The organism is Streptomyces sp. NPDC048483, assembly GCF_040651455.1.
GTDB lineage: Bacteria > Actinomycetota > Actinomycetes > Streptomycetales > Streptomycetaceae > Streptomyces.
Map to the genome: position 1 here is coordinate 48,653 of NZ_JBEZJZ010000022.1, position 51,202 is coordinate 99,854.

At 70.8% G+C, this 51,202-nt stretch carries 41 protein-coding genes, 1 tRNA gene and 2 pseudogenes; 19 read left to right on the forward strand and 25 right to left on the reverse strand.

The features are described from left to right. Positions 1 to 77: 77 nt before the first annotated feature. Both AB0D04_RS14630 and AB0D04_RS14635 read right to left on the reverse strand, forming a co-directional pair. Positions 78 to 1,727: a long-chain fatty acid--CoA ligase gene (locus AB0D04_RS14630; RefSeq protein WP_362702848.1), complete on the reverse strand. Its 1,650-nt coding sequence runs from the start codon at positions 1,725 to 1,727 to the stop codon at positions 78 to 80. A gap of 194 nt (positions 1,728 to 1,921) precedes the next feature. Beyond that, complete coding sequence (locus AB0D04_RS14635; protein ID WP_362702903.1) at positions 1,922 to 3,778, reverse strand: SpoIIE family protein phosphatase; 1,857 nt, start codon at positions 3,776 to 3,778, stop codon at positions 1,922 to 1,924. Between the two features lie 308 nt (positions 3,779 to 4,086). Between AB0D04_RS14635 and AB0D04_RS14640 the strand changes: the two genes are divergently transcribed. Both AB0D04_RS14640 and AB0D04_RS14645 read left to right on the forward strand, forming a co-directional pair. Continuing rightward, positions 4,087 to 8,355, forward strand: coding sequence for a HAMP domain-containing protein (locus AB0D04_RS14640; RefSeq protein WP_362702904.1), 4,269 nt, complete (start codon positions 4,087 to 4,089; stop codon positions 8,353 to 8,355). Then, positions 8,352 to 8,804: pseudogene (locus AB0D04_RS14645) on the forward strand (response regulator); the annotation flags it as partial. The gene AB0D04_RS14640 and the pseudogene AB0D04_RS14645, both read left to right, overlap by 4 nt. A gap of 442 nt (positions 8,805 to 9,246) precedes the next feature. Here the strand turns inward: AB0D04_RS14645 and AB0D04_RS14650 are convergent. From AB0D04_RS14650 to AB0D04_RS14685, 8 genes are all read right to left on the reverse strand, one after another. Then, positions 9,247 to 9,837 carry a GNAT family N-acetyltransferase gene (locus tag AB0D04_RS14650; protein WP_362702849.1) on the reverse strand — a complete coding sequence of 197 codons (591 nt, stop codon included), beginning with the start codon at positions 9,835 to 9,837 and terminating at the stop codon, positions 9,247 to 9,249. A 100-nt stretch (positions 9,838 to 9,937) separates the two neighbouring features. Beyond that, positions 9,938 to 10,471 (reverse strand): SigE family RNA polymerase sigma factor, encoded by a 534-nt coding sequence (locus AB0D04_RS14655; RefSeq protein WP_362702850.1) that lies wholly within the window; start codon positions 10,469 to 10,471, stop codon positions 9,938 to 9,940. Between the two features lie 189 nt (positions 10,472 to 10,660). Then, positions 10,661 to 11,827 (reverse strand): lipid-transfer protein, encoded by a 1,167-nt coding sequence (locus tag AB0D04_RS14660; RefSeq protein ID WP_362702851.1) that lies wholly within the window; start codon positions 11,825 to 11,827, stop codon positions 10,661 to 10,663. After that, positions 11,824 to 12,213, reverse strand: a complete 390-nt coding sequence (locus tag AB0D04_RS14665) for a MaoC family dehydratase (protein ID WP_362702852.1) — start codon at positions 12,211 to 12,213, stop codon at positions 11,824 to 11,826. Before AB0D04_RS14665 ends, AB0D04_RS14660 begins: the two co-directional genes overlap by 4 nt. Further along, complete coding sequence (locus AB0D04_RS14670) at positions 12,210 to 13,310, reverse strand: acyl-CoA dehydrogenase family protein (RefSeq protein WP_362702853.1); 1,101 nt, start codon at positions 13,308 to 13,310, stop codon at positions 12,210 to 12,212. Before AB0D04_RS14670 ends, AB0D04_RS14665 begins: the two co-directional genes overlap by 4 nt. Next, a complete protein-coding gene (locus AB0D04_RS14675; RefSeq protein WP_362702906.1) occupies positions 13,310 to 14,242 on the reverse strand; it encodes an OB-fold domain-containing protein in 933 nt (310 codons plus the stop codon). Before AB0D04_RS14675 ends, AB0D04_RS14670 begins: the two co-directional genes overlap by 1 nt. A gap of 77 nt (positions 14,243 to 14,319) precedes the next feature. Beyond that, entirely contained in the window at positions 14,320 to 15,477 is a 1,158-nt protein-coding gene (locus AB0D04_RS14680; RefSeq protein WP_362702854.1) for an acyl-CoA dehydrogenase family protein, read from the reverse strand. A gap of 238 nt (positions 15,478 to 15,715) precedes the next feature. Further along, on the reverse strand, positions 15,716 to 16,024 hold the full coding sequence (locus AB0D04_RS14685; RefSeq protein WP_362702855.1) for a hypothetical protein: 309 nt from the start codon (positions 16,022 to 16,024) through the stop codon (positions 15,716 to 15,718). Positions 16,025 to 16,419: 395 nt separating this feature from the next. Here AB0D04_RS14685 and AB0D04_RS14690 point away from each other — a divergent pair, with 395 nt between their 5' ends. Beyond that, positions 16,420 to 17,370 (forward strand): bifunctional DNA primase/polymerase, encoded by a 951-nt coding sequence (locus AB0D04_RS14690; protein ID WP_362702856.1) that lies wholly within the window; start codon positions 16,420 to 16,422, stop codon positions 17,368 to 17,370. 52 nt (positions 17,371 to 17,422) lie between these two features. Here AB0D04_RS14690 and AB0D04_RS14695 read toward each other — a convergent pair whose 3' ends face one another. From AB0D04_RS14695 to AB0D04_RS14720, 6 genes are all read right to left on the reverse strand, one after another. After that, on the reverse strand, positions 17,423 to 18,187 hold the full coding sequence (locus tag AB0D04_RS14695; protein ID WP_362702858.1) for a methyltransferase domain-containing protein: 765 nt from the start codon (positions 18,185 to 18,187) through the stop codon (positions 17,423 to 17,425). A gap of 455 nt (positions 18,188 to 18,642) precedes the next feature. Further along, positions 18,643 to 19,092: a GNAT family N-acetyltransferase gene (locus AB0D04_RS14700; RefSeq protein ID WP_362702907.1), complete on the reverse strand. Its 450-nt coding sequence runs from the start codon at positions 19,090 to 19,092 to the stop codon at positions 18,643 to 18,645. A gap of 221 nt (positions 19,093 to 19,313) precedes the next feature. Continuing rightward, positions 19,314 to 20,426: a UDP-N-acetylmuramate dehydrogenase gene (locus tag AB0D04_RS14705; RefSeq protein WP_362702859.1), complete on the reverse strand. Its 1,113-nt coding sequence runs from the start codon at positions 20,424 to 20,426 to the stop codon at positions 19,314 to 19,316. A gap of 51 nt (positions 20,427 to 20,477) precedes the next feature. Further along, positions 20,478 to 20,834: an NUDIX domain-containing protein gene (locus AB0D04_RS14710; RefSeq protein WP_362702861.1), complete on the reverse strand. Its 357-nt coding sequence runs from the start codon at positions 20,832 to 20,834 to the stop codon at positions 20,478 to 20,480. Beyond that, a complete protein-coding gene (locus AB0D04_RS14715; protein ID WP_362702863.1) occupies positions 20,821 to 20,967 on the reverse strand; it encodes a hypothetical protein in 147 nt (48 codons plus the stop codon). Before AB0D04_RS14715 ends, AB0D04_RS14710 begins: the two co-directional genes overlap by 14 nt. 434 nt (positions 20,968 to 21,401) lie before the next feature. Continuing rightward, positions 21,402 to 22,331, reverse strand: coding sequence for an alpha/beta hydrolase (locus tag AB0D04_RS14720; RefSeq protein WP_362702865.1), 930 nt, complete (start codon positions 22,329 to 22,331; stop codon positions 21,402 to 21,404). Between the two features lie 78 nt (positions 22,332 to 22,409). Here AB0D04_RS14720 and AB0D04_RS14725 point away from each other — a divergent pair, with 78 nt between their 5' ends. Continuing rightward, positions 22,410 to 23,084 carry a TetR/AcrR family transcriptional regulator gene (locus AB0D04_RS14725; RefSeq protein ID WP_362702867.1) on the forward strand — a complete coding sequence of 225 codons (675 nt, stop codon included), beginning with the start codon at positions 22,410 to 22,412 and terminating at the stop codon, positions 23,082 to 23,084. Between the two features lie 37 nt (positions 23,085 to 23,121). Here AB0D04_RS14725 and AB0D04_RS14730 read toward each other — a convergent pair. The 3 genes and pseudogenes from AB0D04_RS14730 to AB0D04_RS14740 all read right to left on the reverse strand — a co-directional run bounded on the left by AB0D04_RS14730 (position 23,122) and on the right by AB0D04_RS14740 (position 25,719). Beyond that, a pseudogene (locus AB0D04_RS14730) lies at positions 23,122 to 23,853 on the reverse strand (transposase). 263 nt (positions 23,854 to 24,116) lie between these two features. Continuing rightward, positions 24,117 to 24,203, reverse strand: a tRNA-Ser gene (locus AB0D04_RS14735). Positions 24,204 to 24,243: 40 nt separating this feature from the next. Further along, entirely contained in the window at positions 24,244 to 25,719 is a 1,476-nt protein-coding gene (locus tag AB0D04_RS14740; protein WP_362702869.1) for a trypsin-like peptidase domain-containing protein, read from the reverse strand. A gap of 680 nt (positions 25,720 to 26,399) precedes the next feature. On the opposite strand from AB0D04_RS14740, the gene AB0D04_RS14745 reads away from it, so the two are divergent. The 3 genes from AB0D04_RS14745 to AB0D04_RS14755 all read left to right on the forward strand — a co-directional run bounded on the left by AB0D04_RS14745 (position 26,400) and on the right by AB0D04_RS14755 (position 29,204). After that, positions 26,400 to 27,263 carry a glycerophosphodiester phosphodiesterase gene (locus AB0D04_RS14745; protein ID WP_362702871.1) on the forward strand — a complete coding sequence of 288 codons (864 nt, stop codon included), beginning with the start codon at positions 26,400 to 26,402 and terminating at the stop codon, positions 27,261 to 27,263. A 65-nt stretch (positions 27,264 to 27,328) separates the two neighbouring features. Beyond that, positions 27,329 to 27,958, forward strand: coding sequence for an ATP-binding protein (locus AB0D04_RS14750; RefSeq protein ID WP_362702872.1), 630 nt, complete (start codon positions 27,329 to 27,331; stop codon positions 27,956 to 27,958). A gap of 277 nt (positions 27,959 to 28,235) precedes the next feature. Continuing rightward, positions 28,236 to 29,204, forward strand: a complete 969-nt coding sequence (locus AB0D04_RS14755; RefSeq protein WP_362702874.1) for a DUF5926 family protein — start codon at positions 28,236 to 28,238, stop codon at positions 29,202 to 29,204. A gap of 231 nt (positions 29,205 to 29,435) precedes the next feature. Here AB0D04_RS14755 and AB0D04_RS14760 read toward each other — a convergent pair whose 3' ends face one another. Together AB0D04_RS14760 and AB0D04_RS14765 are read right to left on the reverse strand one after the other, a co-directional pair. Continuing rightward, positions 29,436 to 30,086, reverse strand: a complete 651-nt coding sequence (locus AB0D04_RS14760) for a hypothetical protein (protein WP_362702875.1) — start codon at positions 30,084 to 30,086, stop codon at positions 29,436 to 29,438. A gap of 214 nt (positions 30,087 to 30,300) precedes the next feature. Next, a complete protein-coding gene (locus AB0D04_RS14765) occupies positions 30,301 to 30,975 on the reverse strand; it encodes a bifunctional DNA primase/polymerase (RefSeq protein ID WP_362702876.1) in 675 nt (224 codons plus the stop codon). 699 nt (positions 30,976 to 31,674) lie between these two features. Here AB0D04_RS14765 and AB0D04_RS14770 point away from each other — a divergent pair. Both AB0D04_RS14770 and AB0D04_RS14775 read left to right on the forward strand, forming a co-directional pair. Continuing rightward, positions 31,675 to 33,240 (forward strand): PP2C family protein-serine/threonine phosphatase, encoded by a 1,566-nt coding sequence (locus AB0D04_RS14770; protein WP_362702878.1) that lies wholly within the window; start codon positions 31,675 to 31,677, stop codon positions 33,238 to 33,240. A gap of 118 nt (positions 33,241 to 33,358) precedes the next feature. Further along, positions 33,359 to 34,819 (forward strand): aminopeptidase P family protein, encoded by a 1,461-nt coding sequence (locus tag AB0D04_RS14775; RefSeq protein WP_362702880.1) that lies wholly within the window; start codon positions 33,359 to 33,361, stop codon positions 34,817 to 34,819. Between the two features lie 60 nt (positions 34,820 to 34,879). On the opposite strand, the gene AB0D04_RS14780 is transcribed toward AB0D04_RS14775, so the two are convergent. The 3 genes from AB0D04_RS14780 to AB0D04_RS14790 all read right to left on the reverse strand — a co-directional run bounded on the left by AB0D04_RS14780 (position 34,880) and on the right by AB0D04_RS14790 (position 39,163). After that, positions 34,880 to 35,608, reverse strand: coding sequence for a TetR/AcrR family transcriptional regulator (locus tag AB0D04_RS14780; protein WP_362702881.1), 729 nt, complete (start codon positions 35,606 to 35,608; stop codon positions 34,880 to 34,882). Positions 35,609 to 35,906: 298 nt separating this feature from the next. Further along, a complete protein-coding gene (locus AB0D04_RS14785; RefSeq protein ID WP_362702882.1) occupies positions 35,907 to 38,420 on the reverse strand; it encodes an FtsX-like permease family protein in 2,514 nt (837 codons plus the stop codon). Further along, on the reverse strand, positions 38,414 to 39,163 hold the full coding sequence (locus AB0D04_RS14790) for an ABC transporter ATP-binding protein (protein ID WP_362702884.1): 750 nt from the start codon (positions 39,161 to 39,163) through the stop codon (positions 38,414 to 38,416). The genes AB0D04_RS14785 and AB0D04_RS14790 overlap by 7 nt, the downstream gene beginning before the upstream one ends. 152 nt (positions 39,164 to 39,315) lie before the next feature. On the opposite strand from AB0D04_RS14790, the gene AB0D04_RS14795 reads away from it, so the two are divergent. The 6 genes from AB0D04_RS14795 (at position 39,316) to AB0D04_RS14820 (ending at position 47,214) form a co-directional block, all read left to right on the forward strand. Continuing rightward, the gene (locus tag AB0D04_RS14795; RefSeq protein WP_362702886.1) at positions 39,316 to 40,557 is read left to right on the forward strand and encodes a histidine kinase; all 1,242 of its coding nucleotides are present in this window, start codon (positions 39,316 to 39,318) and stop codon (positions 40,555 to 40,557) included. Then, on the forward strand, positions 40,554 to 41,204 hold the full coding sequence (locus AB0D04_RS14800; RefSeq protein WP_362702888.1) for a response regulator transcription factor: 651 nt from the start codon (positions 40,554 to 40,556) through the stop codon (positions 41,202 to 41,204). The genes AB0D04_RS14795 and AB0D04_RS14800 overlap by 4 nt, the downstream gene beginning before the upstream one ends. Positions 41,205 to 41,777: 573 nt before the next feature. Next, entirely contained in the window at positions 41,778 to 44,441 is a 2,664-nt protein-coding gene (locus AB0D04_RS14805) for a LuxR C-terminal-related transcriptional regulator (protein WP_362702890.1), read from the forward strand. A gap of 167 nt (positions 44,442 to 44,608) precedes the next feature. Further along, positions 44,609 to 44,809 (forward strand): hypothetical protein, encoded by a 201-nt coding sequence (locus AB0D04_RS14810; protein WP_362702892.1) that lies wholly within the window; start codon positions 44,609 to 44,611, stop codon positions 44,807 to 44,809. Positions 44,810 to 44,911: 102 nt separating this feature from the next. After that, a complete protein-coding gene (locus AB0D04_RS14815) occupies positions 44,912 to 45,472 on the forward strand; it encodes a hypothetical protein (RefSeq protein ID WP_362702894.1) in 561 nt (186 codons plus the stop codon). 152 nt (positions 45,473 to 45,624) lie between these two features. Continuing rightward, positions 45,625 to 47,214, forward strand: coding sequence for an MFS transporter (locus tag AB0D04_RS14820; protein ID WP_362702909.1), 1,590 nt, complete (start codon positions 45,625 to 45,627; stop codon positions 47,212 to 47,214). A 296-nt stretch (positions 47,215 to 47,510) separates the two neighbouring features. Here AB0D04_RS14820 and AB0D04_RS14825 read toward each other — a convergent pair whose 3' ends face one another. Then, positions 47,511 to 47,999, reverse strand: a complete 489-nt coding sequence (locus AB0D04_RS14825; RefSeq protein WP_362702896.1) for an ATP-binding protein — start codon at positions 47,997 to 47,999, stop codon at positions 47,511 to 47,513. A 246-nt stretch (positions 48,000 to 48,245) separates the two neighbouring features. Between AB0D04_RS14825 and AB0D04_RS14830 the strand changes: the two genes are divergently transcribed. The 4 genes from AB0D04_RS14830 to AB0D04_RS14845 form a co-directional block, all read left to right on the forward strand. Then, positions 48,246 to 49,202: a hypothetical protein gene (locus tag AB0D04_RS14830; RefSeq protein WP_362702898.1), complete on the forward strand. Its 957-nt coding sequence runs from the start codon at positions 48,246 to 48,248 to the stop codon at positions 49,200 to 49,202. 151 nt (positions 49,203 to 49,353) lie between these two features. Then, entirely contained in the window at positions 49,354 to 50,097 is a 744-nt protein-coding gene (locus AB0D04_RS14835) for a YcnI family protein (RefSeq protein WP_362702911.1), read from the forward strand. A 62-nt stretch (positions 50,098 to 50,159) separates the two neighbouring features. After that, a complete protein-coding gene (locus AB0D04_RS14840) occupies positions 50,160 to 50,801 on the forward strand; it encodes an SCO family protein (protein ID WP_362702899.1) in 642 nt (213 codons plus the stop codon). After that, positions 50,798 to 51,202 (forward strand): copper chaperone PCu(A)C (locus AB0D04_RS14845; protein WP_362702901.1); only part of this gene is annotated, 405 nt, incomplete at its 3' end. The genes AB0D04_RS14840 and AB0D04_RS14845, both read left to right, overlap by 4 nt.

The window sequence follows — 51,202 nt, forward strand, 5'->3', positions numbered from 1 at the left end:
GGTTGCCCCCCCCGGGCGGGGCGCCCCGGGGGGGGGGGGGGGCCCGGCCCGCCCCCCCCCACGGCCGCCCGCGGGACTCACCCGAGCCGCGTCACTTCCAGCTCCCCGTCGGCGTACTGCCGCCGTAGCACCTTCTTGTCGAACTTGCCCACGCTCGTCTTCGGCACCGACGGGATCACCGCCCACCGCTCCGGCAGCTGCCAACGGGCGACCCGCTCGCCGAGGAACGCCTTCAGCTCCTCGTAAGTGACAGCCGAGCCGTCCGTCACCACCACCGTCGCCAGCGGCCGCTCGCCCCACTTCTCGTCGGGTACGGCGACGACCGCGGCCTCCGCGACGCCCGGGTGGGCCATCAGGTGGTTCTCCAGCTCGACGGACGAGATCCACTCCCCGCCCGACTTGATGACGTCCTTGGCACGGTCGGTCAGGGTCAGATACCCGTTGGGGGTGATGGTGCCGACGTCGCCGGTGCGCAGCCAGCCGTCGGGGCTGAACTTGTCCTCCGGGCGCAGTGGTTCGCCCTCGGCGCCGCCGAAGTAGGCACCCGCGATCCACGGCCCGCGGACCTCCAGTTCGCCCGCGGATTCGCCGTCCCAGGGCAGTTCCTCGCCACCGGGGCCGATCAGCCGCGCCTCCACGGAGGCGGGGAAGCGGCCCTGGGTGGCGCGGTAGGCCCACTCCTCCTCGCCGCTCACCCCGGCCGGCGGATGCCCCACGGAGCCCAGCGGGGAGGTCTCGGTCATGCCCCAGGCGTGGACGACGCGGATGCCGTGCCGTTCCTGGAAGCCGCGCATCAGGACGGGCGGGCAGGCGGAGCCGCCGATGATGACCGTGTGCAGACAGCTGACATCTCGTTTGTTGCCGTCCAGTTCGGCGAGCAGGCCCTGCCAGATGGTGGGGACGGCGGCGCCGATGGTGGGCCGTAGCGACGCGATCATCTCGGCGAGCGGGGCCGGCTGGAGGAAGCGCTCCGGCATCAGCAGGGACGCACCGGCCATGAAGGCGGCGTGCGGCAGGCCCCAGGCGTTGACGTGGAACATCGGGACGACCGGCAGCGCGAGGTCGCGGGAGCTGAGCGCGAACGCCTCGGCGTTGTTGACCTGGAGGGAGTGCAGATAGAGCGAACGGTGGCTGTAGAGCACGCCCTTGGGGTCGCCGGTCGTCCCGGAGGTGTAGCAGAGGGCGGCGGCCTCACGTTCGTCGATGTCCGGCCAGGCGTAGGTCTCCTGGCGGCCGGCGAGCAGCTCCTCGTAGTCGTGCACCTGGGCGGACGAGCCGCCGAGGAGGGAGAGGTCACCGGGGCCGGAGACGACGATGTGCTCCACCGCGGGCAGCTGCGGCAGCAGGGGGGCGAGCAGGGGGAGCAGGGTGCCGTTGACGAGGACGACCCGGTCCCCGGCGTGGTTGATGATCCAGGTCAACTGCTCCGCGGGCAGGCGGAGGTTGAGGGTGTGCAGCACCGCCCCCATGGAGGGGATGGCGAGATATGCCTCCAGGTGCTCGGCGTTGTTCCACATGAGCGTGCCGACCCGCTCCTCGGCCGCCACCCCGAGTCCCTCGCGCAGCGCATGCGCCAGCTGGGCGGCCCGGCGGCCGATCTCGGCGTAGGTACGGCGGTGCGGATCCGTACCGGTCCAGGTGATGACCTCGGAATCACCGTGGACGGTCGATCCGTGGGTGAGGATTCGCGAGACCGTGAGCGATACGTCCTGCATCGTGCTGAGCACCGGGTGCCTCCGCTTGGTTACGGACGGGTAGTGCTGCGATTCTCGATGCATACCAGGTGGTATGTCACGCGCCTGGAGTGTGTTCTTGCCCGCAGGTCAGGAAACCGGGAGGGCGGTTCAGCGCGCCGGGTGGCTGGTCACCCGCCGGGGTGGCTGTTCCCGGCGCACGGACCGGCCTTCCGGCCAGGCGCCCCTCACCCCCGCTGTCCGTTCCCGCCGCGGACCGCCTGGAGCACCAGCACCGACAGATCGTCCTCCACCGGCCCCGTGCCGAAGTCGTGCGCCGCCCGCCGTACGTGCTCCGCCAGCGCCTTGGCGCCCAGGCCCATGCCGTCCCGGAGGATCTCGGCCAGGCCGTCGTTGTCGTCGAGCTGCCAATTGCCGGAGCGGCGTTCGGTGACACCGTCGGTGACGCAGAGCAGGCTCTCACCGGGGGCGAGGTCGAAGGAGGTGGCCTGGAAATCGGAGCCTTCGTCGATGCCGAGGAGCATCTGGGGTTCGGAGGCCGGTTCCACCTTTCCGTCGACGAAGAGGTGCAGCGGCGGCGGGTGGCCGGCGGTGGCGACCGTGCAGTGGGCGCCGGACATGCCCGCCTCGACCTCCAGCTCGCCGTAGAGGAGGCTCAGGAAGCGGGAGCTGGCCTGTTCGCCGCCGAGTTCCACGGCCTCGGCGCTCTCCTCGGCCATGGCGGTGTTGAGTCTGCCGAGGACGGACTCGACGCCGTGCCCCTCGCGGGCCAGCAGCCGCACCAGGTGGCGGGCGAGTCCGGTGACCGACATCGCCTCCGGGTCCTTGCCCTGGACGTCGCCGAGCAGGAAGCACCAGCGGTGTTCGCCCATCGGGAAGATGTCGTAGAAGTCGCCGCCGACGGTCTGCCCCTCGCCGTGCGGCTCGTACACGATGGCGGTGTCGACGCCTTCGATGCTGGCCAGCGACGCGGGCAGCTGCCGGCGTTGCAGCGCCTGGCTGATGGTGGTCTGCCGGGTGTACTGGCGGGCGGTGAACACGGCCTGGGCCACCCGTCGGGCCACGTCCTCCACCATCCGTACGACGGTGTCCGTCATCTGCAGGTGTCCCGCCCGGCCGAGCAGCAGAAGGCCCTGTTCGGTGTCCCGCGCCACCAGGGGGAACGCCAGGGCCGAGCCGCCGATGTGCTCGGCGCCGGCGCTTTCCGGCCAGGGCCAGGGGATGCCCGCACTACGCACCCCGCCGACCGGCGCGTCCCGTTCCAGGTCGGCGCGCAGCGGCAGGATGCGCCGCTCGTCGACGTGCCAGACGCGGGACAGCTTCATGCCGGTGGCCTCGGTGCTCAGCCAGATGGCGCACCAGTCGGCGAGGCGGGGGACGAGCAGCTGCGCGGCGAGCGCGGTGACCATGTCCTGGTCGAGCTGTCCGGCCAGCAGCTCGCTGGTCTCGGCGAGGAAGGAGGGGCCGCCGCGGTCTGCCCATTCGGCGGGGTGCGCGTGGGCCAGATGGGCGGGATGGTCGGGGTGGGCGGGATGGTCGGGGTGGGCGGGGTGGACGCTTGCGGGGCGCGCGGCAGCACGTGGCCGGGCGGGTGGTGGGCCGGGGGGCTCGGGCTCGCCCTCCTTGGCCACCAGGCGGAACCACACCGTCTTCGAGGACTGCCGGTAGGTCACGCCCCAGGACTCCGCCACCGCGCTCACCAGCTGAAGGCCGAAGCCGGGTTCACCGGTGCGCGCGTCCACGCCGCCGTGTACGCCGCGGGAGGGGTGGCGGTCGGCGACCTCGACGACGACGCCCATGGTCGCGGGACCGTCGCCCTCGCCGTCCGGGCCGTTGCCCCCGCCGTTTCGCGCCCGGCCCGGCTCCAGGCGGCAGGTCACATCCATCTCCGTACCGGCATACATGACGGCGTTGGTGACGAGCTCGCTGACGAGGAGGAGCACGTCGTCGATGAAGCGGTCGGTGAGCGCGGCCGAACCGGGGGTGGCAGGGCGCCGCCGGGCCCGTTCGGTGAGCACCGTACGGACGAATTTGCGGGCCCCGGCGGGCGCGAGCTGATTCGCCGGCAGCCCCTTGCGGGACACGGCTTCCGTCGCGGGTGCGGACAACGGCCCCACTGCACCCCCTGGGTGCGCCTGGGAAGAAGTAATGGTGAGCGCTTTATACTATGACATATCTGCCCAAATGGATCATTGGGGGATGGTTCGCCATGGCCCGCGACCCGGCCCGGCCTCACTCCGCTTCTCCACCTCCGCACCCGGGAAGCTCCCCCTCCCCTGCCCGCTCCGACACCGCGCCTGACGGGCAGGAGGTACGTACGGGTGCCCTGCAAACGGTGCCGGGCGACCTCCAGCAGATCCGCACCGGAGACCTGCGCCAGCTGCTCGCGGCCATGAACGCACTGTGCGACGGGGATTTCACGGCGCATGCGGACGGCGTCCAGGACGGTGTACTGGCCGATATCGCGGGGGTCTTCAACCAGGTCGTGGCCCGTAACGCGCATCTGGCCGGCGAGCTGCAGCGCGTCCGCCGCGAGATCATCCGGCAGGGCCGGCTGGACGAGCGGATCACCGCGAGCCCCGGCCAGGGCGGCTGGACGACCAATGTGGATGCGGCCAATACGGTGCTCGAGGCGCTGGTGGTCCCGGTCTCGAAGGCCACCCGGGTGCTGGATGCGGTGGCGGACGGTGATCTGACCCAGCATGTCGAGCTGCACGACGGCAACCGCCAGCTCCGCGGCGATCTGCGCCGCCTGGGCAGCGGCGTCAACCGCATGGTGGACCAGCTGTCGCTGTTCACCGGCGAGGTCACCCGGGTGGCCCGCGAGGTGGGCACCGAAGGCCGGCTGGGCGGCCGGGCCAAGGCCCAGGGCCTCTCCGGCGACTGGCTGCATGTGACCGAGGCGGTCAACACCATGGCGTCGCGGCTGACGGCGCAGGTGCGTGACATCGCGGTGGTCACCACGGCGGTGGCCCGCGGCGACCTGACCCAGCAGGTGACGGTCGAGGCCACCGGTGAGCTGCTGGAGCTGAAGCTGACCGTGAACAAGATGGTCGACCAGCTGCGGGCGTTCGCCGACGAGGTCACGCGCGTGGCCCGCGAGGTCGGCACGGAAGGCCAGCTCGGCGGCCGGGCGCAGGTCCGGGGCGTGTCCGGGGTCTGGAAGGACCTCACCGACAACGTCAACTTCATGGCGTCCAACCTGACCTGGCAGGTCCGCAACATCGCGCAGGTGACGACGGCGGTGGCCAACGGCGACCTCAGCCAGAAGATCACGGTGGATGCGCGGGGCGAGATCCTGCAGCTCAAGGACACCGTGAACACCATGGTGGACCAGCTGTCCGCCTTCGCCGACGAGGTCACACGCGTGGCCCGCGAGGTCGGCACCGAGGGCCGGCTGGGCGGCCGGGCGCAGGTCCGGGGCGTATCCGGGGTCTGGAAGGACCTCACCGAGAGCGTCAACTTCATGGCCGACAACCTGACCACTCAGGTCCGCAACATCGCCCTGGTGGCGACCGCCGTCGCGGAGGGCGACCTCGGCAAGACGATCACCGTGGAGGCGAAGGGCGAGATCCTGGAGCTCAAGACCACGATCAACACCATGGTGGACCAGCTGTCCGCCTTCGCCGACGAGGTCACACGCGTGGCCCGCGAGGTCGGCACCGAGGGCAACCTCGGCGGTCAGGCCCAGGTCCGGGGCGTATCCGGGGTCTGGAAGGACCTCACCGACAACGTCAACTCCATGGCGCTCAACCTGACCTCCCAGGTCCGCAACATCGCCCAGGTGACCACGGCCGTGGCCAATGGCGACCTGTCGAAGAAGATCGATGTGGACGCCCGGGGCGAGATCCTGGAGCTGAAGGAAACCGTGAACACCATGGTTCAGCAGCTGCGGGCGTTCGCGGACGAGGTCACGCGGGTGGCCCGCGAGGTCGGCACCGAGGGCCGGCTGGGCGGCCGGGCGCAGGTCCACGGCGTGTCCGGGGTCTGGAAGAACCTCACCGACAACGTCAACTCCATGGCCGACAACCTGACCTCCCAGGTCCGCAACATCGCCCAGGTCGCCACGGCCGTGGCCAAGGGCGACCTGTCCAAGAAGATCGATGTGGACGCCCGGGGCGAGATCCTGGAGCTCAAGTCCACCATCAACACCATGGTCGACACCCTCTCGTCGTTCTCCTCCGAGGTGACGCGAGTGGCGCGCGAGGTGGGCAGCGAGGGGCAGCTGGGCGGCCAGGCCCGGGTCGAGGGCGTCTACGGCACCTGGAAGAAGCTGACCACCAGCGTCAACGAGCTGGCGCTGAACCTGACCACACAGGTCCGGGCGATCGCCGAGGTCGCCAGCGCGGTCACCCAGGGCGATATGTCCGGCTCCATCTCGGTGGAGGCCCAGGGCGAGGTCGCCGCGCTGAAGAACAACGTCAACCTCATGGTGGCGAACCTGCGCGAGACCACCCGCGCCAAGGACTGGCTGGAGTCCAACCTCACCCGTATCGCCGGCCTGATGCAGGGCCACCGCGACCTGGTCGAGGTCGCCGACCTGATCCTGCGCGAGCTGACACCGCTGGTGAACGCGCAGTTCGGCGCGTTCTTCCTGGCCGAGGCGGGCGCAGAGCCGGGCGAAGGGCTGGAGTTCATCGCCGGTTACGGCACCGGGCAGGCCGAGGGCCGGCGCTCGCTGCCCAGCCCCGGCACCCCCGGCTGGGGCCTGATCACCCAGGCCGCGATGGAGAAGAAGCGCATCCTCGTCGACGCCGTCCCCGCGGACTACATCACCATCCGCTCCGGGCTCGGCGCCGCCGCTCCCGCCAGCGTCGTCATCCTGCCCGTCCTCTTCGAGGACCAGGTGCTCGGCGTGATCGAGCTGGCGTCGTTCAGCCGGTTCAGCGAAGTACACCTCGCCTTCATCGACCAGTTCGCCAACACCATCGGCGTCTCCATCAACACCATCATCGCCAACTCCCGTACGGAATCCCTCCTTTCGGAATCCCAGCGGCTGACCGCCGAGCTGCGCCAACGCTCCGACGAGCTCCAGCTCACCAACGCCGAGCTGGAGGAAAAGGCGGCCCTGCTCGCCACCTCGTCCCAGTACAAGTCCGAATTCCTGGCCAATATGTCGCACGAGCTGCGCACCCCCCTCAACTCCCTCCTCGTGCTCTCCCGCCTCCTCGCCGACAACCCCGACAGCCGGCTCTCCCCGCAGGAGGTGGAGTTCGCGGTCACCATCCACCGCGCCGGCTCCGATCTCCTCCAGCTCATCAACGACATCCTCGACCTGTCGAAGATCGAGGCAGGGAGGATGGACGTCCACCCCAAGGCCCTCCCCCTGGACAAGCTCCTCGACTACGTCCGGGCGACCTTCCGCCCGCTCACCGCCGACCGCGGCCTCTCCTTCGACGTCAAGGTCGGCGAGAACGTCCCCCGCGAGCTGTTCTCCGACGAACAGCGCCTCCAGCAGATCCTGCGCAACCTCCTCTCCAATGCCGTGAAGTTCACCTCCACCGGCGGCGTCGAACTCAGCGTCGAACGCGTACCGTCCGCCGACTTCACGGAGGAGCCCCTGCGCAAGGCCGATGTCGTCCTCGCCTTCGCGGTCAAGGACACCGGCATCGGCATCCCGCCGGAGAAACTCAACGGCATCTTCGAGGCGTTCCAGCAGTCCGACGGCACCACCAACCGCAAGTACGGCGGCACCGGCCTCGGCCTCTCCATCAGCCGCGACATGGCCGCCCTGCTCGGCGGCCGGATCATCGCCGAAAGCGAACCCGGCGCCGGCTCGACCTTCACCCTCTACGTCCCCGCCCGCTACACCGGCGCCACCCTCCTCTCCCTTCCCCCGGCCTCGACGACCGCCTCCATTCCCACTATTCGTGACAACGGAACTACTGTGCGTAATGTTCCCGTCGTGGCAGGAAAAATTGCGGAGCTCCGCACCGATGGCACGGCGCCCGACGCCGAGGCGCACACCAAGGACCCGGTGAGCGCCTTCGACGAGCCGGAAGCCCCCGCCCGTACGGCAACTCCGGCCGCCTCCCGCCCCGATGGCCCGGACGTCGCCTGGCCGGAGACCACCCGCCTCAGGGAATGGCTCAGCGGCCGCCCCGGCCGGGTGCTGGCCAACCGCCAGATCCTCATCGTCGACGACGACATCCGCAATGTCTTCGCGCTCACGCATGTACTGGGCCGGGTCGGCATCAGCGTGAAGTACGCGGAGAACGGCCGCGAAGGCCTCGAGGTCCTGGACCGGACGCCCGATGTGTCGCTGATCCTGATGGACATCATGATGCCCGAAATGGATGGTTACGAGATGATCAAGGCGATCCGTCACGCACCCCGCTTCGCGGAGCTGCCGGTCATCGCGCTCACCGCGAAGGCCATGCCGGGCGACCGCGAGAAGGCGATAGAGAGCGGGGCCGACGACTACATCCCCAAGCCCGTCGACGTCGACCGGCTGCTGGCAGTGATCTGCCGCCTCCTGGATCCGCAGGACCGTACGGGACCCGCCGCACGGCCGGAGCCCCCGGACAGCAACGGAACCACCGAGGCGGCGTCCGGCGAGGCAGCGGCCAGGGAGGCGACGGCCGCCAGAGAGCCGGCGGCCCACGAGCCGGACACCCCCGGCCCTGACGACACCGGCGGCACTACGGGGGAGGCCACATGACCACCGCACTCGACAGCCCCCCTGGCATCCTCATCGTCGACGACATGGAGGAGAACCTGGTCGCCCTGGAGGCCGTCCTCGGCTCGCTCAGCCAGCACGTGGTCCGCGCGCGCTCGGGCGAGGAGGCGCTCAAGGCGATGCTGCGCGAGGAGTTCGCGGTCGTCCTCATCGACGTCCTGATGCCGGGCATGAACGGCTTCGAGACCGCCGCCAACATCAAGGGCCTCGACCAGACCAAGGACGTCCCGATCATCCTCCTGACCGGCGCCTCCGTGGACCCCAACTACGCCTACCGCGGCTACACGGTCGGCGCGGCCGACTTCCTCATCAAGCCCTTCGACCCATGGCTGCTGCGCACCAAGGTCAATGTCTTCCTGGAACTGCACCGGAAGAACCGCCAACTGGCCGCCCAGGCCGAGCAGTTGAAGCGGCTGCTCACATCGGAGGAGGCCGCCGGGGACGCCGTGACCCAGGCCCCCGCCCAGCTCCCCATGGAACCCTCGGAGCCCACGGAACCCGCCGAGCCACCTCCCGCGGCCACGTCCCCCCAGCCGGCCCAGCCCATGGAGACGGTAGAACTCCCGGACACCCCCACCCTCTCCGCATCCTCCACACCCCCCACCACGCCTTCCACCTCCCCCTCCACGCCCTCCCCGTCCTCCGAGTCCCCCCTGACCCCCCGCGTCGGCCTCCCCCACGGGCAGGACGCCCTCGCCACCGGCCCCGGCGAGGCTGCCCGGCTCGCCGAGGTCGTCGGCCAGCTCACCGAGATCGAATCCATGCTGCGCGACACGGAAGGCCCCGAACCCACCAACCTCGCCGACCGCATCGCCGAACTGGAACAGGCCGTGGGCAGACTGCTGGTGAGCCGGGGAACGTAGCGCCCCCGCCTCACTCGCCGGTGCGGCGCCGCTGCCGTTCCGCGGGGATCCGGTACACCACGCTGCGGCGCAGCGGGCCTTCGGGGTAGGCCGGGTCGTCGAAGTCGTCGGCGGGGTCGTGGGTCATGCCGAGGCGGCGCATCACGGCCTGGGAGCGGAGATTGGTGGCAGCCGTTACGGCGAGGATCTCCGGCAGCGCGAGGTCCTCGAAGCCGTAGGACAGGGCGGCCCGGGCGGCCTCGGTGGCGTAACCGTGGCCCCAGGCCGACCGGGGCAGCCGCCAGCCGGCCTCCACTGCGGTGAACGGCGCCTTGTCATCGGCCGGATCCAGCCCGGCGAACGGCGCGCCGTCCTCGACCGGTCCCAGCCCGGTGACCCCGATGAACTCCCCGGTGTCGAGCACCTCTACCGCCCACCACCCCCAGCCCCGCCGTGCGATACCGGTCCGGAAGCGGGCCACCGAGGCCTCGCTCTGCTCGCGCGTGAGCACATCCGGGAAGTAGGCACGGACCTCGGGATCGGCATTCATCGCCGCCCAGGGGGCGAGGTCGGACTCCCGCCAGTTGCGGAGTATCAGGCGGTCGGTTCGCAGTTCGGACATCGGGTCAATCTACTCGCCGGGGTGGTGCAACCCCGCCGGTTTTTCGGGGAGTTGCCGACCACAAGCCACCGGCCCTCGCCCCCTCCCCCGGCAAGGCCCCCTACCCGATCACCGCCAACTCCGGATCCTCCCGGAGCTTGGCCAGGGCGCGGGAGACGGCGCTCTTGACCGTGCCCACCGAGACCTCCATGACCTCGGCGGTCTGGGCCTCGCTGAGATCCTCGTAATAGCGCAGGACGACCATGGCCCGCTGGCGCGGGGGCAGCCGCATCACCGCGCGCCACATCGCATCCCGCAGGCCCTGGAGCTCGGCCGGGTCGGGGGCCGGCGTCGGGTCCGGCTCGGGGAGTTCGTCGCAGGCGAACTCCTCGACCTTGCGCTTGCGCCACTGGGAGGTGCGGGTGTTGATCAGCGCGCGGCGGACATAGCCGTCCAGGGCGCGGTGGTCCTCGATGCGCTCCCAGGCCACGAAGGTCTTGGCGAGGGCGGTCTGGAGCAGGTCCTCGGCGTCGTTCGGGTTGGCGGACAGCGACCGCGCAGCGCGCAGCAGGACCGGCCCCCGGGCCCGTACATAGGACGAGAACGTCGGGAACACAGCGGCGGTCGAAGCGCCCTTGCACACTGGCGTGGTCATGTGGTCCACGCTAGAAGCGGGCCGGGGGCTGGGGGATCGGTCCCAGGTGCCGAAGACCCCTCCCCCTCAAGTTGTACAGGTGGTGCCGGCCCCACCTCCTCAGGGGGGACGGGCCCGCCGCTACCCCTAGGTGGTGGCGCTGTGGGGCCGCCGGGTGGCGGCCGGCGGGACCGTCACACCACCCGCCCCTCACCCGTCCCGTCCCAGCACCAATCCCGACGTCGGCACCCCCGTCCCCGCCGTCACCAGCACCCGCCCCGCATCCGGTACTTGGTTGACCGACGTCCCGCGCAGCTGCCGCACGCCCTCCGCGATCCCGTTCATGCCGTGCAGATACGCCTCGCCGAGCTGCCCGCCATGAGTGTTGAGCGGCAGCGCGTCCGCGGCCACGAAATCGGCGGCCTCGCCAGGCCCGCAGAAGCCGAATTCCTCCAGCTGCATCAGCACGAACGGCGTGAAGTGGTCGTAGAGGATCGCGACGTCGATATCGGCGGGTATGAGCCCGGAGGTGCGCCACAGCTGCCGGGCGACGACGTTCATCTCGGGCAGGCCGGCCAGGTCGTCACGGTAGAAGCTGGTCATCTGCTCCTGGGCGCGGCCGGCCCCCTGCGCCGCGGCCGTGATCAGTGCCGGCGGCCGGCGCAGGTCGCGGGCCCGCTCGGGCGAGGTCACCACGACGGCCTGGCCCCCGTCCGTCTCCTGGCAGCAGTCCAGCAGCCGCAGCGGCTCCACGATCCACCGGGAGGCGGCGTGGTCGGCGAGGGTGATGGGCTTGCCGTAGAAGTACGCGGCGGGGTTACGGGCCGCGTGGCGGCGGTCGGTGACGGCGACCTGGCCGAACGCGTCCGGCGTCAGGCCGTACGTGTGGAGATAGCGCTGCGCGGCCATCGCGACCCAGGAGGCGGGCGTGAGCAGCCCGAACGGGAGGTTCCAGCCGAGCGCGGCGCCCTCGGCGGACGGCTCGCGCTGCTGGACACCGGAGCCGAAGCGGCGGCCGGAGCGCTCGTTGAAGGCGCGGTAGCAGACGACGACATCGGCGATGCCGGTGGCGACGGCCAGGGCCGCCTGCTGGACGGTGGCGCAGGCCGCGCCGCCCCCGTAGTGGACGCGCGAGAAGAACGACAGCTCGCCGATGCCGGCGGCCTGCGCGAGGGTGATCTCGGGGGTGGTGTCCATGGTGAAGGTGACCAGGCCGTCGACGTCCGCGGGGGCGAGCCCGGCGTCGTCCAGGGCGGCGTGTACGGCCTCGACGGCGAGCTTGAGTTCGCTGCGGCCGGAGTCCTTGGAGAATTCGGTGGCGCCGATGCCGGCGATGGCGGCCCGGCCGGAGAGGGAGTCGGGGCGGCGGACGCTCATCGGCCGGCCTCCAGGTGGACGGTGACCGTGCCGGTGACGTGGTGGCCGAGCCCGTTCGCGCCGACGACGCGGATCCGGGCCGTGGCACCGTCGACGGCGGTGACCGTACCGCTCAACACCATCGTGTCTCCAGGGTAGTTGGGCGCTCCCAGGCGTATCGCCACCTTGCGGAGTACGGCGGTGGGCCCGAAGTGGTCGGTGATGTACCGGCCGACCAGGCCGTTGGTGGTGAGGATGTTCATGAAGATGTCGGGCGAGCCCTTCTCCTTGGCGAGCCCGGCGTCATGGTGCACGTCCTGGTAATCGCGCGAGGCGAGGGCGCCGGCGACGATCAGGGTGCGGGTGATGGGGACCTCCAGGGGAGGCAGCTCGTCGCCGGCCTTCATGCCCGGCCCTCCTCGTTCGGCAACTCGTGCGGGGTGGGCATCCTGTCCGTGCCGAGCAACTCACCCATGGCGAGCAACTCACCCATCTCTTCCAGGAGTTGGGCTCCCGATCCCAGATAGGCGGCCAGTTGCCGACCCCAGAGGAAGTGCCGGTGAACGGGGTGGTCGACATCGGCGCCGATGCCGCCGTGCAGATGCTGGCCCGTGTGCACGACACGGGTGCCCGCCTCGGCGGCCCACCAGGCGGCGGTCAGCGCATGCGGGGCGGCGTCCAGCCCTTCGTCGCGGCGCCAGGCGGCCTCGTACGCGGTGACCCGGATCGCCTCGGTGTCCATGCAGGCGTCGGCGGCGCGCAGCAGGACTCCCTGGTTGGTGGAGAGGGGGCGGCCGAACTGCTCGCGGGTGGTGGTGTGCGCGACCGCGCGGGCCAGCGAGCCCGCGCACACTCCGGCCTGGAGGGCGGCGAAGGCGATACGGGCGGTGGCCAGGACGTCGGCGTACGCGCCGGCGCCGCCCAGCCGCTCGCCGGGCGCCCCGTCCAGGCCGAGCCGCCCCGCGGACCACGGCGCGGTCGTCGCCACCGGGTCGCGCCGCACCCCTGGGTCATCGGTCCGTACGAGCCACAGCGCCTGCCGGGCGTCCGCCACCAGGACATGGGTCGCCTCGCGCAGCCACGGCACCACCGGGACCACGCCGGTCAGCCGCCCCGCCCCGCCCGACAGCCCCTCGGCCCGTACGCCGGACTGCGCCGGAAACGCGCCGGTGGCGACCGCGTCGCCCGCCCGCAGGCCGGGCAGCAGCCGCTCCCGCTGCGCCGCGCTGCCGTGGGCGCCCAGCGCCAGCAGCCCGTACACGCAGCTGGCGGCGAACGGCACCTGCGCCGTCGTACGCCCCTGCTCCCCCAGCAGCAGGACGAGCCCCAGCAGCCCGGTCTCCTCGACCGCACCCGGCAGCCCGGCCGCGCACAGCGCCTTCCACAGCTCGGCGTCGGCGGCCGTACCCAGCCCGGCCAGGCGCTCCGGCGTCGACAGATCGGCGAAGATCTCGGCAGCCAGTGCGCTCGCGGCCGACTGCTCCTCCGTAGGCGTGAAGTCCATCAGCCGCCGCTCCCCACCAGCCCGTTGAACACCGGCAGTTCCAAGTCCTCGTCCACCCGCAGGAATTCCAGCCGCACCGGCATCCCGATCCGCACCTTGTCGTACGGCACCCCGACCACATTGCTGACCATCCGCACCCCTTCGGCGAGCTCGATGAGGGCCACGGCGTAGGGAGGGGCGAAGGCGGGGAAGGGCGGATGGTGCATCACCACGTACGAATAGACGGTGCCCTCGCCGCTCGCCTCGACGGTGTCCCATTCCTGCGATCCGCACGCGTTGCACCCGGGCAGCCAGGGGAAGCGCAGCGTGGCGCACCCGCCGCACCGCTGGATCAGCAGGCGATGCCCGGCGACGCCGTCCCAGAACCCTGCGTTGTCCCGGTTGATCACCGGCCGCGGCCGCTTGGCCTTCGGTTTCCGCGCAGTGGAAGGGGCGGCGCGGAGCGCCTCCGGCAAGGGTGGTGGCGGGAGACGGGTGGGCTGGTACTTGAGGATCCGGAACCGGTGCGTCCCCACCGGCTCCGGATCCCCGTCCACCCGGACATCCATCCGCGTCGTGACAAAGTGCCCGGCCCCCAGCTTCGTCGTCTTGCGCTCCGATACGGACTCGATCACCGCGTCGAAGGTGATCCGGTCGCCGGGGCGCAGCGGGCGCAGATACTCCTGCTCACAATCGGTGGCGACGACCGAGGTGTACCCGGCGCCGTCCAGCAGCCCGAACAGCTCGTCGTACGCCGACGAGCGGTCGGTGTGCCCGGAGAGCCCGCCCATCGTCCAGGCCTGGAGCATCGTCGGCGGGGCGACCGCGTCCGGGCCCTGGTAGGCGGGGTGGGTGTCGCCCATCGCCTCGCACCAGTGCCGGATCATCGGTTCATTGACGGGGTCCTTGCCGACGCCGGCGGTGGCCGCGGGCCGCCCCTCGTACGCCTTCAGCCGCTCGTAGAGTCCGCCCGCTTGGCGTCCGTCGGCCTTGGGGCCGTCCGCCTGGAGCCCGTCCGCCTGGAGATCACTCACCGCCGCCCCCTCCGCATCCCCAGTCGCATCGTCGCCACGATCTCCCGCTGGACCTCGCTCACGCCGCCCCCGAAGGTGTTGATCTGCGCCGCACGGTTCATCCGCTCCAGCTCACCACCCTCGAAGTCCCCCGGGGACCCGGCCCGCAGCAGGGCGGCATCGCCGACCACCTCCTGGCACATCCGGTAGACCTCGACGGTGCTCTCCGTACCGGCGAATTTCACGCCGCTGGCATCGCCGGGGCTCAGCGTCCCCGCGCCCACATCACCGACCAGCCGCCAGTTCAGCAGCCGGGTGGCGGCCAGCCGGGCGTGCGCCTCGGCGAGCCGGGACCGTACCCAGGGACGGTCCGCCGGTCGCCGGCCGGTCTCCGGGTCCGGTGTACGGGCGTACGCCAACGCCGCCTCGAATGCGTCCTCGGCCTGCATGCCGATCGCCGCCAGCGCGACCCGCTCGTGGTTGAGCTGGTTGGTGATCAGCTGCCAGCCGGCGTTCTCCTCGCCGACGAGGCTGCCGGCCGGGACCCGTACGCCGTCGTAGTACGTGGCGGTGGTCATCAGGCCGCCGACCGTCTCGATCGGGGTCCAGGAGAAGCCGGGTGCGTCGGTGGGCACGAGCAGGATGGAGATGCCCTTGTGCTTGGGGGCTTCGGGGTCGGTGCGGCAGGCGAGCCAGATCCAGTCGGCCTGGTGGGCGTTGCTGGTGAAGCTCTTGCTGCCGTCGATCAGCCAGTCCGGGCCCGCTTTTGTGGCGCGGGTACGGAGGGCGGCGAGGTCGGTGCCCGCCTCCGGTTCCGTATAGCCGATCGCGAAGACGATCTCGCCGGTGAGGATGCGCGGCAGGAAAAAGTCCTTCTGGCGCTGCGTTCCGTACTTCATCAGGGTCGGACCGACGGTGTTGAGGGTGACCATCGATACGGGCGCGCCCGCGCGGTAGGCCTCGTCGAAGAAGACGAACTGCTCGTCGGGGCCACGCCCTTGGCCGCCGTACGCGGTCGGCCAGCCCAGTCCCAGCATGCCGTCGGCGCCGATGCGGCGGAGCACCGCGCGCTGTGCGGCGGGGTCCTCGACCGGCCCGTCGGGCAGCAGGTCCCGGAAGTAGGCGCGGAGTTCGGTGCGCAGCTGCTCCTGGCGCGCGGTGGGGGCGAGGTGCACGTCGGCGGCCTCCCCTTCTGGTGGCCGTACGTCCGGTGCGCAGGGGAGCCGGGCGTACGAACGAACGAGCGGGTTTCTGACTGTCCGTCAGAAACCCGCTCGCTGTCAAGGTCGGCGCAGTGAACCCCGGCGCAGCCCGCGAACCGCCCGTGCCGACCTCGGCAGATCACCTGTCCTGGCTCATCCATCGCTCCTCTTCGGCCGGCCGCCACTCCCCATGGCGGCGGGCCGGGGAAGGTCAGCCGACGTTGTTGCCGAAGCTGACGCTGGCGTTGTCCTGGTCGATGGCCGTGTAGCCGGAGCCGTTCACGCTCGCGGTGTTGTTCTGGTTGGAGGCGCCTGCACCGTTGGCGACCTGCTGGCCGGTGGTCGAGTTTCCGTTGTTGTCGCCGACGACGCCGGTACCCGCCTGGCTCACGGCGGCCGAGCTCGACCCATGGTCCGCAAGGCCGCCGTTGTCGGCCTGCGCCACACCGCTGAAGAGAACGGCCGCAAAGGGCAGGGCGGCGGCAACAGCGATGACGCGGGCGGTACGGGTGCTTGCCATGTCTATTCCTCCTACGGAACACAACTTCTGGATCTGACCTACGCGATCGGACCGACACGATCCGCTCTGCGTCACTACTGGTGGCTCTGAACTGGTGGCTCTGATCTGTTTGCGATCTGCTTGCCAACTTCATTTGCTTACCGGGTAGTTGGCCGACCACCCGGCGTCTGCCTCGACGTCGCGACCTCAGAATTGCCCACCGAATCCCCGGCGAACCCGTCATCAAGGGTCGATTCCCTCGCAAGTATGAGGAACATCGGATAAACCATCTCCACGCCCCAGCGCCCCCGCCCACGCCCCCAAGCCCTCGTGACCTGCCGTTTCCACCCCCTCCACCCCGGCTCCCCCTCCCCTCCCCCCTTCCTTTTCTCGAACATTCGTACGAAAATAGACCCATGGGCACGCCACAAAGCAATGCCGCCGACCCACCGCCCACCGGGCTCTCCACCGGGCTCTCCACTGGGCCCGCCGCCGGGCCCCGGCCGGCCCCGCGCCCGCCGTCCCGCCCGCACCCGGACGCCCATGCCGCCGCGCTCGCCCACGCCCTGTACGCCGCCGAGCGCGGTTACGCCGTCATCCCGCTGACCCGCACCAAGCACCCCGCCATCCGCTCACCGCACCGCGGTCACCCCGAGACGCCGCCCTGCCGCGGCACCTGCGGCCGGATCGGGCACGGCGTCCACGACGCGAGCTGCGATCCCCTCGACATCCGCCGCATGTTCGCCGCGGCCCCCTGGGCCACCGGGTACGGCATCGCCTGCGGCCTGCCGCCGCACCACCTCATCGGCATCGACCTCGACACCAAGAACGGCGCCGACGCGCTCACCGCCCTCCGCTTCCTCGCCGAACAGCACCGCTTCCCGCTGCCGCCGACGGTGACCGTCCGCACCCCGAGCGGCGGCCACCATCTCTGGTTCACCGGCCCGCCATCGCCACCCGTCCCCAACTCCATCGGGCGTCTCGCCCCGGGCATCGACATCCGCGGGGCCGGCGGCTATCTGGTCGGCCCCGGCTCCCTCACGGCTCGCGGCCGCTATGTCCTCGCGCCCGGCGCACCCCGCGTACCCGCCCCCGCACCGCACGCGCTGCTCGCCCTGCTGACTCCTCCACCCAGCCGCCACGAAACCCCTTCCCCCGTCCCCCCGCAGCCCGCCTCCGCACTGATCCGCTTCGTCCGCACCTCCCCCAAAGGCCAGCGCAACGCCCGCCTCTTCTGGGCCGCCTGCCGCGCCCACGACGCCGGCCTGGGCCAGGAACTGGGCGCCCGGCTCATCGAGGCCGCGTGCCATACGGGGCTGACCGAACAGGAGGCGCGGGGGACGATTGCGTCGGCGGGGCGTCGGTGAGCCACGGGGCGCGAAGTCACCCGGAACCGGAATCAGAATCGATCGGCTGGGGTTACTTCCGCGCCTCGATCAAAAACCGCGTCGTATGGGCCACAAACGCCCCCTCCCGCCGAATCAACGCGTCCAACTCCCGCAGCCGATCCCGGTATTGGTCCACGGTGAACCCGGGCACCATCCAGATCACCTTCCGCAGAAAGTAGACAACCGCCCCGATATCGAGGAACTCGGTCCGCAGCGACTCCGCCCGGAGATCGACCACCTCCAGCCCGGCCGCCTTCGCCGCCCGCCGCGCATCCTCAGGATGCCGGGCCCGCCGTACGTCCTCCGGCTGCGCCCCCAGGAAGTACTCCACCAGCTCGAACACGCTGGCCGGGCCGACCTGTTGGGAGAAGTACGTGCCGCCCGGCCGCAGCACCCGGGCGACCTCCTCCCACCACACGGTCACCGGATGGCGGCTGGTCACCAGGTCGAAGGCCGCATCGGCGAACGGCAGCGGCGGCTCGTCCGCATCGGCCACCACGGCGGCGCCGAGCGGATGCAGCAGCGCGGTGGCCTTGGCGACATTCGGCGGCCAGGATTCCGTGGCCACCATCACCGGCGGAAATTCCTCCGCCTCGGCGAGCACTTCCCCGCCGCCCGTCTGAATATCCAACGCCGCCGACGCCCGCGCCAACCGCCCGCTCATTTCCCGCTGATAGCCCCACGACGGCCGCTCCTCAGTGGCCCGCCCCTCCAGCCACGAAAAGTCCCAGCCGGCCACCAATACGGCGTCCGCCTCGGCCACCAGATCCTCAAACGTCCGCGATGCATTACCCATACCGACATCATCCCGGCATATAGCTGCACACGCCAACGGTTTCCGTGCCCATACGGGCCGGCCGCCCGCCACCCCGCCTCGACCGTCAGCGCCATGCATGCCGGCCCTTCACGCGTATCACTCGTCATCGAGCACAGCGCACCACACACCATGACGTCACGTCAGAGACACCAAAGACAGCAAAGACAGCAAAGGCACCAAAGGCACCAAAGGCACCAAAGGCACCAAAGGCACCGGACAGCCAACTGGGCACCACCGCACCCCACTACAAAATCAACCTGATGCGCTGGGCCTTCTCGCCCTTTACGAGGGCCTGCTGACCGGCGACGTCGCGACGGCCGCCCTGCAGGAATTCCGCGGCCTCATCGCCGCACCCGTTCCCGCCTTACCGCGGCTCTCCCTCTTCCGGGCCAACATCTTCGAGGCCATCGAGAACACATACGCCGACCGATCCCCTACCCCACCGGAATAATGAATTCCGGCCGATCCCACATCACCGCCGGCGGCCGCGCCCAATCCGTTCCGATCCACTGAGCACCCACGCTCCGGTAAAAACCCTCGGCAGGCGGATGCGACACCACCCGCACACTCACAATCCCCGCCCGCCGTGCCTCGCCCCGCATGTGCTCCATCAGCAGCCGCCCGATACCCGCACCCTGCGCATGATCCGCTACAAACATCAGATCCAGCTCCGGAGGATCAACAATCAGCGAATAGAATCCGAGCAGCCGACCATCACCCTCTTCATCCACCGCCACAAAAACCCGATGTGCCTCTATGTAATCGGGCCCCACCCGATACCCGACAACCATCGACGCATACTTCCCCTTGTACGCCTCGGAACTACGCACCATCCGACCGAGCCGCCCGGCATCCCGCGCGCTTGCCTGCCGAATCATCACCATCCCGCCCCACCCCACATTCTTCCACCCAAGCAACTCAATCAATTCACCAATACAGTACCTCGGCCACTGGAACCGAGGTACATTCCACATTCCACATGCCACAAAGATGCACCCCCCGGCAAGATTATTTCCATTGCCCGGCTACCGGTGGCACCGTCCGCTCCGTTCCCGCATCAGGTATTCCGCCGCAACCACATGGGCGGCGGCGACAACACCCACAACTACTCCGTGGCGAAGCGGCGACCCTTCGGCGACCCTTGCCGGGGCTCCCCGCAAAAGCAGGAAGCCCCTTCCTGAGGCCAGTCGCCGAGAAAGTCGATCTCCGGTGTGAGGTGTATGCCGGTGCGCTCCAGGACACGCTGAACGACCACACCGATGGCTTCGGTGAACCCCGCCGCGCTCGCGCCCTCATCGGCGACCAGGGTGTGGTGCAGGTGCGAGACGCGTACGCCCTCGGCAACCGGGCTGCCGAGGGCGAAGCCCGCCCGCCGCATCAGCCAGCTCGCACTCACCCTGGTCGAGCCGTCGGGGAAGCGGTTGAGCGACGCGCCTTCGTCCTGCAGCCGCCTGGCCTGGGCCGGGGTCACTTCGGGGCTGAAGAAAACGCTGCCGACCGTCCGGCGGTCGGCGTCGGAGCACCCCAGCACCATGCCCTTGCGCCTCCGGACAGCCAGCACCGCCTGGGCCGCCTCGGCCGGTGGCACCCGGCTGCCGACCGGCATATCGAGCTGCTCGGCGACCATGCGGTAGGTGAGGGGGGCGCCGAGCGCGGACTTCCGCAGGGCGAAGACCAGCGTCAGCAAGGTCCAGCGGCTGGAACCCTTGAAGACACTGGAGCGGTGCGCCAGCCCGCACGCCGCCGCGTCCAGCGTGACGCGGCGGCGCGCTGTCCAGTCCCAGGCCGTCACCTCGACCAGCACGTCGGAGATCTCCTGGCCGTACGCGCCGACATTCTGGACCGGCGTGGCGCCGACGGTCCCTGGGATGCCCGTGAGCATCTCCATGCCGGTCAGCCCGTGATCGACGGTCGTGTCGACCAGATCGGACAGGGGGTGGCCGGCCTGCACCTCGACCAGGGTCCGGCCGTCGGCCGCCTCCCCTACGAACCGCACGCCCCTCGTGTCCATCCGCAGCACGGGCGACGAACAGCCCACGTCGGCGACCAGCACATTGCTGCCTGCCCCCAGGCAGGTCGGAGCGCCGGGGAAGGCTTCGGTGAGTGCGACGAACTCAGGGAAGTCGGCAAGATCCTGCAGATCGGCGAACACCGCCGCCGGGCCTCCCATGCCCAGGGTCGTCTTCCCGGCCAGCGGTAAACCGTGCGTCACGCGCATGGACGTGGTGTCTCCTCGGTGGTGTTCAACGTTCCCCAGTGGTCTGGTACGTCATGCCGCAGCCGCGTGCTGAGCCTCACGCCCATGCGCCAGGTAGGCCACTCTTCCTGCGGTCCTGGCCTGGACGGCCGGCTCGATTCGTCGTGCGAGCCGGGGAATTGCGAGGTCCGCCAAGGCGGAAGCAGGGTGGAGGTCGTACGAGCCGATCTCCGGTGACTGCAATGGGATCTGCCCCTGCAACTCCCGCGTCAGAGCGCCTCCATCGAAGATGTAGAGGACCTTGTCGTCGCCCTCCGCAGGGATGGGAGCCCAGTCCACCGCGAGGAGTCGCCCGATCTCCGGCTCAATCCCCAGTTCCTCGCGGAGCTCCCGGATGCACGCTTGCCGGGGAGACTCACCAGTCTCCACTCCCCCCGGGGATCTCCCGGTAGTCCTTGTACGTCGGCTCAAGCATCATGACCCGACCCTGGCCGTGAAAGAACAGCGCGCCCGAGGCCATTCTCGGGCGCGCCATTCTCGCCTCGTGCTCGTTGTCGCTCATGCGAACGAGCCTAACCAGCTCACACGACGCAGAGCCTCTCGGCCGGCGGCCGGCAATCCGCCCTATCGGAATAGCTGGACGAGTTCAGCACCGAGTTCGGGCTGGATGACGCGGCACGTCGCAGGTTGGCCCAGACACTGAGCGCGCGAGCCTTTCCAGAGGATCCCGCCCGACTGCGCTGTGAGCCAGGGCCAGTTGAATCCGCAGGTGCTCTCTGGCGTGCTGATGTCGACGGCATCTCAGGTCGAGCAATTGTCAAGAGTTGCGGGTCGGGTGTCCTCAGGTCTGCTCGGCGAGGCCTTGCGGGAAGCCTGCCACCGACGTCGCGGGAAAGGCCGCCGGCGCCAGGCTGGACCCTGGCTCGTAACCCTGAGCATCGGTGGAGTGAGATTCTGACTCAGCTGCCCCCGAAGGGACCGAGCGGCGGCCGCCGGTTACCTGTGTGTGGCCCCATTGGTCGGCGGGTGCTTGTCGACTTGGTCAGCGAGCGCGCGCAGTTCGTCGGCGCAGGTGGCCCAGACATCGCGCGTAAGGAAGTGGCCGACGCCGGGCAGGGTGCGTAGCTGGGCGCCGGGGACGGCGGCGGCGATGTCGTGCGCGGACGTCACGCGCACCAGCGGGTCGCCCTCGCCGTGCAGTACCAGGGTCGGCGCGGTGATCTGGGCGAGCGACCCGCCGTGCCATTTCGCGCCGACCTGGCGGCTTTGAGCCTTGTTGTCACGGAAGCCGGAGATCTGGTGCGCGGCCTCCTTGTCCACGAACTCGCGCACATCGCGCTCGCCGATGGACTGGCCGGGCGCGGCCGAGATGCGGGTGACTGCCACGGCCAGGGCCAGGTTCCCTTCTGGGGTTGCGGGGTAGTCGGGGTAGTGCAGCCGCGCGAAGCGGGCCAGGGTCGCCAGGCGCAGGTAGCGCAGGGTGCTCAGGCTCTTCGCGTCGCTGGGCACGGCCGACGAAGTGGTCATGCTCAGTACGCGGTTCGGGTGACGGATCGCGATGCGCTGCGCCACGAGCCCGCCCATCGAGTGACCGAAGAGGTGAGCGCGCTCCCAGCCGACGGCGTCGAGAACGGCGACCGCGTCGTCGGTGAGGTCCTCGGCGCTGTAGGCCGGGGCCCCGCGGCTCAGCAGGGCCTTGATCGGCGGGCCGACGCGCCGGCCTGGCAGGCGGGTGGACTCGCCGGCGTCGCGCTGGTCGTACACCACGACGTGGAAGCCGCGGCGCACCAGTTCGTCCACCAGCCCGTCCGGCCACCAGAACCGCGAGGTGCCCAACCCCATGACCAGCAGCAGCGGGTCGCCGCCCGCGCCGCCCAGGTCCTCGAAGGCGATCTGGATCCCGCCGTTGTGTGCGTAGCGCGTCATCGCGTCCCTCCCATTCGCAAACGTCGTTCGCGAACACCGTATGCGATAGATAGACTGGCGGCAACGCAGGAGGTGGCAGTGGCAGGACAGCAGCAGGAACCGGTGATCTGGATGCGGCCGGAGCAGGCGTCGGTCGGACGACCGGCCGAGCGCAGCCGGGCCGAAATCACCGCCGCCGCGGTGGAACTGGCCGACCGCGAGGGTCTGGAGGCCGTCTCCATGCGCCGCGTCGCCTCAGCTTTGGGCACCGGCGCCGCCTCGCTCTACCGCTACGTGGCCACCCGCGACGACCTGCTCGACCTGATGACCGACAGCACCGCGAGCGAATACAACCCGCCCGCGCCCAGCGGCGACTGGCAGGCCGACCTGCTCGCCATCGCCCACCAGGCCCGGCAGATCATGCGCCGTCACCCATGGCTACCCACCACGGTCATTGATCGCGCCGCCCTCGGCCCCCACGGGATCGACCTGCTGGAGCACGTACTCGACGTGCTCGCCGACCACCCGGCCGACCCCGCCCGCAAACTCGAGGCATTCGCCCTCCTCGGAGGCCTGACCGCGCTGTTCGTCCAGAACGAAATGGCTGCCGCGGACACCGACGCCACACGCCAATCCAGCTACCTCCGCCACGTTGCCGCTGCGGGAAGGCACCCCCGCATCGCCGCCCTGCTCGACGTTCCCCCGCCCGACGGCAACCCCCGCGACCGGTTCGACACCGTAGTCGCCCGGGCCCTGACCGGCGTGCTGGGCTGACATCCGCCGCGGCTGACCACACACCTCGGCGGCGTGATCAGGCTGCGGCGGTCTTCGTGCGCTCGAGCAGGACGCCGTTCTCGAACCTGGCGCCGGCACCTGGTGCCGGCACGAACCAGGGGGACCAGGTGGGCTCCGGTAATCGCACGCCAGCGGGTCTGGCCGGACTCGATCAGCTCGACCCCCTTCGCCAAGGCCGCGGCCGGGCTGCCGGCGCGGCGGGTGACCTTGGTCCGCAGCTGGACGGTGGAGAACGTCGGCTCAATCGGATTCGTGGTCCGCAGGTGGACCCAGTGCTCGGCAGGGAAGTCGTGTGCGCCCGCCCGAGCCGAACCTTGGGGTGCACGCCGTCGGCCCACACGTAGACGAAGTCGCGGTCCGACAAATCCCGGCCCTGGAAAGCGGCGTGGTCGTCCTGCCACTGCCTGGTCAGCCTGGTCACGGTCGCCGCCGACAGCCCGGAGGTCCCGCCGAGGAACTGCTCCAGCGCGGGCACGAAGTCCCCGGACGACAGGCCGTGCAGGTAGAGCAGCGGGCAACACCTCCGACATCTTCGGCGACTTGCGACACCCCACGGCGGAAGAATCTTGGAGGAGAATCGCCTGCGCTCGCCCGTGGCCTCGTCGGTCTCGGCCGCCAACTCGGCTACGTACTGGTTGACTTCCGTCTCCAGAGCCGCGGAGAGCATCCTGCAGGCGCCCTCGCGTACGATCTCGTCGACCAGGGAGCCGGACCAGGTGGAGCCATCGGCGGTGACCACGCTGAGCACGGGCGTGCGTTCCTGACCCGCGCTGCAATGCGGGCCTACTCGGTGATCATCACAGGATCATTCGGGAAGGTACGCCCTCCGCGTCCAGCCCGAGGCCGATCCACAAGTCCTGAGCATTGCTCGTCCACAGCCCGCCCACAGCCCGTCCACACACGCTGGTCAAAGCCGGGATACCAGCGATCCGAAGTGAGACGGCCTGAACGCAGAAGGGGCGCCCGATTCCCTCGGGCGCCCCTTCTGACCAGCTAGTTCGCTGACCTGTGCGGAGGCTGTGGGATTTGAACCCACGGTGACGTTGCCGCCACGACAGTTTTCAAGACTGTTCCCTTAGGCCGCTCGGGCAAGCCTCCCCGCGGCACCGGTGCGGTGTCGCGGGATCAGACTAGCGCGTCACTTGTCGCCCGTGCGCTGGCCCAGGGTGACTTGGACGGTGTGCGCCTTGCCGCCGCGGAGGTAAGCGAGGGTGACGTGGTCGCCGGGCTTGTGCTGCCAGATCTCGCTGATCAGGGTCGGGCCGCTGTCGATCACGGTGTCGTCGAGCTTGGTGATGGTGTCGCCGGGGCGCAGGCCCGCCTTGTCGGCGGGGCCGTTCGGGGTCACCGGGTCGGAGCCGTTGTTGCCGGTCTGGGCGATGGTGGCGCCGTTGCCGGTGTCCTTCATGCCGACCTGGACGCCTATCTGCGGGTAGACCGGCCGGCCGGTCTTGATCAGGTCCTGGGCCACCCGCTTGGCTTGGTCGATGGGGATGGCGAAGCCCAGGCCGATGCTGCCGGACTGCTGCGACTCGGGGCCCATGCCGCCACCGCTGCCGGCCGACTGGATGGCGGAGTTGATGCCGATCACATTGCCGCTGGCGTCCATCAGGGGGCCGCCGGAGTTACCGGGGTTTATCGAGGCGTCCGTCTGGAGGGCGCTCATGTACGAGGCGCTGGAGCCGTCGCCGTCGCTGGAGGCCACCGGGCGGTCCTTGGCGCTGATGATGCCGGTGGTGACCGTGCCGGACAGGCCGAACGGGGCGCCGATCGCGATCGTCGCGTCGCCGACCTGGACCTGGGCGGACTTGCCGAGCGGGAGCGGGTTGAGCGGGGCGCCCGAGGCGCGCTTGAGCTTGACCACGGCGACGTCGTAGCCCTGGGCGCGGCCGATGACCTCGGCGTCGTACTTCTTGCCGTTGGAGAAGGTCGCGGTGAGCTTGCCCCCGTCGGCGGCGCTGGAGACGACGTGGTTGTTGGTGAGGATGTGGCCCTGCTTGTCGTAGACGAAGCCGGTGCCGGTGCCGCCCTCGCCGGTCGCGCCCTGCGCCTCGATCGTGACGACGCTGGGCAGCGCCTTCTGCGCTATCCCGGAGACCGAGGTGGGCTTGCGGTTCAGCGCCTCGGGGTTGCCGGTCGCGGTGACCGTCGTCGAGCCGGTGTCGTTCTGGCCCGCGGCCCAGAAGCCGATGCCGCCGCCGATGCCGCCCGCGAACAGCGCCGCCACCAGGACGGCCGCAATCAGGCCGCCATTACGCCGCTTGGGTGCCGGGTTGCCCGGATCACCCCACGGGTCGCCGCCACCGCCGCCCCCGTGGGGGCCCCAGCCGCCGGCGGACGCGCCGTGGTCGGCGGTTCCGTACACGGGGAACTGGGCGGTCCCGTCGGGCCGGCCCGGTCCCGGTCCGCCGGGGGCATGGGACTGCTCCCAGGGGCTGCCGCCCGCTGCGGACGCGGACGGCGCGGAAGCCGGCGGCGGGGGAGTGGCCGGCGCGGGCGGGACATCCGGAGTCTGGGCGCCGGAGGCGGACGCGGCGGCGCGGTCCGACGCCTGCGGCCCGGTCGGCGGCGTGGCCTCCGACGGGACGTCGGCTCCCTCGTTCTCGGTGCTCACAGATCTCTCCTCAGCTTCACGACTGTGCCGGACCACGGCCCATAGGGCCATGAGTTCCGGGTCCGGCAGTTCCTGCGTCCGGTTCATCCGTTTCATCCGGTTCAGCCGGATTAGGCGGCTTGGTCGACTTGGTTGGCCTGGCTGGCCTGGCTGGCCTGGCTGGCCTGGTCGATGGTTCCGCGGTCCCAGCGGTTCCGCTGACCCACGGTTCCCCTGTCCGGTGACCTCTAAGTCCGGTGACCTCTCGGTCCGGCAGTCCCCTTCTGCGTTGATGGCTGATGTACGGACGCCCTGGCGTACAGGCGCCCCGGGATACGGAACCCACGGCCCCGGACCCACGACCCGGCCCCAGATCCCGACGCCCCGGCCAGGAACCCCGACCCCGGAAGTCCAGACCCGGACCCCGAACCCCAGGTTCCCAACCTTCCGAACCCAAGGTTCCCAACCCAGCATCAAGGATTCCGCAGATACGGGCCACGCGGCCCGCACGGACGGCGACCACGGCCTGCACGCACCACCACGACACCGCATCCAGCCTTTCCCATGGCGCGTCAGGGCACCGTAAGCCGAGGCTGTGACTGTCCTCGCATTCTTTATGTCGGACAATCCGGGCGCATCCCCCGTGCCGCCCACCGAGCACCGCACGCCACGCCCCACATGGCGGATGGCACGATAACTCGGTGAACTCTGCACGCCCCGCCAAGGACGCCCGTTCGGGTCCGTCGGCCATCTCCGTCATCGCCCACCGGGGCGCCTCCGAGGACGCTCCGGAGCACACGCTGGCCGCCTACCGCAAGGCGATCGAGGACGGGGCGGATGCCCTGGAGTGCGATGTCCGGCTGACCGCCGACGGCCATCTGGTGTGTGTGCACGACAGGCGGGTGAACCGCACCTCCAACGGGCGCGGCGCCGTCTCCGCCCTGGAGCTGGCCGATCTCGCCACCCTCGACTTCGGGTCCTGGAAGGTCGGCGCGGACGGCCCGGACACTCTGGACCCCCACGAGGCGCCGGACCGCCAGCACGAGGACCCCGAGCGGACCTCCGTACTGACCCTGGAGCGGCTGCTGGAGCTGGTCGCCGACGCCGACCGCCGGGTCGAGCTGGCCATCGAGACCAAACACCCGACGCGCTGGGCCGGACAGGTGGAGGAGCGGCTGGTCGATCTGCTCGACCGGTTCGGGCATACGAAACCGGCCATGGCGGGCAAGTGGACGCCGCCGGTCCGGGTGATGAGTTTCTCGGCCCGCTCGCTGCACCGGGTACGGGCCGCCGCCCCGGACATCCCCGTCGTCTATCTGATGCAGTTCCTCACCCCGCGGCACCGCGACGGCCGGCTGCCCCCCGGCGTCGGCATCGCGGGCCCCGGCATCCGCATCCTGCGCGCCCACCCCGAGTACGTCGCCAAGGCGCATCAGGCGGGCCATCAGGTCCACGTTTGGACCGTCAATGAACCGGCGGATGTCGAGCTGTGCCGAGACCTGGGCGTGGACGCCGTGATTACAAATCGCCCCAAACGGGTGCGAACTCAACTCGGCCTTGCCTAAAGCACTTCACAGGGTGTGCACCGGCGCATTCGGCCCGTATCCGATGGTGTCGAGTGCGTCACTGTATGCCGCTTGGCCGGTTTCCGGTCCAGTCCATTGGGGCATTCAACCCGTGGCGTGGGGCAAAGGAGGTCTCGGGGGTGGCGTTGGTGGTGGCACAAGAGGTGCCGACGTCGTCGATCATGGCCGTACCCCATGGTCCAGCGGGTGTGGGCATGGCCAGGCGGCGCATGCGTGACGAGCTGTTGGCAAGTGGAGTTCAGGACACAGTCGTCGATGACGCGGTTCTCATTCTTTCGGAGCTGCTCAGCAATTCGTGTCGGCACGCACGTCCGATATACGACAACGGCGCGCCGGTTTACGGAAACGGCTCGCCCGGTGGCGCGCGCGACGGATCGCGGGGCGCCCTGCGGGAGTCCGTACGGGCATCCTGGCGCATCGACGCAGAGGGCCGGCTGACCGTCGCGGTCACGGACGGCGGCGGGCCGACCCGACCGCTTCCGGCCACTCCGTCGGTCACCGCACACGGCGGCCGCGGCCTCGCGATCATCCGGTCGCTCGCCAAGGACTGGGGCGTACGCGACACCGCCAACGGCGAGGTGACGGTCTGGGCGATCCTGCCGCTTCAGGATTCCTTCGCTACGCGCGTGGAGCTACCGCCCGGTCTGGCCTTCGCGGACTTCGACGAGTCGTAGACCGGCCGTGGAGCAGTCGTGGGCCAGCCATGGAGTAGCTGCAGAGCGGCCGTGGTGCGGCTGTTGACGGGGCGCAGAGGGGCCGGAGGCAGGCCGGATGGCCCCGGACGACGGACCGTCAGGGAACGACCCAGCGGCGCTCCGGCGGCCCCGGCGGCGTAAGCGGCGCAATTTCGGACGCGCTCCTCTAGGCTCGCGCCGAAACGCGTCCGCGCATGTCTCTGCATGACTCCGGGCGCATCCGGACGCCCAGGAACGACCAGGAGACACCGCCGCCATGGCCAAGAAGCGCCGTCCCCAGCAGCAGGCCGCAGCACCGAAGATCAAGGACGGGGAGGTGCCCGTCGTCGGGGCCCGCGAGCCCTGTCCGTGCGGTTCCGGCCGCCGGTACAAGGCCTGTCACGGCCGGCAGGCGGCGCACGCCGTCACCGAGTTGGTGCAGCGCCCCTTCGAGGGCCTGACGGGTGAGTGCGACTGGGTGGCGCTGCGCGAGCTGGTGCCCGCCGCCACGGTCGAGTTGGCGCTCAAGGGCGGGCTGCCCGAGGGGGTCCCGTCGGTGACGCTGGCGACCGTACTGCCGATGGCCTGGCCCGCGCTGCGCCGCGACAACGGCGCGGTGCTGCTCGGCCTGCAGAACGACACCGCCTCCGGCGACATCAGCCGCGACCTGGCGGACACCCTCCAGCGCGCGCTGGAGGCCGAGCCCGGCAGCCCGGTCGCCGCCGGGCGGCCCGCCGCCGACGGCCCGCGGCTGCAGGATCTGCTCGACCCGGCCGCGCCCTTCGAGCCCGCCGTCCACACCGGCTTCGAGTTCTGGGTGGAGAACGCCGAGAACGCCACCGGCGAGGTCGCCGCCTCCCTGGAGCGGGCCAACGCCGCGGCCATCCCGACCGCCCGCATCCCCGGCCTGGAGGGCGCGTACTGGTGCGAGGCCCCGGAGAAGAACCATCTGCGCTGGGTCACCGCGCACCCCGAGGAGCAGCTGCTGGACGCGCTGGCCCGGCTGCACGCCGCGGGCACGTCCTCGCTCGGCGAAGGCACCCGTCTCGTCGGCTCGTTCCGGGCCCATGGCCTGGTTGTCCCGGTCTGGGACCTGCCGTCCTCGATGGGCGCCGACGAGGTCGCGGCACCGGCCGCGGAGTTCGCCGAGCGTCTGGCGCAGGCGCTCGCCGCCAACGCCCCGCTGACCCCGGAGGAGCGCCGGGCGCGCGGCGGCCTCACCAACCGCCAGATCACCCTGAGCTGAACCATGCCGAACCGTGACGCCCCGGACACCTCGGCACGCCCGGCGGGCTCAGCAGTGACACCAGTCACAACTACCCCTACGCGCCGGTAAATAGGCGTCCGGAAATCCACGATCGAATTTGCGAACCGCCGATCTCTTGTTACGGTTCTAGAAGCCCGGTCGCTGGTGCATCCCCCGTCGCCAGCGACCGGGCGCTTCCATGTCCGGACCCGGACGGCTCCTGGACGGCGCTCAGCCCTTCCGCCGCCGGTCCGAATCCTTCGCGCCCGGCGCCGAGTTGCCGCCCGAGCGCAGCAGCAGCCGCTCCCCCGCCGCATCCGAGATCTCCGCCACCACGCCGTACAGCCCCCCTGTCTGGCGCACGGTCCGGCCGGTCGGTGTCTCGCACAGCCCCGGCAGGTCCTCCGCCGCCACATCGCAGTGCACCTGAACGGTCCGGCCGTCCGGACGCAGCAGCGTCAGTACGGCCCGCAGGGGGGCGCCGGTGGGATTGCGGTAGTACGTCCGCCCCCAGGTCAGGCCCTGCTCGGCGAGCACGCAGGTCTGCGCTTCGATCCCCCTGGGGGAGGCGAGTTCGGGCCCGCAGCGGGACGTCCGGCCGCCGTCGCCGGAGAGGAGGGGGAGGCCGAGTCCGGCGAGCGGACCACCGGGACGACGAGCCTTTTCGGCCTTGTCGGCGGGCTTTTCGGCCGTGTTGCTGAAGGGGGCGCCGGGCTGGGCGCGGGGACCGCCCGCAGGCTTGGCACGGGGCCCGGCGAGCGCCTCATCGGCCTGTTCTGCGGTGTCCGCCGGACCGGCCGTCGCGGCGGCGAGCGGTACGACGACGGCGAGCACCGCCGTACCCGCGAGAAAGACCAGGCGGATTTTTGGCGCACGCTGCATGGGACCCACTTGCGAAGGGATGGGGGTGCCGGGGCGATCGAGGGCCGCCGACGGCTTGACGGTGCGCCGAACCTATCGGGCCACGAGGGTGCCCACCGGCGCCCGGACACCCGTTTCCCGTAGTCGGCCGCACCGCTCACACCCGTACGGGTGAACCGTCACGGGTGAACCGTCCGGGCGTTCTTTCCGGCCACCCACAGAAGTGTGTCGCCGCCTAATAGGCGAGCCGGCTGCCACCGTCCGGTGTGCTGGTGCTCGCCGTCACCAGGGCGTCGACGATCGCGGTCACCGTCGGCAGCCAGGGCCCCGCCGGGCCGGCCGCCGGCGGCCGCTCCCAGCGCACCTTTCCCGCGCCGATCCCCGACGGCGGAAGCACCAGATAGCCGCCCTCGCCGTGGAACCGCAGCGAGCTGGGCACCCAGTCCTGGGAGTGCAGCAGCTCGCCCAACTCCGCCAGGTCGTACGGCGATACGAGCAGCGACCAGCGGGTGGGCGTGGCCACCACCGGGCCGACGCGCACCCCGAAGTGGTCCAGGGCCGCCAGGGCCCGTGCCCCGGCGACGGCCGGCAGGCTCACGGCGCACGGCGCGCGGCCGCCGGTGGCCAGCACGACCGGGGCGTCGGGGCGGTTGCCCCACCACCAGCGCACCATCCGCTCATCGGTGGTGGCAGCCAGCAGTCCTGGGTCGAAGGGGTGCGCGCCGGGCACCACACAGTCGGGGTCGGGACAGCTACACCGACGGGCGCCCCGGCCACCGGACCGCAGGCCGACACCCGGGAGTACGGGCCACCGCCACTCGGTGGCGCACTGAAGCGCGGCACCGAGCAGCGCCGACCTTCCGCCGCGCCGGAACAGGGGCTTGCGTCGCCTTCCGAGGATCTCGCGCATGAGCGCTCGTTCCTTTCCGTTAACGCCGAGGGCTATGTCCATCGCACTGCATGCCGCGGCATACGTGTTACGTCACGCATCTTCACGTGCTGCTTCACGCATGCCGTTGTGTGGCGTTCGAACGGCCGTGCCGATCACGCCACGTGGATCATTTGTCACCGCGTGTACAAGGCAGCGCATCACGCCGTACGTCGAGCGTGGAACGTGGCGGAGGGTGGCGCACGCATGGCGCTTGCGGTTCTGTGGTGCAATCCCGCCACTTGGGAGTGCGTCGCGGTCGTCGCCGTATGAGACGCCCGCGCCCGCTGGAGGGTTCCGGTGCAGGCTCAACTGGCCCCGCACCTTTCCGAGTACGTACCCGCCATCGTGCATATGACGCGCTGTCGATGGCCGTCAGTCGACCTCAAATTGACACCTGGGGGGGTATTTTTAGGCCAATCTACAGACCTCGTTGACACCACAAACCCCATCGGGACAATGCTGGACATCACATCGCTGGTGCGTGTACATGTGGAGGCATTGATAGCGGAGCAGCATGACATGGGGGTTTGCGATGCTATTGAGGAAATTGAGCGGTCAAACATACCGCACAGAGTCGCTCAACAAAATGCCGCACTCCCTAACAAACTCCGGCCTGACCTGGGACAATGCCAGGCATGACATGAGCCGTCTGCCATGAGCATCCCTCGTGTACCGAAAGTGGCTGGAATCGAACCAGCACTTCCCGCTCCCGCTCACACTGCCGATCCGCTCACGCCGAAGGCCGCCGCGGACACCTCCTCAGATCCCTCCTCGGGCACCACCCCCGACTCCACCGAAACCCCCCAGGACGAGCGCCCGGACGGCTCCTGTACCGGCCCCCCGGATGCCTCGCCCGTCGACCGCATCGCCGCCGTACAGGACCGGCTCGCCGGCTGGATCTCGGACCTCAGCACGCTGCACGACCTCACCGAACAGCTCGCCCGGACGCGCACGTTGGACGAAGCGCTGCACGAACTCCTCCGGGCCGGCGCCTCTCTGGTCGGCGCCCGCCGCGGCCTGGTCGTGCTGGCACCGGCCGACGGACTCGGCCCGGAAACCACCATCGGCCTCGGCCTCGGCCACGCCGACATCGGCCATATCGAGACCATTCCGCGCCGCGCCCTGTCGTATGCGCGGATACTGGACGGCCTCCCGGAGCCGGGCGCCGGCGACGACTCCCGTACGGACAAGGACGCCAACGCCCGTACGGAGATCTCCGAGCCCGACATCCCCGGCGAGCAGGGCCTCGACCCCCGCCTGCGCGAGGTCGCCGCCCGCCTCGGCTACGCCGCCAGTTACGCGGTCCCGCTCGCCGCCGACCCGATCGGCAGAACCGGCGCCGCGGTCTGGCTCTACGACGAGCCCGCCGCCCCCACCGACCGCCAGCGCCACCTCATCGGCCTCTACCGCGCGCACGCCGCCGAACACCTCGCCCGGCTGCTCGAACTCCACCGCAGCAAACAGGACACCGCCACCCTCCGCGAGGAGCTGCTGCCCAGCCGGCTGCCGCGGGCACCCGGCGTACGGCTCGCGGTGCGGCACAGCACCGGGCCGCGCGGCGGCGGCGACTGGTACGACGCGCTGCCGCTGCCGGACGGCGCGCTGGGCCTGGCCGTCGGGTCGGTCACCGGCTCCGGGCCGAGCGCGGTGGCGGCCATGGGACGGCTGCGGGCATCGCTGCGCGCGTATGCGGTCATGGAGGGGGAGGACCCGGTCGCGGTCCTCTCCGACCTCGAGCTGCTGCTGCGGCTGACCGAGCCCGCCCGCAGTGCCACCGCGCTGTTCGCCTTCACCGAGCCGCCGCCCGGCGCGCCGGGCGGGCCGCCCGCGCCCCCGATGCCGGCCGGTCTCGACGACCCGTTCCCCCGCAAGCTGGTGATCGCCGGGGCCGGCCACTGCCCGCCGCTGCTGCTGGGCGACCTGCGGACCGAATTCGTCGAGACGACGCTGTCCGCGCCGCTGGGCATGCTCGCCTGCTGGGAGGCGCCGAGCGTGGAGATCGAACTCGCGCCGGGGGAGACCCTGCTCCTCTACAGCGACGGGCTGCTGCACCGCACCGGCGAGGCCATGGACCGCGCGTTCGCCCGGCTGCATGCCGCCGCGGCGAGCGTCCCGAAGGCGAGCCGCCTCGATCCGGAGGCGATCGTCGATCACATCGTGCGCACGATGCTGCCGCACGGCGGGCTGGACGATCCGGCGTCGGAGGAGGATGTGGTGCTGCTCGCGGCATGCTTCGAGGAGTAGCCGGGAGGCCTTCCGTATCCGTACGGCTCCGGTGCCTGAGAGGTCACACCTTCTGCCCCCTGGACCGTTTCCCGTCCGCACATACGATGGATGGCGGTTCACTCTAAAAGGAGGCACTGTGACCGACGAGCTCACGCCGGAGACCCCGGACGAGGACGAGCAGCCGATCAAGCAGCGCAAGAACGGCCTTTACCCGGGCGTCTCGGATGAGCTCGCGGCGAACATGAAGAGCGGCTGGGCCGACACCGAGCTGCGCGATCTCCAGCCGATCGAGCAGGCCCCGGACGCCGCCCGCCGCCGCGCCGCGCTGTCCGCACGCTTCCCCGGTGAGCGCCTGGTGATCCCGGCGGGCAACCTCAAGACCCGCTCCAACGACACCGAGTACAACTTCCGCGCCTCGACGGAGTACGTCTACCTCACCGGCGACCAGACCGACGGCAGCGTGCTGGTTCTGGAGCCGAAGGGTGACTCCCACGAGGCGACGGTCCACCGCCTGCCCCGCTCCAACCGCGAGAACGGCGAGTTCTGGCTCAACGGCATGGGCGAGCTGTGGGTCGGCCGCCGCCACAGCCTTACCGAGGCCGAGGCGCTGCTCGGCATCCCCTGCAAGGACGTGCGCGAGCTCACCGGCCGACTGGCCGAGGCCACCGGCCCGGTCCGGGTCGTCCGCGGTCACGACGCCGCCATCGAGGCCGCGCTGAACGACAAGATCACCGCCGAGCACGACGAAGAGCTGCGGGTGTATCTGTCCGAGGCCCGGGTGGTCAAGGACGAGTTCGAGATCCGCGAGCTGCAGAAGGCCGTCGACTCGACGGTGCGCGGCTTCGAGGACGTCGTGAAGGTCCTGGACAAGGCCGAGGCCACCAGCGAGCGCTACATCGAGGGCACGTTCTTCCTGCGCGCCCGGGTCGAGGGCTACGACATCGGATACGGCTCCATCTGCGCCGCGGGCCCGAACGCCACCACCCTGCACTGGGTCCGCAACACCGGCCAGGTCCGCTCCGGCGATCTGCTCCTGCTGGACGCCGGCGTGGAGACCCACTCCCTCTACACCGCCGATGTCACCCGCACCCTGCCGATCAACGGCCGCTACACCGACCTCCAGCGCACGATCTACGACGCGGTGTACGAGGCCCAGGAGGCGGGCATCGCCGCGGTCAAGCCCGGCGCGGCCTTCCGCGACTTCCACGACGCGGCGCAGCGGGTGCTCACCGCCAAGCTCGTCGAGTGGGGTCTGGTCGAGGGCCCGGTCGAGCGCGTCCTGGAGCTGGGCCTCCAGCGCCGCTGGACCCTGCACGGCACCGGCCACATGCTCGGCCTGGATGTCCACGACTGCGCCGCGGCCCGCACCGAGACGTATGTCAACGGCACCCTGGAGCCCGGCGTGGTGCTGACCGTCGAGCCCGGTCTGTACTTCCAGGCGGACGACCTGACCGTGCCCGAGGAGTACCGCGGCATCGGCGTCCGGATCGAGGACGACATCCTGGTGACGGACGACGGCAACCGCAACCTGTCGGCCGGGCTGCCGCGCCGGTCGGACGAGGTCGAGGCGTGGATGGCGGGGCTGCTCGGAAAGTAGCCACGCCGGTGTGACGCGGACGGCCGGTGGCCCCGGAGGTTGGGGGCACCGGCCGTCGGTTTATGTGTCCGGGGGCTGCTGGGCCTGTTGGGTGTCCGGGGGCTGTCCCGTGTCCGGGGGCTGTCCCGTGTCCGGGGGCTGTTGGGGGTGCCGGGCTTCCTGGCTGCCGGCCGGCGTGGCCGTCTTTTTGTACGCGCCCGCTTGGGCCGCCGCCCAGACCGCGGTGGCGGCGGATTCGGCCAGGGCCGCGTCGACGGGGCGGCGGGCGATCAGGATCCGGTAGTAGAAGGGCGCGCCGAGGCCCGCCAGCACCATCTCCGGGTCCGTATCGGCGGGCAGCTCCCCGCGGTCGATGGCCAAGCTCACCATCTGGCCGGCCAGCACCAGCCGCTCCGCGAAGAAATTCCGCAGCAACGTGGCCGCCTGCGGGTCGCGGGCCGCCGCCGAGACCACCGCCTCGATCAGGCTGCGCCGCCGGTCGTCCGCGTAGAACGCGCTTATCGACCGGGCCAGCGCACGCAGGTCCCCCGGCAGCGTGCCGGTGTCGGGCAGCGGGACATCGGCGCTCAGCCCGGTCAGCAGATCGCAGACCAGCCCCTCGACGCAGCGCCAGCGCCGGTAGAGCGTCGCAAGGTGAATTCCCGAACGCTGAGCGATCTTTTCCATGCTGAGCCCGGCGAAGCCCGCCTGGCCCAACTCCTCGAAGACGGCGTTCAGTACGGCCTGCCGGGTCCGCGCCGTACGTCCCCCGGGGCGGGTCTCCCCCGAGGCCTGGTGCGCAGCGGTCACGGCGCCTCCGTATTGCAGTGCGGGTTCACGCCAAGTATTGTCCAATCCAGATTAACGCGAGCAGCTTCGCGTTAATCCTGGTGCACGCCGGTCTCGCAGGGACAGGGGACGCCGCGGGGGAGGTCCTCACGCTGCGAGACGGCGCTGCACAACACCGCGCAGGGGCGATTTCCGGCCAGATAGTGGCTGCCGACGTTCGCTCGGGTTTGACACCGCGATGGGGTGTTTGCGCCATGGAATCCCGATGAAGACCGCCGGTCCGGCCGGCCCGCCGTCCCGCCGTCCCGCGAGGCTCCGGCTATCCGCCGGATATCGCCGCCAGCATGTTCGTACGGGCCGCCCGGCGGGCCGGCCACATCGCGGCCGCCACGGCGGCAACGGTGATGCCCGCCAGTGCCGTGCCGATGATGCCGAAGGGCAGCGTGACGTCCCACAATCGCTGCCCCAGCATGGCGTGTTGCATGATCGCGCCCACCGGGACACCGACCATCACGCCGAGCAGCGCGCCGAAGAGCGAGACCACGATGCTCTCCGCCCTGATCGTTCTGCGGACCAGCCGCCGTGTGGCGCCTACCGCCCGTATCACCCCGATCTCCCGGCTGCGTTCCATGACCGAGAGCATGAGGGTGTTGATGACACCGAACACGGCGATCAGAATCGCCACACCGAACATCGCGTACATCAAGGTGAACGCCAGCGCCTGCTGATCGACGCCCTGCTGGACCAGCGTCTCGCGGCCGATGACGGAGACATCCGGGCGGTCACGGAATTCGGTCTCGATGTTCTGGCGTGCCGTGGCCGGATCGGGGCCGGAGGCGTAGATCGTGGTGATCTGCTTCCGCAGCGACCCGGGCGCGTTGGCGGCGTCCACGAAGACGCTGGCCTGGAGTTCGGTGGCGTCGTAGATCCCGACGACGGTCTGGGCGACCGAGGTCGTGGCGTCCATCTGCAAGGTGATCTTGTCGTGCAGGCCCAGGTCGAGCATGTCGGCCTGATTCTTCGAAATGACCACGCCACGCCTCAGATCGGCGCTGCCCTCGCTGATGTGCGGGGTGAGCACGGACCTCAGCGCCGCGGGCTCGATCGCGGAGATCCTCCGCTCGGTCCTGCCGCCCCGGTACGAGAGCCCCACCAGGACATCGCGGCTCCCCGCCACCTCGGACACGCCCGGCAGCCGCTTGACCCTCGCCATCTCGGCAGGCGTGAGAGGGGAATCGCCCTCGGCGGCCGACTGCAGGATGGTGGTCGAACTCGGGACATTCGCCCGGGTCGTTGACGCGATCAGTGCCGAGAAGGTCGCGCTGAGAGTGGCGAAGGCGCAGACCAGGGCCAGACCCACGGTGAGGGCGGTCGCGGTGCCCGAGGTGCGCCGCGGGTCGCCCGCCGCGCTGCGGAGGCCGAGCCGGACCGCCGGCCCCGCGCGACCGCCGAGGAATCGTGTGAGCGGACGCAGGACGGCCTCGGCGATGAGGGGCGCAAGCAGGATCACGCCGACGACGCCGAGGATCGCTCCCACGATGGCGATGATGCGCGCGGCGTTGGACGCACTGGGGTCTGCGGTGGACAGCACCATCCCGCCGGCCGCAACGACGAAGCCGAGGCCGAGGACGTTCCGCGTGCGTTTGGTCTCGCGGGGAACGCTCGCGTCCGTGCGCAGCGCGGCCACCGGCGGGACCGCCGCGGCCCGCCGCGCCGAGGTGCATGCGGCAACGACCGTCACCAGCACGGCGACGCCGTACCCGAGAAGCACGGCAACCGGGCTGACGGTGAAGTCGACCGCACCGTCCGGGCGCATCACCGAGATCAGCGATGGTCCCAGTGCCACACCCGCGAGCGTCCCGATGGTGCCGCCGACCACGCCGAGCACGGCGGCCTCGACAAGGACCCCGCGCCGCACCTGCCGCTTGCGGGCACCGACCGCCCGCAGCAGCGCGAACTGCCGGGTGCGCTGACTCACCAGCATGGTGAAGGTGTTGGCGATCACGAACATGCCGACCAGCAGCGTGACCGCCGCGAACGGCAGCATGGTCAGGCGCAGATCGTCTGCCTCCGCGTCCGACTGGCGGCCGGCGGCGTCGGCCAGGGCCTTGCCCGTCCTGGCGTGATAGCCGGCGGGGACGGCCCGCTGGGCCGCCGCCGCGACAGCCCGCGCGGCCGCGCCGGATGCGGTGGTCAACTCGATGCGGTGATAGCGCCTGCCGAGCAACTCCTGTGCGGTGGTGGTGTCGTATGCCACCACCGGCACCGTGTCCGAGGGGCCGTCGGCGTCCTGGGTGGTCTCGGGGCCGAGCCGGTGGTAGGTGAACAGGGCCGTGACCTCGGCGTGGTCCGTACGTCCGTCGGAGAGCAGCACCCCGGCCCGGTCGCCCACCTTGATGCCCGCGGCCTTGGCATCCTCCGCGTTGAGCGCGATCTGGTCCGGTCCGGCGGGGGCCTTCCCCTGGTCCACGGTGAAGCGCTTGGCGTTGCTCCAGTTCGTGCCCGACCGGTCCAGGGCCGTGGCCGACTTGACGAGCTTGTTGTCCCGTCCGACCAGGCCGGCGCGCCCGACGATCACGCCCTCGGTGCGCGCGACGCCGGGTAACCCGGCCAGGCGGGCCCGGTCTTCGGCGGTGAGCAGTGGCTCCTTTCCGGGGCTCTGTACGGAGACCCCGACGTCATGGCGGGTGTCCCGGCCGGCGAGGGTCGTGGCGATGGAATCGCTCACCACCCAGCTCCCGACCGTCGCCGTCACACCGAGCGCGATGGCGAAGAGCGTCATCAGCACGCGCCCCTTGTGGGCGAGGAGTTCCCGCAGCATGGCCTTCAGCACGGGGCGGCCGCCTTTTCGAAGGACTTCATGCGTTCCAGCACGCCGTCCGCGGTCGGTGCGGAGATCTCGTCCACCAGGCGGCCGTCCTTGAGGAACAGCACCCGGTCGGCATAGGCAGCGGCGCTCGGATCGTGCGTCACCATCACCACGGTCCGGCCGAGATCGTCCACGCTGTTGCGCAGGAATCGGAGCAGCTCCGCGGAGGCGGACGAGTCCAGTGCCCCCGTGGGCTCGTCGGCGAACACCACCTCGGGTCTGGTGACCAGCGCCCGCGCACACGCGACGCGCTGCTGCTGGCCGCCGGAGAGCTGGCCGGGGCGGTGGTGCAACCGGTCCTCCAGATTCACCGCCGCAACGACCTCCTCGAGAGCGGCCCGGTCAGGTCTCCGGCCGGCCAGGTCGAAGGGGAGGGTGATGTTCTCCAGGGCGGTGAGCGTGGGCAGCAGATTGAACGCCTGGAACACGAACCCCACCTGGTCGCGGCGCAGATCGGTGAGCGCGTCATCGCGCAGTCCGGTCAACTCGGTGTCGCCGATCCACACCCTGCCTGCGTCCGCCTGATCGAGGCCCGCCACACAGTGCATCAGCGTCGATTTACCGGAGCCGGACGGCCCCATGATCGCCGTGAACTCCCGGCGCTGGAACTCCACATCAACTCCGGCGAGCGCGGCCACGCGGGAGTCGTCCAGTCCATAGTGTTTGGCGAGCCCGACGGCTCGGACGGCAGCTGTTGTCTGGTTCATGCGGCGAGTGTGCGAGCGCGGCCCCTGCCGCGGCGTCGCCAAAAAGACCACGAACACCCCTGACTTAAGTTACGGCGGCCCCGAACTTTGGTGGGGGCGAAGCTGGACGGACGACGGAGGCCTGGGCGCGCCACGACATTTACGCTCGGGCTGTGGCACACCACATGGAGAAAGCGCTCCGGCAGCGCCTGCGTGACGTCGCCGGCCGAGGGGGACCGAAGCTCCTGGCGGCCGTGGTCGCCGCGGGCACCTTCCTACAGATCAACGGTCGGCAAGTCCCGTACATACAGCCCGAGTTGCACATAGAGCCCGAGTGGAACGGCACTCCGCTCTCCGGGCTCCTGCTCACTTCGGCGCTGGCGGCGGTGTCCCTGGTCGCCGCGCTGCTGCTGCCGCGCAGACGATGGCCGCTGATCACCATGGGGCTGGTGGCCTGGACGCTGGTGTCGGCCTGGCCGACGCTCTGCCTCGGTTCCTGCACGGCCGCCCGGACGGTACGCAGCCCCCTGCACCGGACCTGGTACGTCGTCGGAGCGAGCCTGCTCACCGTCCTGCCGACCGCCACGGGCGTGGCCATCGGAGTGCCGGGCCTGGCCGGAGAGGACGTGATGACCTCGCTCGGCGCAGCCGGCCTCTTCGTCTGGCTGCCGTTTGTGCTCGGGCTGTGGAGCAGGGCCCGCCGCGAGGTGATCGAGGGCCTCCACGAGCGCGCCGAACACCTTGAGCGCACGCAGGCGGCCCGCGCTCAGCAGGCGCGCACACAGGAACGGGCCCGTATCGCGCGCGACATGCACGATCTCGTCGCCCACCGGGTGTCGTTGATGGTGCTGCACGCCGGTGCCCTGGAGGTCAACACCAAGGACGCGGAGACCGCGGCCGCCGCCGAGCTGATCCGTACCACGGGCCGGGAAGCGCTCGCGCAGCTCAGGGACGTCCTGGGGGTCCTCAAGAGCGCAGGCGCCGAGGCGGAATCCCGTCTCGGGCCGCCGCCGACCCTGGTGGACCTCGACCGCCTGCTCGACCAGTCGCGCGCCGCCGGAATGGCAGTCGACCGGCACGACGAGGGAACCCCACAGCAACTGCCCACGCTGCTGGAGCACGCCGCGTACCGGGTCGTGCAGGAAGCCCTCACCAATGTCCACAAGCACGCGGGCCAGGCCCGCACCGATGTCGCGGTGCGCTACCAGGACGCCGGTCTGGAGATCACGGTGGCCAACGCGGCTCCGCACGGTCGCCTCGAACCCTTCCCTGGCAGCGGCACGGGACTCGTCGGCCTGCGGGAGCGGGTCGAGCTCCTTGACGGCGAATTCGTCGCCGGGCCCCGCGACGACGGCGGATTCACCGTGTCCGCCCGCTTTCCCCTCTCCCAGCCCGCCCTGGAGGAACCCGCGTGATCCGTGTCCTGGTGGTAGACGACGAAGCCCTGGTACGGACCGGACTGCGCATGATCCTGGAACCGGCGGAGGACATCCGGGTGATCGCCGAGGCGGGCAACGGCAGCGAGGCCATCACGGCGGTGGCCGAGTACCGGCCCGATGTCGTGCTCATGGACGTCCGGATGCCCGGCATGGACGGGCTCACCGCGCTCAAGGAATTACGGCGCTCGGCCAACGCCCCCAAGGTGATCATGCTGACCACCTTCGATCTCGACGACTATGTGCACACCGCGCTGCGCAACGGCGCCGCCGGCTTCCTCCTCAAGGACACCTCGCCACGTGACCTGGCCAACGCCGTCCGTACGGTTGCCGAGGGCAGCGCGATGCTCACTCCCAGGGTGATCAAGCGGCTGATCGATACCTTCGCCGGGCTGGGCTCGCAGGGTGCGGCCGAGGCGCGGGCACGCCTGTCGGTGCTGACCGGGCGCGAGGAGGACGTGGTCCAGGCCGTGGCGAAGGGATGGTCGAACGCCGAGATCGCGCGTGCGCTCGCCATGAGCGAAGGCACGGTCAAAGCACACGTCAGCCGCGCCCTCGCCAAACTCCAGCTGTCCAACCGCGTTCAGCTGGCCCTGCTCGTCCGCGATGCGGGCCCGGCCCACTGAGGAGGTTCGCGACGCCATCGGCAGCGCCCCGGCCCGGCCCACCCCGGGCCGGCCCGGCCCGGCCCGGCCCGGCCCGCTGCAGGATGCTCCCTCGCCAGGGCAATCCTGCGCAGCCAGTGCCCAGGGAAACTCCTGGCAGTCATGCGGCCCGGGCGGGGTCCGGGGATGTCCTGGTGGCGACGCCTTGCGCGCTGCCGCTCAGGCTTGCCGTCTGCCATCCCACAGCCGGCGGCCGGGCATGGCATCACCCTCAGCGGGTGAACGGCGGCAGGAGGCCGGACTCCCCGGAAGGCTCCGGCCACCGGTTACGGCGCCCCGCGTGGCGATAGTGGTCCGGGGCCGCAAAAATGGAATGGGATCTTCACGGAGCGGGAAGCGGTTCGACCCGAGGCGGCGCACCACCCGGCACAGCACAGTGGCGGGCGGATGGCGTCACCAGGGAGGCCACACGCGGACGGTGGTGCCATGGCCCGCAGCGCAGCCTCAGCAACGGCAGACGGCCGTGGGGATTCCCGCACCCCCCACACGTCGAGCAGCGCCCCGGTTTCCGGCCCCGGCGGTACCGCCACGCATGTGGGGCCGTCCGGTGACCCGCTGCTGGCCGCGAAGGCCGCCCTCCCGGCAGTCCCGCGGCAAGCGGTCCGCAGGCAGCGGCTGCTGGACCGGCTCACCGAGGGCACGGCAGGACCGCTGACCCTGATCACGGGGCCGGCAGGCGCGGGGAAGACGACTCTGGCCGCTGAATGGGCGCGTGCGGGGAGCGCACCGGGCCCTGTGGTGTGGCTGACCGCCGAGTACGACGACAGGGCGCCCGGGGTGTTCTGGGCGTACGTCCTCGAGGCACTGAGCCGACACCGGATCGTGCTGCCCGAGGAGGTGGGTCGGCCCGGCTCCGCCGACTTCGTCGATCACTCCCTGCTCGCGAGGCTTGCGTCCGCGCTGGCACACCTGCACCGGCCGGTCGTGCTCATGCTCGACGGCCTTGATCGCGTGCCCGTACGGGAGGTGGCCTCGGGCCTGGACTTCGTCCTGAACCACGCGGGACCGCAGCTGCGCCTGGTGCTGATCAGCCGGGTCGACCCGCTGCTTCCGCTGCACCGCTACCGCGCCGAGGGCAGGATCCGGGAGATTCGTGGTGCCGACCTCGCGTTCACACGGCAGGAGACCGTGCAGCTGCTGCGCGGACACGGCCTGGGGCGGTACGAGGAGAGCGCCGATGCTCTCCTGGCGCGCACGGAGGGCTGGGCGGCCGGGTTGCGGCTGTGTGCGCTGGAGATGCAGCGGGCCGACGACCCGGCCGGGTTCGCCCGGTCGTTCGCCGCGTCCCAGAGCGCCCTCGCCGACTACCTGCTCACCGAAGTGTTCGACGCCCAGCCCGCCGCCACCCAGGATCTGCTGATGCGCAGCAGCATTCTCGACCGGGTTCACCCGGACCTGGCGAACGCGCTGACGGGACGCGAGGACGCCGAGTGGATCCTGGCCGAACTCACCCGTGCGCACGTCTTCGTCGAACCGATCGATGCCACGCCGTGGTGCCGTTACCAGCCGCTGTTCTCCGAAGTGCTGCGCATGCATCTGCGCCATCACCGGCCTGGTCTCGAACCCCGGTTGCGTCGCCGGGCCGCAATCTGGTTCGCCGACACAGGCAGGCTCGCGGAGGCGGTGGAACAGGCCGCAGCAGCCGACGACTGGGCATGGGTCTGTGCTCGTGTGGTGAGCCGCCTGGAGATCGGACAGCTGCTCACCGGCGGTGCCGCCCACCGGTTGGAGCGGATCTTTTCCCGCATGCCCAGCGATCTTGCCGGAGCCGCCCCCGAGCTCGTCGCGGGTGCCTGTGCCCTCGCCGCGTACGACACCGCGGGCTGCCGGGCGCGGCTGAGCCGGGCCGAGGAAGCCCTGCGCAAGCCGGGAGCACAGCCCTCGCCGGAAGCTCGGCTCGCTCTCTCCCTGCTCGCTCTTCTCGCCGCACCCGCCGCGCAAGGCGGCGGCAAGGTGTGTCACCCGACAGCAGCGGCGGAAGCCGCGGCACGGCGAACCATCGAACTCACCGAGCAGGTGCCGCGGCCGCTGGTGGAGGCGCACCCGGAGATCGAGGGCCTGCGGCGGTACGGGCTGGCGTGCGCGCTGCAACTGGCCGGCCGTCCCGACGACGCCCGGAGGGCGTTCACCCACGCGGTGGAGGGCTGCACCGGCGAGGTGACGCAAGCCGTCCGACACCACTGCCTCGGCCGACTGGCCCTGCTGGAGGCCCAGCACGGGGCGCTGAGCCGGGCCGAGGAACACGCCCGGCTCGCTCTCCAGGTCGCCGGGCACCGGTTTGTCCCGCCGGCCCGGCGATCCGGGATCGCCCATCTCGCCCTGGCCACTGTTGCCCTCGAGCGAGGCGACCGCCGGGAGGCCCGCCGTCATCTCGACCTTGCATCCCGGTTGCCGGACGCGGGGCACGACCCGATTACCGACACCGAGATCGCCGTCACCCGCTCCCGGCTGGACCTCGCGGACGGCCGGTGGGACGCCGCACTCGCGGCCGTCGAGACAGGCAACGCCCCTGCCGGACCGCCGGCCCCGGGGCCGGCGCAGCACCTCGCCCTGGCGCGCTCCGCGGCCCAGCTGGCCCGAGGCGACCCGGCGTCGGCGATCGCCGTACTGGACGAGGTCGGCCCTGACGGATCGGCGCACACCCTCGCCCTCGCCCAGGCCCGGCTCGCCGCCGGGGACCTCGGCCGGGCCCTCGGCCTCCTCGCGCCCCTGAACGGTCGGCCGGACGCCGGAATCGCAGAGCAGATCCGCATCCGCCTGCTCCAGGTCCGCGCCGCGACCCTGACCCAGGACACCGAGACGGCACACCGCCTGCTCCGCGGCGCGCTGGCCACCGCTCGCCCCGAGAAACTGCGCCGGCCCTTCACCGAAGCGGGTCCCTGGCTGTGGCACCTGCTGGAGCAGCGGCCCGACCTGACGAGGGGGCACGCGTGGCTCATCGCCCGCCCGGGGGGCGTCAACGGCACATCCCGCACAGACGGCTGTCCACCGGCGCCCGTCATCGTGAAACAGCTGACCGATCGTGAGCGCGAAGTGCTCCGGCACGGTGCACAGATGATGTCGACGCAAGAGATCGCCGAAGCGATGCATCTGTCGGTCAATACGGTCAAGACGCATCTGCGCAGCATCTACCGCAAGCTCGTGGTCTCCCGCCGCAGCGATGCCGTACGGCGTGCACGGGAGCTCCATCTGCTCTGATCCACGACATCTGCTCCAGCTCTGATCCACGACATCTGCTCCGGCCCACGAGCGGGAAAGGAGAGGTCACCGGCGGGGAGGTCACCTTGTCCGGGTGATGCGTCCGAGCCGGGTGGCCGTCCAGCATCGAAGGGCGCGACTTCACCGACGGAGGGGAGGGCACGCTCATGCGCTACGAGTTCCGCGTGACCGGCCATCTGTCGACGGTCGTGGCCGAGGCGTTTCCCGAGCTGGAGAACATGCCCGCTCCGGAGCAGACGGTCCTCTTCGGCCAGGTCACCGACGAGGCCCACCTCCACGGGCTGCTCATCCGCTTCCAGGACCTGGGCCTGCGGGTCCTGGAGCTGCGCCAACTGCCGCAACCATGACAGCCCTGCCGACACCTTGGGGCGCTGCTCCGGTAGAACTTCCCGGCCCCGGGCGCCGTGGCCTGTCCTGCGCGACCTGCCGTTCCCCAGGATGCTGGAGAGGTGAAAGGACACAACGCCGAGCACGACGGGGCCACGGGGCAGGAACCCGCTGAGCCCGCTGCGGCCACTGCGCCCGCTGCGGCCACTGCGGCCCGGAAGACCGACTACGCGGGCGCGGTCTACGGATCGTTGCTCGCCGCTTCGGTGGTGGCGGGGGCGGGAACGCTCGGGTCCTTTCCGCGGCTGGAGCTCGTGCTGCTCCTGCTCGGCACCGGTGTGGTGTTCTGGGCCGCGCACGTCTACGCCCGTCTCGTCGGGGAGCGCCTGGTGCATGAGTCCCTGAGCGGGCAGGAGATCCGCCGGGTCTGCGTGGACGAGTGGCCGATCGTCAAGGTGGCCGTCCCGCCGGCCGTCGCCGTGGCGGTGAGTCCTGTGCTGGGGCTCGGGCCGGACGGCGGGGCGTGGCTGGCGCTCGGCGTGGCGGTGGCCGAGCAGGTGGGGTGGGCGAGCGTCGCGGTGGTCCGGGCCGGCGCCTCGCGTCGCCTGGTGGTGGTCGCCGGCGCGGTCAATCTTCTCCTCGGCCTGATCATCGTGGCCCTCAAGGCCGGGCTCCAGCACTGACTGCCTCTGGCCGGACCCGGCCGTCCGCACCCGGTCGGGTGACGCGACACCGGACAATCGGACAAATCCATCCATTGGGCGCCTAGGCTGAGCCTTCGTGACGGCCGATCACCGACCCGTGCCGCACTTCGGAACCTGTGGAGGTGCACGCAGTGGGGCGCTGGCGGCCACTGGTCATCCTCGGCACGGCACAGTTCCTGATGGTGCTGGACACCTCGGTGATGAACGTATCGATCAGCCAGTTGGTCGAGGACTTCGACACCGAGGTCACCGCGATCCAGGCCGTCATCACCCTCTACACCCTGATCATGGCCGCTTTCATGATCACGGGAGGGAAGTTCGGCGACATGTTCGGCCGCCGCCGCATGTTCGCCTTCGGACTGGTCGTGTACGGAACGGGGTCCGCGCTCACCGCCGTGGCCCCCACCCTGTGGGTGCTCGCGCTCGGCTGGTCGGTGATCGAGGGACTCGGCGCGGCGCTGGTGCTCCCGGCCCTGGCCGCGCTCGTGGCCGGTGCCTACACCGGCCGGGACCGGGCCGTCGCCTATGGGGTCATCGGCGGGCTGGCCGGGGCGGGCATCGCGGTGGGCCCGCTGCTCGGTGGCTGGTTGACGACGTATCTGACGTGGCGGCTGGTCTTCGCCGGGGAGGTCGTCCTGGTGGTGGCCATGCTCTGCCTCATCCGGTGGGTCGAGGACCACCCGCGGCCGGAGCCACGGCCCCGGCTCGACACCGTGGGCGCCGTACTGTCGGCCGTCGGCCTGGCCATCGTGGTCCTGGGTGTCCTGCAGAGCAGCTCCTGGGGATGGCTGAAACCCCGTAACTCCCCGATCACGGTCTTCGGCTTCTCCCTCACCCTCTTCTTCATCGCGGCGGGCGCCGTCGTCCTCTGGCTGTTCCGGGCCTGGGAGCGACGGCAGGAGAGCCGGGGGCGGGAGCCGCTGGTGCGGTTCGCCCTGTTCACGATCCCGCCACTGCGCTCCGGCCTGGGCATGCTGCTCGCCCAGAACCTCATCCTGCTCGGCCTGTTCTTCACCATCCCCCTCTATCTGCAGGTGGTGCAGGGATTCAACGCGTTCCAGACCGGTCTGCGGCTGCTGCCGGTGTCGATCACCATGCTGGTGTCCGCCATGAGCGGCCCCCTCCTCGGCCGGTACACCGGTCCGCGCACGGTCGTACGGGCCGGCCTGCTGGTGCTGTTCCTCGCCGTCGTGTGGCTGCTCGCCACCATCAAGCCCCGCATCGACGACCTGTCCTTCGCCCTGGCGATGGCCCTGCTGGGACTCGGCATGGGGCTCCTCGCCTCGCAGCTGGGCAACGTCGCGCAGTCCAGCGTCGGGGAGTCCGAGCGCAGCGAGGTGGGCGGCCTGCAGTACACCGCCCAGAACCTGGGCTCCTCCCTCGGCACCGCCCTCATCGGCTCCATCCTGATCGGTGCCCTGGTCACCGCATTCACCACGCAGATCGAGGACAACCCGAAGATCTCCGACACGGTGCGCGAGCAGGCCGGTATCGCCATGGAAGCCGGGGTCAGCTTCGTGAGCACCGACGAGATCCGAGCGGCGACCGAGCGCGCCTCACTGCCGCCGGCCGAGGCCGACGCGGTGGTGGACGCCTACGCCCAGGCCCAGCTGAACAGCCTCAAGGCCGCGATTCTTGCGGCCGCCGGCATCACACTCGTCAGCTTCACCTTCACCCGCCACCTGCCCACGGAACGGCTCACCAGGGCTGCTGCCCCATGACGAGAAGTGCACGGGCGCCGCGGCGGCTGGCCCGGCTCGCCCCCGGCCCGCGCGGGCCCGCCAGGAGCCCGCTGCCTGCTTCACCCGCAGAGGGTGGTGTTCAGGCCCTTGGAGCGGCGGAGCCTGGAGGCGACTGCGAGTGGCAGGAGGAAAGCCATGGGCAACCTGTACATGGCGTACGACTATCCGGTGCTGGGCGCTTTCTGGACGGTCATCCTGCACTGACCAGGCCGCCGCACAACCTCCGGCACAGCTGGTTTCAGCAGGTCAGAGCCCGGTTTCCGACGCCTGACCGGTCACGACGCCATCGGCAGCGCCGCGCCCTCCCGCCACTTGAGGATCTTGTCGAAGCTGACCACGGCGCCGCGTCTGCCGGTGCGGTTGCGGTAGCGGACGTGGTCGGTGAGGGCCTCGATCAGAAAGAGTCCTCGGCCGTCCTCGGCGTCTGCGGGGGCCTGCGCCGGACTGCGTACGGGCGCGGGGGTGCGGTCCGCCGGGGTGTGGGACGGGGCCGGGGTGTGTGCGCCACGGAAGCCGGGGCCGGAGTCGGTGACCTCGATGCGGCAGGTGTCGCCGTCGATGAAGGCCGTGACGCGGTAGTCCCCGGTGGGGGCGTCGCCGCCGTGCTCGACGGCGTTGGCGCAGGCCTCGGAGAGGGCGACCGAGAGGTCGTAGCAGATGTCCGGGTCGACGCCGGCCGTCTCCATCGTGCCCAGCAGCAGACGACGGGCGAGTGGCACGCTCGCGGCCTCGCGCCGCAGTTGGAGGGACCACCAGATGCTCATGCTCCAGCCTCCTGGCCACCGCTCGACATACCGATACCTATTGCCGCACCACATGGTCCGTAAGCCTTTCCGGGACGTGACGCCGCTCATTCGGCGGAGGCGGGCAGCGAGCGCATAGGCGGAGGTGTACCGACCCCCGCGCGCTCCCGCGCGCCCCGCCGGGCGCCGTTGCCGCCCCCTGGACGCGACGCCGAGCGGCGCCCTGCCGCAGGCGGGCAATAAGGACAGTGGGATGATGTCGCCGCCATGTCTGCCCCGCCCGCCCCCACAGCGCGCGCAGCCGCCGATCTGCGGCTGCTGAGGGCCGCGGTCTTCACCGCGGTCTGCGTCGCGCTGTCCGCTGCCGGGCACATGATCGCGTCGTTCGCCGCCGTCCCGTTGTGGACGCTGGGCCTCGCCTGCGCCGCCGTCTTCGCTGTCGCGGCCCCTCTGGCCGGGCGGGAACGCTCGCTGCCGGGGATCGCGGCGGGGCTCGCCGTGGGCCAGCTCGCGCTGCATGCGGTGTTTGCGACGGGCCAGCACGTGATGGCGGTGCCCGCGGCCGGAAAGGCCGGTGGGATCGGCGGCATCGGTGGCATCGGTGGCCCCGGTGGTCTCCGCGGGCTGTCGGACCAGGCGGCGGTCGCCATTGCCCGGCATATCACCTGCGGTCTGGGCACCGGCCGGCTGAGCGGCGCGGACGCGCGGCGGATTCTGGGATCCGGTGGCGTGGGCACGGTGATTCCGGGAGGTGGGGCCGGCGGCCCCGCGGGGTCCGGCGGCCCGGCCGGTATGGCCGGCATGTCCGGGATTTCCGCTTCGGCGGTCGGCGACCCGGCAATGTCGCCCTCGGTGATGTCGCCCTCGGCGATGTCCCACTGCCTGCTGCCGTCGCTGCCCATGCTGCTCGGGCATCTGCTCGCGGCGCTCGCCGTCGGATGGCTGCTGCGACGTGGCGAGGCGGCGCTGTGGCGGCTGGTGCGACTGTCGGCCCTGACGGCGTGTGAGGTCGCCGCGCAGGCGCTGGTCGGTGCGCTGCGCTGGGCGCTCACGCTCGTACGTGCCCTGCTCGCGAAGCTCGGCACGGCGCACGACGCGACACGGCGCGCCCCCGTTTCGTACGGGGATGACAAACCCGGTCCGCGGCAGCTCGCGCTCCACCACAGTGTCGTCAGGCGGGGACCGCCCGCCCCCGCCGCCCTCGCCCTCGCCCTCGCGGCCTGACGTACGCGAAGCACGCCCCCACAGAACGGGAACGGGCTCTCGCGCCGTCGCCGCACGCGCGCCAGTCTGTCAACACCCGTTATCTGCACGGTCACTGTGACGCACCCCGTGCAGCTTCTCCTTCCTGTGGAGTGTTTTCCGTATGCCGAAGATGTCGAGCGATCCGAAGATGCCGCGCCTCGCCCGCCGCCTGCCCCTCGTGGGCGCCATCGCCGCAGGCAGCGTGCTGCTGCTCGCGAGCCCGGCCTTTGCGCACGTCAGCGTGCAGCCCGTCGGTACCGCCGAGAAGGGCGGCTACGCCACCGTCAACTTCAAGGTCCCCAATGAGCGCGACGACTCCTCGACGGTGAAGCTCGAGGTCACGCTGCCCACCGACCACCCGCTGGCGTCCGTGATGCCGGAGTCGGTGCCCGGCTGGCAGGTCGACGTGAAGAAGGCCAAGCTCGCCAAGCCGATCGAGATGCACGGCGAGAAGATCACCGAGGCGCCCACGAAGATCATCTGGACCGCGGACGGCAAGGGCATCGAGGCCGGGCGGTTCCAGCAGTTCCCGGTCTCCGTCGGGCAGCTGCCCGAGGACGCCGACCAGCTGGTCTTCAAGGCTCTGCAGACGTACGACAACAAGGATGTCGTGCGCTGGATCGAGCCGACGAAGGAGGGCGCCCCGGAGCCGGAGAACCCGGCGCCGGTGCTCGAGCTCACCGCGGCGACCGGGGACGGCCACCACGGCGGAGCGGACGCCAAGAACGTCGCCCAGGACGCCAAAACCACGGCCGCGGGCAAGGAAAGCGACGACGGTGACACCACGGCGCGCGTCCTGGCCGTCATCGGCATCGTCGCCGGCATCGTCGGGACCGGCTTCGGCCTGTTCGCCGGCCGCCGCCGCAACGCCTGATCACCGACCGGCCGGCGCGCCACCCGCGCCGGCCCGGTCCCCTCTCACTTCCAGAAGGACCCATGCGCAGAAGGACCCTGCTCGCGTCCGCCCTCGCGGCGGCCGCGGCCCTTTCCCTGACCGCCTGCGACGACGACGGCGGCAAGCCCGCCGCAGACGTCTCCGGCTCGACCTCCAAGCCGATCATCACGCTCGACAGCCCGATCGAGAAGCCGGACCTCGTCCTGACCGACACGGCCGGCAAGAAGTACGACCTGCTGGAGAAGACCAAGGGCCATCCGACCCTGATCTACTTCGGCTACACCAACTGCCCGGACGTGTGCCCGCTGACGATGGCCAACCTGGCCGTCGCGGTGAAGGAGCTGCCGAAGGCCGAGCAGGACGATCTGCGGGTCGTGTTCGTGACCTCCGATCCGGAGCGTGACACCCCCGCCGCCCTCAAGAAGTGGCTCGGCGGCATCAACAAGAACTTCATCGGTCTGACCGGCAGGTTCGACACCATCCAGGCGGGCGCGCGCAGCGCGAACATCGGCATCGAGAAGCCGGTCAAGAAGAAGAACGGCGATGTCGTCTCCACGCACGGCGCGCAGGTGCTGCTGAGCTCCCCCAAGGACGACAAGATCCACTGGATGGGCATGCAGGAGGCGACCTCCGGCAACTACACCAAGGCACTTCCGAAGATCATCAAGGGGCAGAACCCGTGAACCGCCGCGCCACCCGCAACCGCCCCCGTACCACCCTCGCCGCCGCCCTCGCCCTCACCGCCGGCCTCGCGCTGGCGGGCTGTGGCGGCGGCGACAGTGCCCCGCGGCTCAAGGTCACCGGCCCGTACATGCCGAAGCCGGTCACCGAGAACATGGCCGGTGCGTTCTTCGTCGTCAAGAACACCGGTGGCACCGCGGACAAGCTGACCTCGGTCACCAGCGACCTGTCCAAGGACATCTCGATCCACAAGACCGTCGGCAACAAGATGGAGCAGGTCACGTCCCTGCCCGTGCCCGCCAACGGGGAGCTCCGGCTCGGCCGCGGCGGCAACCATCTGATGCTCATGGGGCTGAAGAACAAGCCGGCCGAGGGCGACACGGTCACCCTCGAGCTGCACTTC

Coding starts and splice junctions, on each gene's coding strand:
- AB0D04_RS14640 (WP_362702904.1), top strand. CDS start 4,087: ATGAACGCACTGTGCGACGGGGATTTCACGGCGCATGCGGACGGCGTC.
- AB0D04_RS14650 (WP_362702849.1), bottom strand. CDS start 9,837: ATGTCCGAACTGCGAACCGACCGCCTGATACTCCGCAACTGGCGGGAG.
- AB0D04_RS14655 (WP_362702850.1), bottom strand. CDS start 10,471: ATGACCACGCCAGTGTGCAAGGGCGCTTCGACCGCCGCTGTGTTCCCG.
- AB0D04_RS14660 (WP_362702851.1), bottom strand. CDS start 11,827: ATGAGCGTCCGCCGCCCCGACTCCCTCTCCGGCCGGGCCGCCATCGCC.
- AB0D04_RS14665 (WP_362702852.1), bottom strand. CDS start 12,213: ATGAAGGCCGGCGACGAGCTGCCTCCCCTGGAGGTCCCCATCACCCGC.
- AB0D04_RS14670 (WP_362702853.1), bottom strand. CDS start 13,310: ATGGACTTCACGCCTACGGAGGAGCAGTCGGCCGCGAGCGCACTGGCT.
- AB0D04_RS14685 (WP_362702855.1), bottom strand. CDS start 16,024: ATGGCAAGCACCCGTACCGCCCGCGTCATCGCTGTTGCCGCCGCCCTG.
- AB0D04_RS14690 (WP_362702856.1), top strand. CDS start 16,420: ATGGGCACGCCACAAAGCAATGCCGCCGACCCACCGCCCACCGGGCTC.
- AB0D04_RS14695 (WP_362702858.1), bottom strand. CDS start 18,187: ATGGGTAATGCATCGCGGACGTTTGAGGATCTGGTGGCCGAGGCGGAC.
- AB0D04_RS14700 (WP_362702907.1), bottom strand. CDS start 19,092: ATGGTGATGATTCGGCAGGCAAGCGCGCGGGATGCCGGGCGGCTCGGT.
- AB0D04_RS14705 (WP_362702859.1), bottom strand. CDS start 20,426: ATGCGCGTGACGCACGGTTTACCGCTGGCCGGGAAGACGACCCTGGGC.
- AB0D04_RS14715 (WP_362702863.1), bottom strand. CDS start 20,967: ATGAGCGACAACGAGCACGAGGCGAGAATGGCGCGCCCGAGAATGGCC.
- AB0D04_RS14720 (WP_362702865.1), bottom strand. CDS start 22,331: ATGACGCGCTACGCACACAACGGCGGGATCCAGATCGCCTTCGAGGAC.
- AB0D04_RS14750 (WP_362702872.1), top strand. CDS start 27,329: ATGCCGCTTGGCCGGTTTCCGGTCCAGTCCATTGGGGCATTCAACCCG.
- AB0D04_RS14755 (WP_362702874.1), top strand. CDS start 28,236: ATGGCCAAGAAGCGCCGTCCCCAGCAGCAGGCCGCAGCACCGAAGATC.
- AB0D04_RS14760 (WP_362702875.1), bottom strand. CDS start 30,086: ATGCAGCGTGCGCCAAAAATCCGCCTGGTCTTTCTCGCGGGTACGGCG.
- AB0D04_RS14765 (WP_362702876.1), bottom strand. CDS start 30,975: ATGCGCGAGATCCTCGGAAGGCGACGCAAGCCCCTGTTCCGGCGCGGC.
- AB0D04_RS14790 (WP_362702884.1), bottom strand. CDS start 39,163: ATGAACCAGACAACAGCTGCCGTCCGAGCCGTCGGGCTCGCCAAACAC.
- AB0D04_RS14810 (WP_362702892.1), top strand. CDS start 44,609: ATGCGCTACGAGTTCCGCGTGACCGGCCATCTGTCGACGGTCGTGGCC.
- AB0D04_RS14825 (WP_362702896.1), bottom strand. CDS start 47,999: ATGAGCATCTGGTGGTCCCTCCAACTGCGGCGCGAGGCCGCGAGCGTG.
- AB0D04_RS14830 (WP_362702898.1), top strand. CDS start 48,246: ATGTCTGCCCCGCCCGCCCCCACAGCGCGCGCAGCCGCCGATCTGCGG.
- AB0D04_RS14835 (WP_362702911.1), top strand. CDS start 49,354: ATGTCGAGCGATCCGAAGATGCCGCGCCTCGCCCGCCGCCTGCCCCTC.
- AB0D04_RS14840 (WP_362702899.1), top strand. CDS start 50,160: ATGCGCAGAAGGACCCTGCTCGCGTCCGCCCTCGCGGCGGCCGCGGCC.